At 60.9% G+C, this 56982-nt stretch carries 52 protein-coding genes and 1 riboswitch (2 of these 53 only partly in view); of the genes, 21 read left to right on the top strand and 31 right to left on the bottom strand.

Features of this window, described 5'->3' with window-relative positions:
* Window positions 1–434, bottom strand: the start of a protein-coding gene (gene fni, locus ACRZ94_RS14720; protein WP_480654612.1) for a type 2 isopentenyl-diphosphate Delta-isomerase. Its footprint begins 637 nt before the window's first position; the window shows 434 of its 1071 coding nt (coding positions 1–434); the start codon lies at window positions 432–434; its stop codon lies beyond the left edge, outside the window.
* A complete protein-coding gene (locus tag ACRZ94_RS14715; protein ID WP_480797667.1) occupies window positions 431–1465 on the bottom strand; it encodes a hydroxymethylglutaryl-CoA reductase in 1035 nt (344 codons plus the stop codon). The genes fni and ACRZ94_RS14715 overlap by 4 nt, the downstream gene beginning before the upstream one ends.
* A gap of 346 nt (window positions 1466–1811) precedes the next feature.
* Here ACRZ94_RS14715 and speB point away from each other — a divergent pair, with 346 nt between their 5' ends.
* Window positions 1812–2777, top strand: a complete 966-nt coding sequence (gene speB, locus ACRZ94_RS14710) for an agmatinase (RefSeq protein ID WP_480797666.1) — start codon at window positions 1812–1814, stop codon at window positions 2775–2777.
* 3 nt (window positions 2778–2780) lie between these two features.
* Here the strand turns inward: speB and ACRZ94_RS14705 are convergent, their stop codons facing one another.
* From ACRZ94_RS14705 to ACRZ94_RS14685, 5 genes are all read right to left on the bottom strand, one after another.
* Window positions 2781–3473 (bottom strand): thiamine ABC transporter ATP-binding protein, encoded by a 693-nt coding sequence (locus tag ACRZ94_RS14705; RefSeq protein ID WP_480797665.1) that lies wholly within the window; start codon window positions 3471–3473, stop codon window positions 2781–2783.
* Complete coding sequence (locus tag ACRZ94_RS14700; protein ID WP_480797664.1) at window positions 3460–5007, bottom strand: thiamine/thiamine pyrophosphate ABC transporter permease ThiP; 1548 nt, start codon at window positions 5005–5007, stop codon at window positions 3460–3462. Before ACRZ94_RS14700 ends, ACRZ94_RS14705 begins: the two co-directional genes overlap by 14 nt.
* Window positions 4983–5963 (bottom strand): thiamine ABC transporter substrate binding subunit, encoded by a 981-nt coding sequence (gene thiB, locus ACRZ94_RS14695; RefSeq protein ID WP_480797663.1) that lies wholly within the window; start codon window positions 5961–5963, stop codon window positions 4983–4985. The genes ACRZ94_RS14700 and thiB overlap by 25 nt, the downstream gene beginning before the upstream one ends.
* Window positions 5964–5995: 32 nt before the next feature.
* Window positions 5996–6100: riboswitch (TPP riboswitch) on the bottom strand.
* Window positions 6101–6147: 47 nt separating this feature from the next.
* Window positions 6148–8550 (bottom strand): YbcC family protein, encoded by a 2403-nt coding sequence (locus tag ACRZ94_RS14690; RefSeq protein ID WP_480797662.1) that lies wholly within the window; start codon window positions 8548–8550, stop codon window positions 6148–6150.
* Window positions 8551–8564: 14 nt separating this feature from the next.
* Window positions 8565–10115, bottom strand: a complete 1551-nt coding sequence (locus tag ACRZ94_RS14685; protein WP_480654599.1) for a proton-conducting transporter transmembrane domain-containing protein — start codon at window positions 10113–10115, stop codon at window positions 8565–8567.
* 104 nt (window positions 10116–10219) lie between these two features.
* On the opposite strand from ACRZ94_RS14685, the gene ACRZ94_RS14680 reads away from it, so the two are divergent.
* On the top strand, window positions 10220–11110 hold the full coding sequence (locus ACRZ94_RS14680) for a LysR family transcriptional regulator (RefSeq protein ID WP_480654597.1): 891 nt from the start codon (window positions 10220–10222) through the stop codon (window positions 11108–11110).
* Window positions 11111–11122: 12 nt separating this feature from the next.
* On the opposite strand, the gene ACRZ94_RS14675 is transcribed toward ACRZ94_RS14680, so the two are convergent.
* Entirely contained in the window at window positions 11123–12010 is an 888-nt protein-coding gene (locus tag ACRZ94_RS14675) for a LysR substrate-binding domain-containing protein (protein WP_480654595.1), read from the bottom strand.
* 112 nt (window positions 12011–12122) lie between these two features.
* Window positions 12123–14912: a bifunctional aconitate hydratase 2/2-methylisocitrate dehydratase gene (locus tag ACRZ94_RS14670; RefSeq protein WP_480797661.1), complete on the bottom strand. Its 2790-nt coding sequence runs from the start codon at window positions 14910–14912 to the stop codon at window positions 12123–12125.
* Between the two features lie 176 nt (window positions 14913–15088).
* On the opposite strand from ACRZ94_RS14670, the gene speD reads away from it, so the two are divergent.
* Complete coding sequence (speD, locus tag ACRZ94_RS14665; protein ID WP_480797660.1) at window positions 15089–15466, top strand: adenosylmethionine decarboxylase; 378 nt, start codon at window positions 15089–15091, stop codon at window positions 15464–15466.
* Here speD and ACRZ94_RS14660 read toward each other — a convergent pair.
* The 5 genes from ACRZ94_RS14660 to ACRZ94_RS14640 form a co-directional block, all read right to left on the bottom strand.
* A complete protein-coding gene (locus ACRZ94_RS14660; RefSeq protein WP_480797659.1) occupies window positions 15437–16978 on the bottom strand; it encodes a polyamine aminopropyltransferase in 1542 nt (513 codons plus the stop codon). The genes speD and ACRZ94_RS14660 overlap by 30 nt on opposite strands.
* Entirely contained in the window at window positions 16975–17199 is a 225-nt protein-coding gene (locus tag ACRZ94_RS14655) for a DUF350 domain-containing protein (protein WP_480654587.1), read from the bottom strand. The genes ACRZ94_RS14660 and ACRZ94_RS14655 overlap by 4 nt, the downstream gene beginning before the upstream one ends.
* Before the next feature lie 176 nt (window positions 17200–17375).
* Entirely contained in the window at window positions 17376–18677 is a 1302-nt protein-coding gene (locus tag ACRZ94_RS14650) for a DUF4178 domain-containing protein (protein ID WP_480797658.1), read from the bottom strand.
* Entirely contained in the window at window positions 18674–19282 is a 609-nt protein-coding gene (locus ACRZ94_RS14645) for a DUF4178 domain-containing protein (RefSeq protein WP_480797657.1), read from the bottom strand. The genes ACRZ94_RS14650 and ACRZ94_RS14645 overlap by 4 nt, the downstream gene beginning before the upstream one ends.
* A gap of 16 nt (window positions 19283–19298) precedes the next feature.
* Window positions 19299–19982 (bottom strand): DnaA N-terminal domain-containing protein, encoded by a 684-nt coding sequence (locus ACRZ94_RS14640; protein ID WP_480797656.1) that lies wholly within the window; start codon window positions 19980–19982, stop codon window positions 19299–19301.
* Between the two features lie 469 nt (window positions 19983–20451).
* On the opposite strand from ACRZ94_RS14640, the gene ACRZ94_RS14635 reads away from it, so the two are divergent.
* Both ACRZ94_RS14635 and ACRZ94_RS14630 read left to right on the top strand, forming a co-directional pair.
* Window positions 20452–21759, top strand: a complete 1308-nt coding sequence (locus tag ACRZ94_RS14635; RefSeq protein WP_480654579.1) for an AAA family ATPase — start codon at window positions 20452–20454, stop codon at window positions 21757–21759.
* Window positions 21756–22862 carry a ParB/RepB/Spo0J family partition protein gene (locus tag ACRZ94_RS14630; RefSeq protein WP_480797655.1) on the top strand — a complete coding sequence of 369 codons (1107 nt, stop codon included), beginning with the start codon at window positions 21756–21758 and terminating at the stop codon, window positions 22860–22862. The genes ACRZ94_RS14635 and ACRZ94_RS14630 overlap by 4 nt, the downstream gene beginning before the upstream one ends.
* 256 nt (window positions 22863–23118) lie before the next feature.
* On the opposite strand, the gene ACRZ94_RS14625 is transcribed toward ACRZ94_RS14630, so the two are convergent.
* Window positions 23119–24015, bottom strand: coding sequence for a GntR family transcriptional regulator (locus ACRZ94_RS14625; protein WP_480797654.1), 897 nt, complete (start codon window positions 24013–24015; stop codon window positions 23119–23121).
* 104 nt (window positions 24016–24119) lie between these two features.
* On the opposite strand from ACRZ94_RS14625, the gene ACRZ94_RS14620 reads away from it, so the two are divergent.
* Window positions 24120–24962 carry an alpha/beta hydrolase family protein gene (locus tag ACRZ94_RS14620; protein ID WP_480797653.1) on the top strand — a complete coding sequence of 281 codons (843 nt, stop codon included), beginning with the start codon at window positions 24120–24122 and terminating at the stop codon, window positions 24960–24962.
* Window positions 24963–25009: 47 nt separating this feature from the next.
* Here ACRZ94_RS14620 and ACRZ94_RS14615 read toward each other — a convergent pair whose 3' ends face one another.
* Genes ACRZ94_RS14615 through ACRZ94_RS14600 form a run of 4 tightly spaced genes read right to left on the bottom strand, consistent with a single transcriptional unit; the run spans window position 25010 to window position 28552 of the window.
* Entirely contained in the window at window positions 25010–25762 is a 753-nt protein-coding gene (locus tag ACRZ94_RS14615; RefSeq protein ID WP_480797652.1) for an iron ABC transporter ATP-binding protein, read from the bottom strand.
* A complete protein-coding gene (locus ACRZ94_RS14610; protein WP_480654569.1) occupies window positions 25759–26703 on the bottom strand; it encodes an iron chelate uptake ABC transporter family permease subunit in 945 nt (314 codons plus the stop codon). The genes ACRZ94_RS14615 and ACRZ94_RS14610 overlap by 4 nt, the downstream gene beginning before the upstream one ends.
* Entirely contained in the window at window positions 26693–27658 is a 966-nt protein-coding gene (locus ACRZ94_RS14605; RefSeq protein WP_480654567.1) for an ABC transporter permease, read from the bottom strand. The genes ACRZ94_RS14610 and ACRZ94_RS14605 overlap by 11 nt, the downstream gene beginning before the upstream one ends.
* 3 nt (window positions 27659–27661) lie before the next feature.
* On the bottom strand, window positions 27662–28552 hold the full coding sequence (locus ACRZ94_RS14600) for a siderophore ABC transporter substrate-binding protein (RefSeq protein ID WP_480797651.1): 891 nt from the start codon (window positions 28550–28552) through the stop codon (window positions 27662–27664).
* Window positions 28553–28792: 240 nt separating this feature from the next.
* Between ACRZ94_RS14600 and ACRZ94_RS14595 the strand changes: the two genes are divergently transcribed.
* Window positions 28793–30769, top strand: a complete 1977-nt coding sequence (locus ACRZ94_RS14595; RefSeq protein ID WP_480797650.1) for a TonB-dependent receptor domain-containing protein — start codon at window positions 28793–28795, stop codon at window positions 30767–30769.
* 197 nt (window positions 30770–30966) lie between these two features.
* Here ACRZ94_RS14595 and pqqE read toward each other — a convergent pair whose 3' ends face one another.
* Genes pqqE through pqqA form a run of 5 tightly spaced genes read right to left on the bottom strand, consistent with a single transcriptional unit; the run spans window position 30967 to window position 34076 of the window.
* Window positions 30967–32049 carry a pyrroloquinoline quinone biosynthesis protein PqqE gene (gene pqqE, locus ACRZ94_RS14590; RefSeq protein WP_480654561.1) on the bottom strand — a complete coding sequence of 361 codons (1083 nt, stop codon included), beginning with the start codon at window positions 32047–32049 and terminating at the stop codon, window positions 30967–30969.
* Window positions 32046–32333: a pyrroloquinoline quinone biosynthesis peptide chaperone PqqD gene (gene pqqD, locus ACRZ94_RS14585; RefSeq protein WP_480654559.1), complete on the bottom strand. Its 288-nt coding sequence runs from the start codon at window positions 32331–32333 to the stop codon at window positions 32046–32048. Before pqqD ends, pqqE begins: the two co-directional genes overlap by 4 nt.
* Complete coding sequence (pqqC, locus tag ACRZ94_RS14580) at window positions 32330–33058, bottom strand: pyrroloquinoline-quinone synthase PqqC (protein ID WP_480797649.1); 729 nt, start codon at window positions 33056–33058, stop codon at window positions 32330–32332. The genes pqqD and pqqC overlap by 4 nt, the downstream gene beginning before the upstream one ends.
* On the bottom strand, window positions 33055–33942 hold the full coding sequence (gene pqqB / locus ACRZ94_RS14575) for a pyrroloquinoline quinone biosynthesis protein PqqB (protein WP_480797648.1): 888 nt from the start codon (window positions 33940–33942) through the stop codon (window positions 33055–33057). The genes pqqC and pqqB overlap by 4 nt, the downstream gene beginning before the upstream one ends.
* Before the next feature lie 26 nt (window positions 33943–33968).
* Entirely contained in the window at window positions 33969–34076 is a 108-nt protein-coding gene (pqqA, locus tag ACRZ94_RS14570) for a pyrroloquinoline quinone precursor peptide PqqA (protein WP_480654553.1), read from the bottom strand.
* A gap of 199 nt (window positions 34077–34275) precedes the next feature.
* Here pqqA and ACRZ94_RS14565 point away from each other — a divergent pair, with 199 nt between their 5' ends.
* A complete protein-coding gene (locus ACRZ94_RS14565) occupies window positions 34276–36342 on the top strand; it encodes a 4Fe-4S binding protein (RefSeq protein WP_480654551.1) in 2067 nt (688 codons plus the stop codon).
* Complete coding sequence (locus ACRZ94_RS14560; RefSeq protein ID WP_480797647.1) at window positions 36339–37226, top strand: FAD:protein FMN transferase; 888 nt, start codon at window positions 36339–36341, stop codon at window positions 37224–37226. Before ACRZ94_RS14565 ends, ACRZ94_RS14560 begins: the two co-directional genes overlap by 4 nt.
* A gap of 50 nt (window positions 37227–37276) precedes the next feature.
* On the opposite strand, the gene ACRZ94_RS14555 is transcribed toward ACRZ94_RS14560, so the two are convergent.
* The 6 genes from ACRZ94_RS14555 to pedF form a co-directional block, all read right to left on the bottom strand.
* Window positions 37277–38068, bottom strand: a complete 792-nt coding sequence (locus ACRZ94_RS14555; RefSeq protein WP_480797646.1) for an FAD binding domain-containing protein — start codon at window positions 38066–38068, stop codon at window positions 37277–37279.
* A gap of 94 nt (window positions 38069–38162) precedes the next feature.
* A complete protein-coding gene (locus tag ACRZ94_RS14550; protein WP_480797645.1) occupies window positions 38163–40523 on the bottom strand; it encodes a xanthine dehydrogenase family protein molybdopterin-binding subunit in 2361 nt (786 codons plus the stop codon).
* A gap of 53 nt (window positions 40524–40576) precedes the next feature.
* Window positions 40577–41059 carry a (2Fe-2S)-binding protein gene (locus tag ACRZ94_RS14545; RefSeq protein WP_480654543.1) on the bottom strand — a complete coding sequence of 161 codons (483 nt, stop codon included), beginning with the start codon at window positions 41057–41059 and terminating at the stop codon, window positions 40577–40579.
* 27 nt (window positions 41060–41086) lie between these two features.
* On the bottom strand, window positions 41087–41626 hold the full coding sequence (locus ACRZ94_RS14540) for an SRPBCC family protein (protein ID WP_480797644.1): 540 nt from the start codon (window positions 41624–41626) through the stop codon (window positions 41087–41089).
* A 69-nt stretch (window positions 41627–41695) separates the two neighbouring features.
* Complete coding sequence (locus ACRZ94_RS14535) at window positions 41696–42592, bottom strand: substrate-binding periplasmic protein (protein ID WP_480797643.1); 897 nt, start codon at window positions 42590–42592, stop codon at window positions 41696–41698.
* Window positions 42593–42610: 18 nt separating this feature from the next.
* Complete coding sequence (gene pedF / locus ACRZ94_RS14530) at window positions 42611–43291, bottom strand: cytochrome c-550 PedF (protein ID WP_480797642.1); 681 nt, start codon at window positions 43289–43291, stop codon at window positions 42611–42613.
* 157 nt (window positions 43292–43448) lie between these two features.
* Between pedF and ACRZ94_RS14525 the strand changes: the two genes are divergently transcribed.
* From ACRZ94_RS14525 to ACRZ94_RS14470, 12 genes are all read left to right on the top strand, one after another.
* Window positions 43449–44615, top strand: coding sequence for an ABC transporter substrate-binding protein (locus tag ACRZ94_RS14525; protein ID WP_480797641.1), 1167 nt, complete (start codon window positions 43449–43451; stop codon window positions 44613–44615).
* A gap of 5 nt (window positions 44616–44620) precedes the next feature.
* Window positions 44621–45583 carry a YVTN family beta-propeller repeat protein gene (locus ACRZ94_RS14520; protein WP_480797640.1) on the top strand — a complete coding sequence of 321 codons (963 nt, stop codon included), beginning with the start codon at window positions 44621–44623 and terminating at the stop codon, window positions 45581–45583.
* Window positions 45584–45605: 22 nt separating this feature from the next.
* Window positions 45606–46055 carry a hypothetical protein gene (locus tag ACRZ94_RS14515; RefSeq protein ID WP_480797639.1) on the top strand — a complete coding sequence of 150 codons (450 nt, stop codon included), beginning with the start codon at window positions 45606–45608 and terminating at the stop codon, window positions 46053–46055.
* A complete protein-coding gene (locus tag ACRZ94_RS14510) occupies window positions 46052–46771 on the top strand; it encodes an ABC transporter ATP-binding protein (protein ID WP_480797638.1) in 720 nt (239 codons plus the stop codon). Before ACRZ94_RS14515 ends, ACRZ94_RS14510 begins: the two co-directional genes overlap by 4 nt.
* Entirely contained in the window at window positions 46768–47559 is a 792-nt protein-coding gene (locus ACRZ94_RS14505) for an ABC transporter permease (RefSeq protein WP_480797637.1), read from the top strand. Before ACRZ94_RS14510 ends, ACRZ94_RS14505 begins: the two co-directional genes overlap by 4 nt.
* A 75-nt stretch (window positions 47560–47634) precedes the next feature.
* Window positions 47635–48174, top strand: coding sequence for an SEL1-like repeat protein (locus ACRZ94_RS14500; RefSeq protein ID WP_480797636.1), 540 nt, complete (start codon window positions 47635–47637; stop codon window positions 48172–48174).
* Between the two features lie 124 nt (window positions 48175–48298).
* Entirely contained in the window at window positions 48299–48697 is a 399-nt protein-coding gene (locus ACRZ94_RS14495; protein ID WP_480654524.1) for a c-type cytochrome, read from the top strand.
* A gap of 206 nt (window positions 48698–48903) precedes the next feature.
* Window positions 48904–50670, top strand: coding sequence for a PQQ-dependent methanol/ethanol family dehydrogenase (locus ACRZ94_RS14490; RefSeq protein ID WP_480797635.1), 1767 nt, complete (start codon window positions 48904–48906; stop codon window positions 50668–50670).
* Window positions 50671–50811: 141 nt separating this feature from the next.
* On the top strand, window positions 50812–51489 hold the full coding sequence (locus ACRZ94_RS14485; RefSeq protein WP_480654521.1) for a response regulator: 678 nt from the start codon (window positions 50812–50814) through the stop codon (window positions 51487–51489).
* A 52-nt stretch (window positions 51490–51541) separates the two neighbouring features.
* Window positions 51542–52711, top strand: a complete 1170-nt coding sequence (locus ACRZ94_RS14480; protein ID WP_480797634.1) for an FIST N-terminal domain-containing protein — start codon at window positions 51542–51544, stop codon at window positions 52709–52711.
* 3 nt (window positions 52712–52714) lie between these two features.
* Complete coding sequence (locus ACRZ94_RS14475) at window positions 52715–54922, top strand: hybrid sensor histidine kinase/response regulator (RefSeq protein ID WP_480797633.1); 2208 nt, start codon at window positions 52715–52717, stop codon at window positions 54920–54922.
* A 123-nt stretch (window positions 54923–55045) separates the two neighbouring features.
* A complete protein-coding gene (locus tag ACRZ94_RS14470; protein WP_480654515.1) occupies window positions 55046–56188 on the top strand; it encodes a calcium:cation antiporter in 1143 nt (380 codons plus the stop codon).
* Here the strand turns inward: ACRZ94_RS14470 and ACRZ94_RS14465 are convergent, their stop codons facing one another.
* Window positions 56189–56982 carry the 3' portion of a 2-hydroxyacid dehydrogenase gene (locus ACRZ94_RS14465; protein WP_480654513.1) on the bottom strand. Its footprint extends 181 nt past the window's final position, so only the last 794 of its 975 coding nucleotides appear in the window; the start codon falls outside the window, past its right edge; the stop codon is at window positions 56189–56191. It abuts the gene before it with no gap.

Genomic DNA, 56982 nt, shown 5'->3' with positions numbered 1-56982 from the left:
TGATCTGCACCCAGCCCCGCGTTCAGCTGCACCGCGCCTATATTGCCGATCAGCGGAATGGTAGGCGCCACTTCGCGCAGCTGAAAGCTGGTTTTTGCCTCTGAATCCGTGAACATGACCCGTTGCGAGCCCACCGACATCGCCACACCCGTGGCCTCGGCCGCTTCGGCAAGATTGCGGTTGATGCGCGCGATCTCAGCCCCCTTGCCGCCTGTCATCGATGAGATCAGCAGCGGAAAGCTCAGCTCTTTGCCCAGAAACCGGGTGCGTGTGTCCACTTTGTCCAGATCCAGCTCGGGCAGCGCCCGATGGGTCAATGAGATCAGGTCAAACCCGCTACGCTGGCGTTCGACCGCAGGGTCTTCGATGATGGCGCGCAGATGATCCAGCTTGCGCCCGGCAACGCTGCGGTCCGGCGACGAGGGGCCGGTCATCGTTCCAGTTCCATATGGGTGCGCACCAGTTCGCCCGGGTTGGTCTGCGCCGCCAGCAGAGACAATTCGCCACACAGCACCGTCCCGGCACATAATGCCGCCAGCCTGCGGGCATTGTCGCCTTCGTCCCGGTCGTCCTTGCAGCCCATCTGCTGCAGATTATCCTCGACCTGATCATTGCCCTTGCCCGCACCGACCGAGCCGACAATCAGGTTCGGCAGGGTGCACGAGAAATACAGATCCTCGCCCCGCGCCTCGCAATGCACGATACCCTGACTGCCCTCGATGATATTGGCCGCGTCCTGTCCGGTGGCCAGATAGAAGGCCAGCAGCATATTGGCGAAATGGGCATTGGCGCTGCGCAGCGATCCGGCCAGATTGCCGCCAACAAAGTTCTTTTCGATGTTCAGCGTCACCATCTGTTCCGGCGTCGTGCGCAGCATGCGCCGCAACAGACGGCCCGGAATCTCGATCTCGGCAATCACGTATTTGCCGCGCCCCAGCAGCCCGTTCACCGCCGAGGTCTTTTTGTCCGTACAGAAATTGCCCGAGATCGACGCATAGGACAGCTCGGGGTTTTCCGCCAGCACCCAGTTCAGCACCGCCTCGGCCGCCTTGGTCACCATATTGTGACCCGAGGCATCCCCGGTGGAACATTCGATCCGGATATACAGCAGGTTGCCCGCGATCTGGCGATTCAGTTTGATCAGACGGGCAAAGCGGCTGGTCGACGCGACAATCTTCGCGACCGTTTCTGTCTGCGCCTCGATCCGCTGCCAGGCGCGATGGGCCGAGGCCGCATCCTGCGCGCGCACGGCGATCGAACGCGTCATACGCTCGTCCACCAGTGTGACCTGAATCCCTCCGGCATGGCGCGACACGCCCGCCCCGCGCGCCGTCGAAGGCCAAAGCGGCGTCTCATAAGTGGCCAGCGGCACCGAGACCTCACCGGAAACCAGATCCCCCTTGAACAGAATAGGCCCAACCCATTGGGTCGGAATCGGGGTCACGAACGAAGACTTGGTGCGCACCTGGCTTCCCTTTTTGTCGTATCTTTCATCACAAACGGTCCGACCCGATGCAGGGCATCGTCAGACGTGACCGCTTATGTCAGACTGCGAAACGCAATCATAGTGGCCGTGGCCGTAATCCCAACCGCTAAAATGCGCCAATGTCAGCGACATAATATCATCATGGCCCAAACACACCCGGACCAGGGCGGGGCGGTCGGGGAATCAGGGGGCCTGGTGGGTATTGCCCCGCGCTGACACGCTGCAATGCGCAAAATTTGGATTTTCCCTGACGGGGTTTCTGTGATTGTCTCGGCCCGACTCTTGCCCCAACGGCACAACAAACCCGCACAAAACAGGAGAGCACATGTCAGGTCACGGATATGAATCGGGGCGATTGAACCTGCCCTTTGTCGGCATCGCCACGTTTGGCAAAAAACCTTACGTGGCCGACTGGGATCAGATTGACGCCGACGTAGCCATCCTGGGCGCGCCGTTTGATTTCGGATGCCAGTATCGCTCGGGCGCTCGGTTCGGGCCACGGGCGGTGCGCGAGGCATCGACCCTGTTCAGCTTTGGACATGCCGGGGCCTATGATCATGAGGATGACGCCACCTATCTGGGCGGCGATGTGCGGATCGTCGATCTGGGCGATGCCGATATCATTCACACCAAGACCCGCGAAAGCCATGCCAATATCGAATATGGGGTGAAGAAAATCCTCGATGCGGGGGCTCTGCCCGTGACCATTGGCGGCGATCACTCGGTCAATATTCCCTGCATCCGCGCCTTTGCTGACGATTGCGACAAGAACGGTCCGATCCACGTGGTGCAGATCGACGCGCATCTGGATTTCGTCGATGAACGCCACGGCGTGACCGAGGGCCACGGCAACCCGATGCGGCGCGCGATTGAACAGGATTACGTTTCGGGCATGACGCAGCTGGGCATCCGCAACGTGTCCTCAACCGCGAAAGAGGGGTATGACGAAGCCCGCGCCCGCGGCTCGGATATTCTGTCCGTGCGTCAGGTGCGCAAACTGGGCACAGACGGCGTGCTGGACCGCATCCCGCAGGGCGCGCGGTACTATGTCACCATCGATATTGATGCCTTTTGCCCCTCAATCGCGCCGGGCACCGGCACGCCCAGCCATGGCGGGTTTCTGTACTATGACGTGCTGGAAATCCTGCAGGGGCTGGCCAAGCGCGGCGACGTGGTGGGCATTGATCTGGTTGAGGTCGCCCCGGCCTATGACCAGACCGAAAGCACGCAGATTCTGGCGGCACAGCTTTTGCTGAACTTTCTGGGTTTCATCTTTCACCACCGCCGCTAGCGGTCAGCCCAGATAGGCGCGCAGGCTGGGCGGCGGGTTGTCAAACAGCTGCGCGGTCGGGGCTGGCGCATGGGCGCAGCCCTCGGCCACCAATACCGTCTGATCGGCAATGCGGCGTGCGTCCTGCGGATCATGACTGACCATCAACAGGGTCGTGCCCGTCTCGGCCAGCAGTCGGGCAACAAGGTCCAGCATCTCGGTCTTCAGCGCGGGCCCCAGCGCCGCAAAGGGTTCGTCCAGCAACAGCATGTTTCGGCGCTGCACCAATACCCGCGCCAGCGCGACGCGGCTTTGCTGTCCGCCGGACAGTTCCGCCGGTTTCCGCTCGCCATAATCGGGCAGGCCGACGCGGGTCAGAGCCGTCTGAACCTGCGCGTTTTCCGCCTCTGACAGCCGCCCATTGGGGCGCAGCCCAAGGGCCACGTTCTGCTCAACTGTCAGATGCGGAAACAGATTGCCATCCTGAAACAGCATCGCCAAAGGACGCTTGCCCGGCGCAAGGTCGGAAATCCGCACCCCATCCCACAGGATTTCCCCGTCTGAGAGGTCGCGAAACCCGGCAATCGCCTCAAGCAGCGTGGACTTACCCGCCCCCGAAGGCCCGACAATCGCCACGCTGGCCCCGGCAGGAACCGAGAAATCGGCCCGCAGCGCAAAGCCGCCATTCTCAACGCAGCAGCCCTCAAGTTTCAGCATGCGCCCGTCCCCCTCGATCCAAAAGCCAGAATGCCCCCATCGACAGCATCAACAACAACAGCGCCGCGCCCGCCGCCGCCTGCATCTGATAAGCCCCCATCAACCGGTAGATCTGCAAGGGCAGCGTGGCGATCTGCGGGTCGGCAAACAGGGCAATCACCCCAAGATCCCCCATCGACAGCGCTGCCGCCAGCCCTGCCGCAAACCGGATTTGCGGCCGCATCCGGGGCAGAAGGATGCGGGTGAAAAACACCCATTTGCCCATATCCAAGGACAGCGCCAGCCGCCCGTGGCGGGCGACGACATCCCGCGCGGCGGGCACCAGAATGCGCAGGGCAAAGGGCAAAGCCATCACCGCATTCACCAGCGCCGTCACCGGCAGCGCCAGAGCCGTGGGGTTTGCCACCGGTCGGATCAGGATGAACAGCCCGGTCCCGATCACCAAAGGTGACGCCGACAGCCCCAGAATACCGCTCAGCTCAACAATGCCATGACGCCCGGTTGCCACCGCCATCGCCATGGGCAGAGCCAGCATCAGCAGCACCATCGTGCTGGCCGCCGCCACCAGAACCGAGATCACCGCCGCGCGAAACACCAGCGCCGGCATCTCGAACACCCCGGCAATGCCCGAGATCGCCACCGCCGCCAGCGGCAGCAGCAGGAACACCGCAGCCGCCACGATCCAAACGATATCAAGAACCGGCGCGCCGCCGTCCCAACGGCGGATGGCGCGGTCCAGCCCGGCCCCGAACCCGTCGCCGCGTGAAAATTTCAGCGCCGCCAGCGCGGCAGCGGTGGTCAGGGCCAGTTGCAACCCCGACAACAATGCCGCGCGGCCCAGATCGAAATCATAGGTAAACGCCTGATAGATCGCCAGTTCCAGCGTCGTGGCGCGCGGCCCGCCGCCCAATGTCAGAGCGACGGCAAAACTGGTCAGGCATATCGCAAAGATCACCGCCAAGACACCCGGCAGAATGCGGCGCAGCATCGGCCATTCGATCAGACGGAACATGGCCCAGCCGTCACAGCCCAGCTGCGCAGCCAGCCGAAACCGTTCCGCCGGAACCTCTTGCCACGCCTGCAGGATCAGCCGCGTGGCCAGCGGCAGGTTGAAAAACACATGGGCCAGCACCACACCGTGCAGCCCATAGATGCGGATCGGGGGCAGGCCAAAGAGGCCCAACAGCTCGGAGATCCAGCCCGCCCGGCCAAAGACCTGCAACAGCCCAAGGATGGCGACAATGACCGGCAGAATGAAAGGCGCGCCCAACAGCGCGATCAGCACCCGCCGTCCGGCAAACCGCCGCCGGGCCAGGGCGCGCGCCACCGGAATGGCCAGCGCGGCGCTGAACAGCGCGGACAGAACCGCCTGAACCAAGGTGAACCGCAACGCGGCCCAGTCCGAGGGTCCGAACCCGCCCAACGCCTCGGCGCGCAGGCCCACGGCGGCCAATGTCCCAAGGATCAGCGCGGCCACCAAAGCCGCCGCGCCAATGCCCGGCCATGGGCTTACTGGCTGAGCGCGCTCAGCCATTCCGCCAGCGCCTGATCCCGCACCGCGGCGGCCTCATCCGGGGTGAACAGCAGCGATTTTTCGGGCACGATCAGGGTATCGAACCCTTCGGGCAACCCGTCAGCCGGGGTTACGGCCGGATACATCCAGTTGGTCGTGGGAATGATCTGCTGGAATGCGTCCGAGACCATGAAGTTCAGGAACTGATCCGCCAGTTCCGGCTGATCGCTGTTGGCCAGTTTCGCGGCCACTTCGACCTGCATGTAATGGCCTTCATCAAAAGCCGCTGCCGCTTTGCTGGCATCTTCCTCGGCGATCAGATGATAGGCGGGCGAGGTGGTATAGCTGAGGACCATGTCGGCCTCACCCTCAAGGAACAGGCCATACGCCTCGGACCAGCCTTTGGTCACGGTGACGATATTGTCAGCCAGACCTTCCCACATATCCTCGGCCTCATCGCCATAGGCGGCCTGCACCCACAGCAAAAGCCCCAGACCGGGGGTGGATGAGCGCGGGTCCTGGATGATGATCTTGGTGTCGCTCTTGGCCAGTTCCGCGAAATTCGCAGGGGCCGCCGCATCCGCGTTGTGGACAAACGCGAAATAGCCCCAGTCATAGGGGGCGAACACCTCATCGGTCCACTCGATCGGCAGGTCATACTCGGCGCTGACCCCGCTGGGCGCAAACAGGCCGGTGTCCTTGGCGGCGTTGATCAGGTTGGTGTCCAGACCCAGTACCACATCCGCGTCCGAGGTTTCACCCTCAAGCCGGATGCGCGACAACAGGGCCGCACCGTCCTCGATGCCCACAAGGTTCAGTGTGCAGTCGCAGATCGCCTCGAACGCCTCTTTGACCTGCGGGCCGGGGCCCCAGTCCGAGACAAAGCTGTCATAGGTATACACGGTCAGCTGAGGTTTATCGGCGGCCACCGCCGTGGTCGCGCTCAGAAGTCCCGCAGCAATCATCAGATGTTTCATGTCATCCTCCATTGCGGCGAGAGGGCAAGGATGGATGGATCCGACACCTTTCCCTCCGCCGGTTCTAGCCGGTTCAGGTTCAACGGGTTCGCCACTGGCATCTCAGCGCGATCTCTCACGCACCCCGAGGTGAGGGTGTGACTAGGCGGGAATGGGCCGGATTACAACCCTTTCCCCCCTGTCCTTATTCAGCCGCGATGGCCTGATCGGGCGCGGAGGTCATCGGGGTCCAGTTCAGATCGCCGGTATAGCGCCAGGCCAGTTTGCCCTGTTCATCCATCGCGATCAGATGCAGCCAGCCATTGTCGAACAGCGCCCGCACTTGCGGATGGCGGCTCAGGATGTCCGACATCGCCGCGTGCGGGGCTTCGATCACCACCGACAGACGCAGCGGATCATGCTGATAGCCTTCGCCATCATGGATAGACTGCCACGGCAGGCCCGGACGGGGGGCGCCGTTGTTGCCCTCCAGCACGCCAATGCCGCCGACCACATTGTGCAGCAGCTTGTTGCCGCCACCAAACAGGCGCGGGGCCACGGTCGAGCCATAATATTGCAGGCTGATCCAGCTGACGACCACCACCGGCGCGGTCATGATCAGCTCCAGCACGCCAAACCCGTCATCTTTGCGCCAGTCATAATTGTGCAGGAACGCCTGCCCCGCCAGATCCGCCCCATCCGTGCGGTGGCGCGGCGCGGCGATAAAGGCGCGGCACCCGGCCAGACCCCATTCGGGGCGGGTTTCGGCCCAGTCCTGCGCCCGGCGCTGAATATCGGTAGCCCTGGCCGCACGCGGCAGACGCACGGCGCGTTCCGCCCGCGCCAGCTGTCCTGCGGCTGCCAGCCATGTTTTCAAACGCGCCAGATCACCCGACCAGTTGCCCGCCGGCAAATCCTGCTCATACAGATGCACCCGGTCGGTCGTGGTGTAATGCATCGCCGCAACAAAGATCGTGTCTTCGGGAATTTCGACCCCCTGTTCGGCCAACCCGGAACGCACCCGCGGATCGTTCAGCAGCCCGGCCAGCAGCCGCGCATTCACGTCCCCCGCGTGCCCGCCGCAAGCGCCACAATGCAGCGCGCTTTCATGCGGGTTGTTGGTCACATCCGCACCGTGCCCGGCCAGCAATACGATGCGGGCAAAATTGTCGGTCAATGACATCGCCGTCAGCACCGTTTTGGCCATCGTGACCCGCGCGCTCAGATCGATATTGGGATCCAGCTGCGGTGCGGGATCGACCTTGGTCTTTCCGCCAACACCCAGCGCATCGCGCATCAGCTTGCCCGCATACAATGGCCCCGTCGCCTCGACAAAGGCAAACGAGGACACAGCCGCCAGCTTGAACCGGCCCCAGGCCCGTTTCGCCCGCGCCGTATAGCGCCGGGACAGGTCCTTGCCCGCAGACTCCTTGGCCTGAGAGCAGACCGAAGGCTGCAACAGAACCGGGCCGTGCAGCTCGGTCACATCAGACCCGGCGGCCTTGTGGGCGCTGGCCAAACCAAAGAACCCGGCAAAGCCCAGCGTTTCGATCCCGGTATCCTGCGCCTCAAGCGCGCGGCGGAACACTTCGGACCGCACATCGATGCAGAACGCGGCCTGAACCTGCGCCCGGCCCCCCGACGGGCGCGCCGCGCCCGGCAGCAACCTGTCCGCAAGAGCGCGCTGCTGTGCCCGCTCAGCCGCCTCTTGCAGCACCGCGTCGATGACGAAATCCATATCCGGGGTTACCGGGGATTCATGCGCGGCCACGACCCCGGCCCATTTTTCACCGATCTGATCCTCGTAGAGGTCCAGCAACGCCTCATCAAACACCATGCGGACGGCCAGCAGCTCGGTCACGGTGTTGTCCGCTTCGCCGTTCAGCTCGGCCTCCCACAGCAGATAGCGCGCGTATTGCGCCCATCCGCCCAGGGTCGTCAGCCAGCGGTGATAGGCGGTGGCCGCGGCATCCGTGCTCAGCCCCAGCCGTTCCGACGACCGGCCAATGGCGCGCCAGTGTGAGCGGTTGGTGCCCGCAACAAACGCCCCAAACCCAGCCAGGCCATGAATTTCCGGCGTCAGATCGCGCGAGGCAAACTCGCGCCAGGCACTGAACGCGCCGCCCGTGCGGGCCTGCTGCCACAGGGCCTGACCCTGATCGAAATGGCTGGCGGCCCAGATACCGATCCGGTCTTCGATCAGACCGGGCCAGTCTGTGCCAGACACCTCAGCCGCTAATTCAGCCACGGTAGGCAGGGCCACGGGCTGCGGGGCCTCGGCGCCAAGCCCGGTTTTCACATCCTCAAGGCTGGGCGTATTGAACTGCCCAGCAAGGGCTGAGAGCGCATCCAGAATATCGGCCTCGGTGATCTCACCGGCATCCAACTTGGCGGCCCAATGCGCCCGGTCCGGCGTGATCCGCGTGCCCGCAACCCGCGCCAGCCGGGCCGAGGTCACGGCCAGCGGCTCATCCGCCTGACCCAGAAACGGGTTCACGGCAACGTTCGACGACAGCGGGAACAGCGGCGGGATCGCATGGGCGGCAGATTTCGCCTCGGCCACCAGTTCCAGCAGCGGTGCGGGATATGCTTCAAGCTTTGCAAACATCACATCAGTTCCTTTCAGGCTGCGGACCGTCTGGACCAACCGTCCAGAAACTTGTCGAAAATGGCATTGGCATAGAGACCGTTTGACAGATGCACCCGCAGCCCCGCCGCCGCCGGATGCGACGCCCACAGCGGGAAGGTGGCCTGCGCCACGGCAACGAAGCCAAAGCTCAGCAACGCCAGCACGATCAGCGCCCATTCCAGCGGCCCCGGCGCGGGGGTGGCGGGCAAGGCCCCGGCGGTCAGGTGCTGTGCGATGACCTGCAGCGCGAAATAACTGACCGAGGTCACCAGCGCATAAACCACCGTGCGCTGCGTCAACTGGCGCGGCGCGGCATCGGCAAAGCCCTGCGCCAGCAGATAGGCCACGCCAAAGATCAGGATGACGCCAAGGGCGATGGCCTGCACCGATTTGCCGTCAAAACCCAGCACAGTGCCGACCAGCGCATAGATCACGATTGCCGTCCCAAAGGCGCGCAACACATTGCTGGCCGAGGGCACCGCGATCGGTCCGGGGCGGTGGATTGCGGCCACGTTCCTGACCGCCTCGCCCGAGCTGAGGAAAGCATGCGCCTTATACAGCGAATGCGCCACGATATGCAGCAGCGCCAGCGGGAACAGCGCCAGACCGCATTGCATCACCATGAACGCCATCTGCGCAATCGTCGACCACGCCAGAGAGGTCTTGACCGCTGGCTGCGTCAGCATCACCAGCCCGCCGAACAGCGCCGTGAACCCGCCCAGCATCACCAACAGGGCCATCACCCCCGGCGCCACCAGCATCACATCGGCAAAACGGATCAGCAGGAAGCCGCCCGCATTGATCACACCGGCATGCAACAGAGCCGAGACTGGCGTGGGGGCCTCCATCACCTCGGTCAGCCAGCCGTGTACCGGGAACTGGGCCGAGGCCAGCACCGCCGCCACCGCGATCAGCAGCGCTGCGGTCAGGGTCATCCATCCGGCCTGTACCGTGGTCAGGATCGTATGAATATCCGTGGTGCCCATGGCGATGATCAGCAGACCTATGGCCAGCGCCAGCGCGCCCTCGCTCAATCGCGCCACCAGCGCCTTTTTGCGGGCCGCCCGTTGAGCCGTGGCGCGTTCGGGATAGAACAACAGCAGCTTATGCAAGGCCAGGCTGGTTGCAGTCCAGGCCAAAAGCAGCTGGATCAGGTTCCCTGACATCACCAGCAAAAGGACCGAGGCCAGCGTCAGCGCCATCCATTTCGTGAACGTCCCCTGCCGCGCCTCACCATCCATATAGGTGGCCGAATAGCGCAACACGATCCAGCCGATAAAGCTGACCAGCACCAGCATCACCGCGCTGACCGCATCCAACCGGACCGACAGCCCAACCCCAAGCAGCCCGATCAGGCCCGAGGTTCCGGGGCCAAAGACCACCAGCAGGGTTGCAGAGATACCCGCCACCAGAAAGGCAGCGAACGCCGCCGCCTCGGCAATCTGCGGCACGCGCCCCGGGCGCAGGCCCGGATGACGCCCGGCATGGATCGCAGCAGCGATCAGGATCAGCGGGCTGAGAAGGGGCAGAAAAAGGTAGAACATGGTGACGGTCCCTGGATCATCGGTTTGGGACAGTCAGTTAGGACAGATTCTTTGCCGTTAAAAATACATTGTTCTATCAGTATCATTCTATTATTTAGAACGATATGCCTTTGAACTATCATCACCTGCGCTATTTCTGGGCCGTGGCCCATGACGGCAACCTGACCCGAACGGCGCAGCGGCTGAACCTGTCGCAATCGGCCCTGTCGGTGCAGATCAAACAGCTTGAGGAACGGCTGGGCCATGATCTGTTTGAACGCCGCGGGCGGCAGCTTTACCTGACCGAGGCCGGGCGTATCGCGCTGGACCATGCCGACGCGATTTTCTCGACAGGGCAAGAGCTTGTGGCCACCCTGACCGAGACGGTGCAGACCCGCAAAGCCCTGCGCGTCGGGGCATTGGCGACGCTGTCGCGCAACTTTCAGATCGGGTTTCTGCGCCCGATCCTGTCGCGGCTGGATGTTGAGGTGATCCTGCGCTCGGGCAGCCCGACCGAGCTGATGGAGGGGCTTGAAACCCTGAACCTCGATCTGGTGCTGATGAACCGCCCGCCCCCCGATGACAGCCTGACCCCGTTCGAGACCCACCAGATCGCGGAACAGGCCGTCAGCATCGTTGGCACGCCCGACCGTCTGGACCCGGATCGCCCAATCAAGGACTTGTTGCACGAACAGCCCTTTATCCTGCCCACCACCGACAGCAGCGTGCGCACCGCCTTTGACGCGATGGCCAGCCGGTTGTCGGAACGCCCCCAGATCGCGGCCGAGGTGGATGATATGGCGATGATGCGCCTGCTGGTGCGCGAAGATATCGGCCTTGCCCTTGTGGCCCCGATCGTTGTGACGGATGAGCTGACATCAGGCCGGCTGGTCGAAGCCCGCGAACACCCCCGGATCAAGGAAACCTTCTACGCCATCACCCTGCGCCGCCGCTTTCCCAACCCGCTGGTGCAGGACCTGCTGGCGCATGAGCCCGACCCGGCCTTCACGCCCTGAAGAACCCAAAACTCAGCCTCGGGCCGGGTGCAACTGCTCGGTGATGCGGAAAAAGCTGGAAACGGCGGCGGTCTGACGCATTGCGGGCAAACAGGCCAGAAAATGCGCGACCGTCAGATTCTTATCCTCGATGGGGACAAAACGAATACCGGGCTCATTCTCGCATTCCTGCGCCAGCGCCACCCCGACCCCGGCCCCCGAATTCACCAGCGACCGGATGGAGCCCCAGGACCCAAGGCCCAAAATCGTCGTCAGCTTGACCCCCCGCAGCCGCGCTGCGGCCTCAAAAATCCGCCGGGTCGAGGATGTCGGCTCGCGCTGGATCAGCTTGAGCGCTTCGACCTCTTGCCATGTTACCGCCTTTGCGCCTGTCAAAGGATGACCTTCGGGCACGATCAATCCAACAGTCGAATCCGCCAGTTTGATCCCGGACAGATCGGGCGGCAGCTCTTTGGCGGTGAACAGGCAGACATCGAATTCGCCGGTATAAAGCATCGGCAACAGATCATGGCTGGCCATGGCACGGGCCGTCACATCCACCGCCGGGTAGGCGCGCACGAACTCGGACATTACCGGGATGGCAATCTGAAAAGTCGAATAGCCGATATGGAAACTGCCGGAATGCAGGTCCTGTTCGGCCGTCAGCACGGTATCGATGCTGTCGCGCAAGGCGATCAGCGCCTTGATGTCGCCGCGTATCTTGCTCAGCAACGGGGTGGCGGTGATCGTCGTGCCCGACCGGTCCAGCAAACGGCACTGATAGTGCTGTTCCAGCGAGTACACCAGATTGGACACCGTCGGCTGCGACACCCCAAGCTCTTTGGCGGCAAGGGTAAAACTACCCTGCCGTACAACCGCTTCAAGGGCCTGCAATTGCTTCAGGCTGATTTTCGATTTCATGGGGTCACTCGTGGCTGGGCATTTGCAGCCACCATAGATCAGCGGACCGGATCAGGAAAACCACTGATGCAAAAAGATCGGGCCGGTTCTGTGCAAACCGGCCCGAGCGGGTTCAGAAATGCGCCGAGTTCGTGACCTCGGGCTTGGCGGGCGGTGCAAAGCTGGTCAGGTCGATGCCTTCCACCGCGGCCTTGTATTCTTCGATCTTCGGGGTCCGGCCCAGAATAGCCGACAGCACCACAACCGGGGTCGAGGCCAGCAGGGACTCGCCCTTTTTCTCGTCCGAATCCTCAACCACGCGACCCTGGAACAGGCGGGTCGAGGTGGCCAGAACCGTGTCGCCTTTTTCGGCCTTTTCCTGATTGCCCATGCACAGGTTGCAGCCGGGGCGCTCAAGATACAGGATGTTTTCATATTCCTTGCGCGCCGAGGTTTTCGGGAACAGATCGTCAAACTCGAAACCCGAATAGCGCTGCAGGATTTCCCAATCGCCTTCGGCCTTCAGCTCATCGACAATGTTATAGGTCGGCGCGGCCACAACCAGTGGCGCGTTGAACTCAACCTTGCCTGAAACCTTTTCCAGATTGCGCAGCATCTGGGCCACGATCTTCATGTCGCCCTTATGCACCATGCACGACCCGACAAAGCCCAGATCGACCTTTTTGTCGCCGCCGTAATAAGACACCGGACGGATCGTATCGTGGGTATAGCGTTTCGACACATCCGCGTTGTTCACATCCGGGTCGGCGATCATCGGCTCGTCAATCTCATCCAGATCAACGACAACCTCGGCGAAATACTTCGCATCCGCATCCGGGGTCAGCGCGGGCACGGTGCCCGATTTGATCTCGGCGATGCGTGCATCGGCTTTGTCTATCAGGCCCTGCAGGGTCTTGGCCTCATTCTCCATGCCTTTATCGATCATGATCTGAATGCGGTGCTTGGCGATTTCCAGCGATTCGACCAGCGTGTCATCTTCCGAGATACAGATCGACGCCTTGGCCTTCATCTCGGCCGTCCAGTCGGTAAAGGTGAACGCCTGATCCGCCAGCAAGGTGCCGATATGCACCTCGATGATGCGGCCCTGGAACACGTTGTCGCCGAACTGTTTCAGCATCTGCGCCTGCGTCGCGTGCACCACGTCGCGGAAATCCATATGGTCGGCCATCTTGCCCTTGAAGGTCACCTTGACCGATTCCGGGATCGGCATCGTCGCCTCCCCCGTGGCCAGCGCCAGCGCAACGGTGCCCGAATCCGCGCCAAACGCCACGCCCTTGGACATCCGCGTATGGCTGTCGCCGCCGATGATTATGGCGCGGTCATCGACCGTGATGTCATTCAGCACCTTGTGAATCACATCCGTCATCGCATGATATTCGTGCTTGGGGTCGCGCGCGGTGATCAGGCCGAAATTGTTCATGAAGGACATCAGGCGCGGAATGTTGGCCTGTGCCTTCTTGTCCCAGACCGAGGCCGTGTGACAGCCCGACTGATAGGCCCCATCCACAACCGGCGAAATGACGGTGGCGGCCATCGCCTCAAGCTCTTGGCTGGTCATCAGCCCGGTGGTGTCCTGCGAGCCCACGATATTGACCTTGACCCGCACGTCCGATCCAGCGTGCAGAACCTTGCCGGGGGCCACGCCCACGGCGTTGCGGTTAAAGATCTTTTCAACCGCCGTCAGACCCTGATCGTCATGGGTGATTTCCTTGGACGGCGCAAAGACCGGGGTCTGTTCGACGCCAAGTGTTTCGGCGGCAAATGTCTGCAGCTTCTTGCCAAAGACAATGGCATAAGACCCGCCCGCAACCATGAATTCCTTCTTTTGCGGCGTGAAGGACGACGCGATATCCACCAGCTCAGTCTCACCGCTGGCGTCATACAGCTTTTTGTCGCGGGTGTTGATGGTCATGACGGTGCCGGTCTCGACCGAATATTTCTGTTCGAGGATCGGGCTGTCATCATTGTTGAGGATCGGGTTACCCTCGCCGTCCACTTTCTTGACCCAGTTCTTCAGGTCGATGCCGATGCCGCCGGTCACGCCGACCGTGGTCAGGAAGATCGGCGAAATCCCGTTGGTGCCCGCCACGATGGGGGCGATGTTGACAAAGGGCACATAGGGGCTGGCCTGTTTGCCCGTCCACAGCGCCACGTTGTTCACGCCCGACATCCGCGACGATCCCACACCCATGGTGCCTTTTTCCGCGATCAGCATGACGCGCTTGTCGGGGTGCTGCAGTTTCAGCGCCTCAATCTCCTGCTGCGCCTTGTCCGAGATAAAGCACTTGCCGTGCAACTCTCGGTCTGACCGCGAATGCGCCTGATTGCCCGGCGACAGAAGATCGGTCGAGATATCGCCCTCGGCCGCCACATAGGTCACGATTTTGATCTCTTCATCCAGATCGGGCAGCTTGGTAAAGAACTCGGCCTTGGCGTAGCTGTCCAGAATATCGCGCGCCACCGGGTTGCCCGCCTCAAACGCCGCCTTCAACCGGTCGGTGTCGGCCTCATAGAGGAAGACCTGCGATTTCAGCACCTCAGCCGCCTGAGCAGCAAGCGCCGCATCATCACCCAGGGCCACGTCCAGCAGAACCTCGACCGAGGGGCCGCCCTTCATGTGCGACAACAGCTCGAACGCGAAAGGAACCGAGATTTCCTCGACCACCGCATCGCCCAGTATGATCTCTTTCAGGAACTTGGCCTTTTCCCCCGCAGCACTCGTCGTGCCGGGCAGTGTGTTATAGATAAAGAACTGCAGCGACTGGTCCCGGTGTTCGTTGCCTGCATCTTTGATCTGATCCACGATCTCTTTGACCAATGCGGCATCATCGATGGGCTTGGGGTGCAGGCCCTCGGCTTTGCGGGTTTCAATCTCACTGAGGTAATCTGTATAAAGGCTCATGGCTATTCCGGCTGTTTGCATCTGGTGGCGATCAGGGCCGGAGTCGCGATGATCTATACGGTCCGGCATTTGTTTGTATGCGGCGGTATACTATTCCCCCACAGATTTCAATAGACCATCTGCGCGCACCCGGTCGGTCCCTTCCCATTTCACCCGGCAAAGGCTAAGTGCGGTATATGGATGTTGGCAGACCCCCGGCGACGGGTACTCATTTACTGATCGATCATTTCGGGGGCGATGCGCTGCGTGACGCGGACCGGATCGAACGCGCCCTGATACGCGCCGCCCGGGCCGCCGGGGCCACGGTTCTGACCAGCAAGCTGCACAGATTCGGCGGGCATGGCGGCGTCACCGGCGTGCTGTTGCTGGCGGAATCCCATATCTCGATCCACACATGGCCCGAGAAAGCCTATGCCGCCATCGACATCTTTATGTGCGGCGCAGCCCAACCCGAGATTGCCGCCGACATACTGGAACGGGAGCTGCGCCCAGACCGGGTCGAGATCACCCGCATCAGCCGGGGTTCAGCGGAACCAGTGCTCCCACCCGTCTAGGTAATAGCCGGTCAGAACATGGGTCTGCAGCGTGTTCACCTCGGCCGGAACGGGGCCCATATCTGCGCCGAAGACCTGCGTGGCCTGCCACACATCATCGGTCAGATAGGTCAGCCCCTCAGGCAATTGCAAATCCCGCTGTGACAGCGGCTCTTGCGAGGCCAGCACAAAGCCCCATTCGCCAAAGCTGGGCACATAGCTGTGATAAGGCAGGCTATGCAGCCCCTGCCCCGGCTGCTGCGGATTGCGGCTGTGGTTCAGGGTTTCCACCACCGACCAGAACGCCTGCCGCGCGAAAAATGGCGATCCGGCTTGCGTCACCAACAGGCCCTGCCCGCTCAGCCTTTCAACGGCCAGCCCGTAGAATTGCCGCGAATAGAGCCGCGACAGGGCAATGGATTTCGGGTCCGGCAGGTCGATGACGATCACGTCATAAACCCCCGCATCCCGCTCAAGGAATTGCCAGGCATCCTGGTTCAGAACAGTGACCCGCGGATCGGACAGGGCATGATCGTTCAGCGCCGACAGATCGGGGTGGTCGCGGAAAATCTCGGTCACGCGGGGATCCAGATCCACCAGCGTCACCTGTTCGACATCGGCGTAGCGCAGCACCTCGCGCACGGCCATGCCGTCGCCACCGCCCAACACCAGAATATGCGCCCGGCGCGGGGCCAGCGCCATCGCCGGATGCACCAGCGGTTCGTGATAGCGATGTTCATCCAGCGTATCGAACTGGATCGAGTGATCCAGAAACAGCCGCACCCGGTCGCGATAGCGCGTCACGGTGATCTGCTGATAGGGGGTCGCCTCGGACAGGATCACATCATCCTCGAACAGCTCGGCCTCGGTGACTGAGACCAGCTTTTCCGAATGCCACAACGCCACCAGCGTCGCCGTCAGCGCCAGCGCCCAGACCGCCACCTGCAACCGGCTGGCCCAGTGCCGGAACACCAGCAAAGACAGACCCGCCACCGCCAGGTTCAGGCCGCCAAAGGCCAGGCTGGCCGACATCAGCCCCAGATGCGGGATCACCAACAGCGGAAAGGCCAGCGACGCCACCAGCGCGCCGACGTAATCCACGCTCAGCACGTTTTCGAACCGGAACTTCAGCGCGCCGATCTCTTCCAGAACCCGCGCGATCAGCGGGATTTCCATCCCCGACAAAACCCCGATCAGGATCAGCGCCGCATATAGCGGCGTCGCCACATGACCCATCCACGCATAGTTCAGAAACAGCACCGGCGCCATGAACCCGCCGACAATCCCCAGCAGGATCTGCGCCCAGACAAAGCCGGAAAACGCGTGGGTCACAAAGCGCGACAACCACGCCCCCAGACCCATCGCCGACAGGAAAATACCGATCACAAGCGAAAACTGCCGGACAGAATCCCCCAGCAGATAACTGGACAGGGTCGCCGCGATCAGCTCATAGATCAGGCCCGCAACGGCAACCAGAAACGTCGCCGCCAACAGCCACGCGGCGCGCGCCTCGACCGCGCGGGCCGGTGTCATGACAGGATGACAGCCGCGATGATGATGGCGACCGACACGAATAGCAGCCCGATCACGATCGCTAGCGCGATGTTCTGATCATGCTCGATCTCACGCACGATGGAAAACGGGGTCAGCCAGTCGATCACCTTCCACACCGCCCACATCAGCGCGACGCCCAGGAAGGTGTAAAAGATCGTGCTGATCACCTCGGCAATCTGAATGGCTGCAAAATAATCCATGATGTCCCCGCTATTTGACGCGATTTGATCGATAATACCCGCCGCCGCCACTGCCGACGCGCACGGATGTGTCCAGGTCACGGCTTTCCGATCCGTACCCGTAATAAGAAACGTATCCCGTGGCCCCGATGGCCACGACTGAGATCGCAAGAAAAATGATCCGGAACGGCGTCACGTTAATCCTCGTCTACCCAGTCAGACCCGGACCAGCGGGCCCATCGGTGCACGGCTTTACGCGCGAATTGAACCAGGAACAATGCCCCGAACGCCGCCGCCAGCATCGCCATCCATCTGCCTGTGAACTGCCCCGCCCGCACATCCAGCGTCAGCTGCGATACGGGCTGGTTCGCTGTCCGCCCTGCCCCGACCCCGGTCCAGAACCCTTCGTCGGCCACCGACAGGGCCAGCGTATAGGTGCCGGACTGCTCGGGACGGAACCGCAATTCCGTCGAGGATGACCCCTCGCGCCAATCGCCATCCGAGTCGCGCCCGTAATAGTATTCAATGGTCCGCCCGGCCTCGAACAGGGGAACGCCCTGCGGATCGGTCATCCCCATCTCAAGATAAGCCCAGCTGTTTTGCACATTCCCCTGCAGCCTGATCGACGCCAGCTTGTTATCCGCCTCCAGCGGCAGCGGTATCTCAACCGGCAGATCGCTCACGTCGATTTTGTAAGAGCGTACAACATCCCGCCCGCTATACAGGCTGAACCCATAGGCCAGCATCACGCAGATGGCGGCAAACACGAAGGCGCTTTTTAGCAGAAACTGATAGTTTTTACCTTCGACAAAGGGTTGCAGCGGATGAACCCGATATTGGGTTATGTCCAGCGGCTGCCCAAACGCAGCCTCGGCCTCTTTCTTAAAGACATAGATCGAGCGATAGGTTTCCCGCTCGGTCCCCGTTTCCGAAAACCCCAGCATCGCCGCGTCCGACATGGCCGAGATTGTCACCGTGCGCTCACCCAGTTTTGGGCTCCAGGTAAACTCGCCCTCGACATAGGTGATCGTGCTGTGGGTGGTTTCGTAATAGCGGTACGTGCCCTGACTGGTGCGCACGGATGGCGGGTGGTCCGCGGTTTCAACCCAATGCTCGGATATCCAGCCCTCCCCGCGATAGCGCCGCGAGAACACCAGATGACCGTCTTCCAGCGTCAGCCAGGCATAGCCATGGGTTGGTGAATACAGCTGATGGTCGATCCAGGTAAACACCCGCCCTGCCCAGCGTTCGGTATGTTCCACCAGCCCAACGATGACGAACTCGACATCATAGAAGGTGCCGCGCATCCCAAGCGATAGCGGCGTATGGGGTCTCTGCAAATCAGCGAACTTTCGCAGAACGGTATAATTATTTTGGGCGTCCAGCTCTGATCCGCAATATTCACAGATTTTGACGATTACCCGGCCACCGCCCAAAACGTCCAGCCCAGCCCCGCATGAGGTGCAATTGATCGTCGTCAGATCCGGCGCGCGGGTCATCTCTGCACCTTTATCCCAAACGGATCGCGCCAGCGCCCCACGTACCAGGATGCGCCGCCATCCCAGAACTCAGCCGACAGCAGGCTGTAGCCATCGGCCGAGGCATTGACGAAATCATAGGTCTCACCCACGTGCAGCGCTTCGTCGAACTGCCCCCGCAGGGCGACACACTCCGCCTGCTCGACCTCACTCACCACATAGGTGGAGCGCTGAAACTCTATCGTTTCACCCGGCTTGAACGGAGGTTGCGCACGGGGCGCCTGACCATCGGGGATACGCCGTTGTTCCACCACATCGCCCTCATCGACCGAGACCCAGATCACCGCGCCGCTGTCATCGGTCGTACAAAATTCATCCCAGAACCCACGCCCGTAAGAAAACCGCGCATGACCAAGGATCAGAAGGGGTGAGTCGCCCAGTTCAACGGTATCGCCAATCTGAAACAGCATCGGTGCATCATGCATCACCCCTTGCTCGCCTGCGCCCTCCACATGCGCACCGTTCAGCATCAGGGTCGTGCTGCAGGACAGACATGTCACCAGCTTGGCACTGCGCAATGTGACCGGACACGCCGCACCGCAATTGGGGCAGGTCAATTCTGTCATCTGATCTGCTCGTACATCATTCAACAGCCTCAAAACGCAGGTTGCGTATCGAGGGGTCTAGCCGGTTATAAGCGGCAAGCAAGCGCCCGCTCCATTTCTGTGCGATGTAATCCGCCATGAACCGCGACGGGGCCATCAGAGTCACGACGCCCCCTGCCCTGCCGGCCTCGGTCAGATGCCTGAACCAGCTGGCCCAAAGCTCGGGGTCGCGCCCGTGCAGGATGGTTTGCACCTGCCCCCAGACATCCCCCCCTGTCGCTTCGGGCGGTGCGGGTTTTGCCGTGAAGGGAACAACCGTGTTATCCGTTTCCGGCTCATCCGACATACGCGCATGAAAATCGGTTCCAATCACCGGCCAAATCTCGGACGTGTCCAACATCACCTGTTTGAGGTCGATTTCATACACCGCCACCCGACCACGCACCGCGGGTCGCTTGACTGAAATCCATCCCATCGTGCGCAGCTTGGCCATCTCGCGTTTGACCGTACGTTCATTGACAGACCACAACCGGGAAATTTCCTCGCGACCGATGGAAAGCTCGTTGGTTCGCCAATTGTAGCGGGTGGTGATGAGCGCGATGATACGCAGGATGCTGCGCTGCCTGTGTTTGTCGCCAGACAGGGCATGCACCGTCAGTGCGGATAGAATATCATATTTTAAGGCAGGCGCATTTCGCCCGACCGGTTTTGCAACATGCATTCCCGTTCTCACTGCTCTCTACTGCCTCAAGCGGATATACCGCAATTCCCTGCGCCGTTTGCCAACGCTTTTCAAGTTGATGCGCTGATTAGCGTCCAAAGCTGCGATTCTGTCAAGCGGAGTCTGATTTTCGGATCAAACTCCGCAAATCCCATTCCTGAATAATAAAATAAAAATGGTGAAGTATTGGTGATGGGGGACATGCTGTATGACCCCTTATCGGGGCTTTTTGTCCCCCTAAATGCAGTCTTCAGGTCGTAAACGACCCCCTAAATCCTGTGGCTTGGCATAGTGTTGGCGCCTAAGCCGCCTTTCATGCACCCCGAATCAACAGGCGCGCGTTAAGCCCTTGTTTTCTTACCCGTGGGTAAGTTCACATTCGTAGTATATTTTCTTTTGCGTAAAGCGCAAATCAGGCGTAAATAAGAAACACATATAAAATAGCGTCCCAAAAGATGAGACCCGAGGCATGTATACGCACGAAGACCTGAACGCATTGCGCAACCAATCCCTCAAACTGCAGGGCTGGATTCGCCAGCAAACCTTCAGCCCCGAGATGGAGAAAACCCTGCGGCGCTTTTCAAGCTGGGAAGTGTCCGAGTTGATCTTTCGCGTCAATCAATCGACCTTTCGCGGCAAGCTGGCTGCTGACCCCACCCTGCCCGGCGGCGAGGTTGAGCCCGACGGCCGTCAGCGCTGGTTCAGTCTTGAAGAGGTGAACGAGCTGCGTCGTCGCCTGAAGGTGAACCGCAAGTCCCTGATGCCGCCCCGCCCTGTTGGCAAGCGCGCCATTCGTGCTGCGGTTGCGAATTTCAAGGGTGGCGCTGGTAAGTCCACCGTGGCGCTGCATCTGGCCCATGCCGCCGCGCTGGATGGCTACCGGGTGCTGGTGGTGGATTTCGACCCTCAGGCGACGCTCAGCCATTCCATGGGCCTGACCGATGTGGCCGAGGATTTCACCGTCTGGGGTATTATGGCCCGCGATCTGATCCGCGAGACCGAGCGGATGAACAACCGCCCGGCTGCCGCCGAATCCGGCACCGCCCTGCCCCGGCGTGAGCTGCCGCCCTCAATCACCGACATGGGTCTTGGCGATCTGCGCATCAGCGACTTTATCAAGCAAAGCTCATGGTCGACCATCGACGTGATCCCCTCCTGTGCCAACGCGGCCTTTGTCGAGTTTGCGTCTGCCCAGTATCGACACCTGAACCCCGAATGGTCCTTCTTTGCCGCTGTGTCACGGTACCTGGATCAGATCCCGGATGACGCCTATGACCTGATCCTGTTCGACTGTCCGCCTGCCATTGGGTACCAGTCGATGAATGCGGTTTTCGCGGCCGATATGCTTTATGTACCTTCGGGCCCCGGCTATTGGGAATACGACTCGACCACCTCATTCATCGGTCAGTTGGCCGAGGCGCTTGAGGATCTGGCATATGGGTTCGACAAGACCTTACCCACGGGTAAGATCGGTTTACCCAAAACCTTTTGCGAGCTGCGCTTTCTGTTGACGCGGTATGAACCCGGCAATGCCCTGCATCTGGCCATGTTCGACGCGTTCAAGAAAGTTTTTGGCGAGCATGTCGCCGAACACCCGGTAGAGATGACCCGCGCCGTTGAGCAATCGGGCCGGTTCCTGAGTTCGGTCTATGAGATGGATTATCGCGAGATGACGCGCGAAACCTGGCGCCGCGCGCGCTCGACCTTTGACAATGTATACGAAGAATTCCGGGGCGTGATGCTGTCGGCCTGGGATCAGCTGGAGGATGACGCATGAGCCGCAAACGCAGAATGTTCGACATCGATATGCCGGCGATGGAGGATATCCCGGTCGGCAAAGTTCCGGACAAAGTGCTTGAGAAACGCCGGGGCCCGATGGCCGCGGCGATCTCGGAAAACGCCGAGGCGCTGCGCGATCAGCAATCGACCGAGGACACCATCCGCGCCGAAAATGACCGTCTGGCGCATGAGCTGGTGCGCCTGAAAGCCGATGGTCTGGTGACCGAGCATGTGGCGCTGGCGGATGTGGTGACCGAAAAGCTGACCCGCGACCGTGCACCGGGGCCGGACGCAGAGCTGGAAGAGTTGAAACAGTCGATTCGCGATATTGGCCTGTCGAACCCGATCCGGCTGGAGCGGCGGGCGGATGGGCGTTTTGATCTGATCCAGGGGATGCGCCGCCTGTCGGCCTATCGGGCGTTGTTTGAGGAAACCGGGGACGATCAATACGCGCGTATCCCGGCGGGAATCGCGGATGCGGCCGATCTGAATGACAGCTATCGGCGCATGGTCGACGAGAACCTGATCCGCAAGGATATCTCATTCGCCGAGATGGGCGCGCTTGCCCGCGCCTATGCCGAGGACCCGGCCAATGACTGTGCTGATGTGGACAAGGCGGTGGCGCAGCTTTTCAAATCCGCAAGCTATACCAAGCGCAGCTATATCCGCGCCTTTGCCAGTTTGCTGATGCGGATGGACAAGGTGCTGATCCACCCGAACGACATCCCGCGCAATCTGGGCGTCGAGCTGAAGCGCAAGCTGGATGCAGAGCCCGGTTTGATCCGCGATGTCAGCACCGCCTTGATGGCCGAACCCGAGCGTGATGGCGCGCGGGAAGTGGCAATCCTGCGGACTTTCGTCGAAGCGGAACCTGCTGCACCCAGCAAACCCGCACCCACATCAGGTGGTAAAACCCGACGGGCCAAGACAACATTCCAGGTGTCGGGCAGGGCAGGGGTGGCCAAATGCTCAGCCTCTGGTGGGCGGCTTGAGCTGCGTTATGATCTGGACTTCACCCGCGTGGATCGTGCGAAATTGGAGGAGGCGATCGTAGCCTTGATCGACGACCTTCAAGAAGAGGACGATGTTACCCACGGGTAAGATTACGGTCCGGGCATTAGTGGGACATGTCCGGGCCGCAATGCCTTGCGGCGCCAGTTTCTGGTACGGCAAGGGCAGGGGGGTAGTGATATTTTGGGTTGATGTCGCAGCTGACCAAAAGGGGACCTCTACCACTTGAAACCAACTATGCCCATATAATGCGCAAAAACGGTTAAAAATGCACGTAGTCTGCTTGAAAGCGCTGCACCGAAAAGGCGTTGAGAGAGTACCAGGAATAGGTCCAATGCAATCCTGTTCAGAAACTGGATTCTCTGGCAGACAAGATATGCGCACGCATGAGGTCCGAGGCGCGGGTTAGCTCGCCTGCCGCAACCGCATCCAGAATGGCGATATGTTCGTGGCAGGCCTGCAACGTGCGGGTCTTGTTCTGATAATGCTGATATTCTTTCATCCGATCCGCAGGTTCATCTGAATCCAACGCGTTGATCAGAAATCTGTTTCGGCAAAATGAGATCAATGCCCCGTGCAGGCGGATGTTGGATTCATATACCCGTGTCAGATCGAATTGGGCCGGGATCGTCTCGATCAGGTGGGTTTGTTCTGCACGCAGATCGGCAACCATTTTGGGATCAACGGTGTATCCGGGCTCTAGGAAAACGGCGGGCTCCAGCAGCAGGCGAAACCGGAACATGTCCTTTGCCTCGGCCTCGCGCGATTTCGCCAGCGGCGTGACCTGCCATCCATAACCGGGGTTCTGCCGCACCAACCCTTCGTTGGACAAGCGGAACAGGGCCTCTTGCAGGGGCGGGCGTTCGGTCTGGAATCGCCGCATCAGTTCGGCTTCGCTGATCCGATCAGACAGCTCACCGGCGAAGTAGGCGTCGATGATCTTGTGATACAGCCTATAGGCTTGCTGACCGGTTGTCTGGTAACCCAGATCGGGCAGCTGGTCGGCGTCAATACACAGGAAATACCCTCTGCGCGGACGATGTTCTGCAACGTCGATTTCACATAAGAAATCCAGCGCTGCCCGGACCGGTGTGCGAGAAACCGACAGCTCTTTGGCCAGCACTGACTCCCTCAGCGGATCGTCTGCGGTCAGTCCCCGCTTTACTGCGGCGTCTATGATTTGGGCTGCCAGCTCGCGTTGCAGGTCAGAAACCTTACGAGCAGGAGGCGTTTTGTCCGGCATGGTCTTTTCTTTACGGTTTTCATAAGGTAATCGCAAGTGTACTTTGCGGCGACAAATACAAAAATCAAATCGGCGCAGCATGGAATTACAGGTGGAGAGACGACATGACAACGGGTGCGCAAGTCGCGAAAGCGGTGTTTCCCATCGGTTATTACGACAAGGGGCACACGCCGTTTTATGCGCTGCAGAGTGAACTGCGGCTGAGCTATTGTCTGTATGTCCCGAAGGATTACAAAAAAGCCGGCGATCAGGTTTACCCTCTGGTGGTTCTGATACATGGTACCGAGCGGGCACCGCATCTGTACCGCGACGGGTTTGCCGCGTTTGCTGAGCAGCACAAGGTCATCGTGCTGGCCCCGTTATTCCCGTGCAACCTGCTGTTTATCGGTGATCAGGAGAATTACAAACTGCTGCGGGCGCGCGAGTTTCGGTTTGACCTGTCATTGCTGTCGATGGTGGACGAGGTTGCTGCCCGCTACCGGGTTCAGTCCGACCGGTTCCTGTTGCACGGATTTTCCGGCGGCGGTCATTTTGCCCACCGGTTCCTCTATGCCCATCCCGACCGGCTGCGCGCGGTCTCAATCGGCGCGCCGGGCGTTGTGACGCTCTGTGATCCAACCAAACGGTATCCGCTGGGGTTGGACGGCATGGACGAGTATCTGGGCGGTCCGATCAAGCCCGAACTGGTCGGGCAGGTTCCGGTGCAATGTGTGGTGGGGTCAAAGGATACCGACACGTGGGAGATCACGATTGAACGGCATGAGATGTTCTGGACACCGGGGATAAACGACACCGGGCTTACTCGTATTGACAGGTTGCGCAGTCTGGCCGCATCGCTGGAAGCTGCGGGATGCGCCGTGCAGTTTGATCTTGTCGAAGGTGTCGCGCATGACGAACGGGGTCTCGTGGCCCCGGTGCAGGCATTCCTCAAGGATCATCTGGTCTGAAGGAACACAGCGCTGAATCTATCGGCGACGGGGTATCGGCGTGTGTTTCAGACCTCGACCAGAACCCCGCCGCCGGTTTTCACGATACGCGCGTCTGTCTGAAACACCTGCCGCATCATCTCGTCCGAGACGATGTCATGCGGCGCGCCACATGGCCCCAGCCGTCCGTCCGACAGGGTCAGCATCGTATCGGCATAGGCGCAGGCATAGTTGATATCATGCAGCACGATCACCACCGTGCGGCCGTGATCGCGGGCCAGGGCGCGCAGGGTCTGCATCAGCGCCCGGCTGGCCGCGATGTCGAGATTGTTGAGCGGCTCATCCAACAGCACGTAATCCGTGTCCTGCGCAAAGACCATGGCGACAAAGGCGCGTTGGCGCTGGCCCCCGGACAGGCTGTCCAGCGGACGGTCACGGAAGGGGGACAGGGCCAGGGTTTCGATGGCCTCATCCACCTTGGCGCGGTCCTGCGGCCCCGGGCGGCCCCGGTGGTGGGGATAGCGCCCGAACCCGACCAGTTCCGCCACGGTCAGGCGGGGGGCGACCTCGGTCGTTTGGGGCAGGATGGCCAGGGTTCGCGCCATGTCGCGGGCAGGGGCGGTTTGAACGTCCTGACCCTTGATCGTGATCTGCCCTGTTTGCAGAGGTTGCAGGCGCGCGATAAGGCTGAGCAGTGTGGATTTGCCTGCACCGTTGGGACCAACCAGCGCCGTGACCCCGCCGCCGGGGATCTGGACCGAGACATCCCGCAATACCGGTTTGCCATCATGGCGGTGGGTTACGTTGGTTAGCGTTATCATCTGCGCAAACTCTTCAGGATAAGGATCAGGAAAACCGCCCCGCCGACAAGGTCGATGACCACCGACAGGGGTGTAATCAGGTGAAAGATACGCTCCATCAGCAGCTGCCCGCCCACCAGCGCAATACCCGAGATCAACGCCGCAACCGGCAAGAGATGGGCGTGATAGGGGCTAGGCAGGATAAAGCGGGCCAAGGACACCACCAGAAGGCCCAGAAAGGCCACCGGCCCGACCAGTGCCGTTGAGACCGACACCATGACTGCCACCAGCAGCAAGACCATAAGGTAGGCGGTTTTGGGTGTCTCACCCAGACCAATGGCCAGATCGCGGCCCAGCACAAGCACGTCCAGCCGAAAGCGTAGTGCCCAGGCCGCGCAGGTTGCCAATACGGCGACCGGGGCTGCGATTGCCAAAGTGTCGGTGGACAGATCGTTGAACCGCGCGTAGCTGGCGACCTGGATAAAGGCAAATTCGTTGGGGTCGATGACCCGCAGAAGAAAGGCTGTCAGCGACCGGAATAACGTGGCCAGGATCACGCCGGTCAGGATCATGCGAAACAGGTCTTGCCGCGTTTCCAGCAACAGCGTCCCGAACAAAAGCAAAGACACCGAAACCATCAGGGTTGCGGTCACCAAAAAGCTCAGGGTAGGGGCCAGATCGGCCACGGCCAGCCCCCCCATCGCATAGACCGATCCCGTCAGGATCAGAACATAAAGGGCATCAAACCCCATGATCGACGGGGTCAGAATCTGGTTCCCCGATACGGTCTGGAACAGCACGGTCGAGGTGCTGACCGCCACAGCCACCACCACCAGCGCCACAAGCTTGGTGCCGCGAAACGGCAGGATAAAATCCCATCCCGCCGTGACGCCCACCGTCATGTAGGCAAGACAGCACAGTACAAAACTCAGGCTCAGACCGATCAGAAACTTAGTAGGCACTGCGCGACCTCGAATAGAGGATCATCAGGAAGAACACCGCTCCGATCACGCCAAAGACTGATCCCACGGGGATTTCGAACGGAAAGAGCAGAAGGCGGCCCATAATGTCCGAGATCAGCACCAGCCCGGCCCCGGTCAGAGCGATCAGCGGCAGGGTTTGACGCAGGTTGTCGCCATAGCGGCGTGAGACGATGTTGGGCACCACAAGCCCGACAAAGGGGATCATGCCCACGGTGACAACCGTCAGCGCCGACACCACCGAAACGACAATCAAACCCGCCGCCATGATCTGCCGGTAATTCACGCCCAGCCCCGTCGCCATGGTGCGACCCATTCCGACGATCGCCAGCTGATCGGCGATCAGATAGACCAACACCCCGGCCAGGGCCGCCAGCCACAACAGCTCGTACCGGCCTTTCAGAACGCCCGAGAATTCACCCGTCGTCCAGATTCCGATGCTTTGCTGAAGGTCGAACTGATAGGCAAAGAACACGCCGACCGCCCCCAGAGCTGCGCCATAGATCAGCCCGACCAGCGGCACCATCAGGGGCTGCGCAACCGGCAGCCGCCGGACGATGGCCAGAAATCCCAACGCCGCAGCCAAAGCGGTTGCGGCGGCCATCCCCATGCGCAGGATCAGCGGCGCGCCGGGGATCAGGACCGTCGCCAGCAATATCCCCAGCGCCGCACCCTGTCCGGTGCCCGTTGTCATCGGCTCGACGAAACGGTTGCGCACGATGGCCTGCAGAATCGTCCCGGCCATGGCCAGAACCGCGCCGGTAATCAGAACAGCCAATGTACGGGGCAGGCGGCTGACCATCAGAACGCGAAAGGCATCCGGATCGCGCAAAGCCTGATGCCAGGGCAGGTCGATCACGCCAACCCCCAGCGAGACAACAGACAGGGCCAGGATCAGGCCGGACCCGCCCCAAATGGCCAGCCGTGAGGTGCGCACAGATCAGTTGGCCTTGAACGCGTCTGCGATCTGATCCAGCGTGTGGGTCATGGACTGAATCCCGCCCGCCGCAATGTAGAGAGGCGCGCTGTCCAGATAGATAACCTTGCCCGTCTTCCAGGCCATGGTTTCGTGCACGAGGGCGTTGTCCAAAACGCTGTGCGCGCTGTCGCCGTCCTGACCGATGGCATCCATGCGGTCTATGACGATCAGGATATCAGGATTGGCGTCATGAATGAACTCAAAGCTGATGGCTTCGCCATGGGTCGAGGCGGTGATCTCGTCGATGGCCGGGGTCAGACCCACCGAGGTGTAAAGCCAGCCAAACCGACCCTTCGGGCCATAGGCCGAGATTTTTGGACCATTGGTCATCACGACCAGCGCCGATCCCTGACCCGAAGCGGATATGCGCGTCGCCTCGATCTTGGCCCGGAACGCGTCTGCCAGTTCGGTCGCCTTGGCCTGTTTGTCGAAAATCTCACCATAAGCGGCCAAGCGATCCAGACCCTGGCCCACGGTGTCCTCCCAGATCGTCATGTCGATTGTGGGCGCGATTTTGTTCAGCTTGGGCACGGCCTTGTAAGACCGGCCTCCGGCGATCACCAGATCGGGGTTCATTGTCGTGATCGCCTCATAATCGGGCTCGAACAACGTGCCGACGGGGGTGGCATTGCGGGTGGCGTCCTGCAGGTAATCTACAAAAACAGGCTGAACCGTGCCGTCCGGCACGACCCCCAATGCAACCAGACTGTCCAGCGCAGCCATGTCAAACACCGCGATCTTTTCAGGGTGAGCGGGCACATCCTGCACCCCGCGGTAGGTTTCAACAGAAACGGTTTGTGCCGCCAGCGGTGCCGCCAGCAGGCAAAATGCAAGACCAAGCTTTGCGAACATAACAATCCTCAGAGTTGAAGGCTTGGCTGTCGCAATGACTGGCTGGGCAGGTATACATCGTCTTCTGTCACATGGCGTGAACCAGAGCCAGAGGGGTCGGTCCTAATAAGACGACATCGGTTCTTCTTTCAATATTGTATTTTACTTATTGAAGTACAATTTCGACTGTGCCAAACAGCCCGCATCGGTAGCCATTCATCACCTAGCCAGACGATCAAAGTACAAAAAACGGGTTAGGACATGAAAACACACCGATATCTGGCCTATGCGGCTGCGGGCATGATGCCGCTTGCCGCGCTGGCCGACGACGACATATTCCTGGGAACCATTGTGATATCCGAGCCGACGCTGGAAGATCCGGAAGGCGAAGAGATCAACATCACCAGCGACGAGATTGCACTGACGAATCCGGCGGACCTGTCGGAATTGTTCGTGGCAGAGCCTACCATTCAGGTTGGCAGTTCCATTCCGATGTCCCAAAAGCTGTATGTGAACGGGATTGAGGAAAACAATCTGGCCATAACAATTGACGGCGCGCGCCAGAACAACAAAATTTTCCACCACAACACGACAACCCTGATTGATCCCGGTCTGCTCAAGGCAGCGCGTGTTGATCCCGGCGTTGCTCCGGCGGATGCGGGGCCCGGGGCGCTGGCGGGTGCGTTGGCTTATGAAACCAAGGATGCCGCCGATCTGCTGGTGGACGGGGCCAATTTCGGTGGGAGTTATCGGTTCGAATACCGGACAAACGGCGACATCTTCGCCAACAGCCTGTCGCTTTATGGACGTCAGAGCGGGTTCGAGTATATCGGCTATCTGAAATACGCGACCGGCGGCACGCAGGTCGATGGCAGCGGCAATGACATCATCGGATCGGGTACGGACCTGACAAGCGGGCTGGTGAAGGGGGCCTATCAGACCGACAGCGGCAGCCGCTTTGAATTGTCCTATGAAAACGTACGTGATGATGAGGCCCGACCCTACCGCGCCAATATCGGTCAGATCGTCGGCGGACGCCCCGTGCCCTTGACGCGGCCCTATGACCTGAACCGCGAAAATGTGGTCTTTACCTATACCGAGGACCAGCCCAAGGGTCTGTGGGACCCTAAATTCCTGCTGGCCTACAGCAGCACCGATCTGGATCTGGACGAAACGGACCTGCCGACGCAGCAGACGGTTTTCGGAAAAACCGACAGTTTCAACGGCGTGTTTTCGAACCGCTTCGATTTCGGGCGCGTAGAAGTCAACGCCGGCGTGGATTTCTTTGATGACACCGCCGAGACCAATTACAGATACCTGCCGAACCCGGCCTTCAACGAAGCGGGCGAAGAAAAGCTGCGGAATATCGGTGTCTTTGCCCAGGTCCGGGCCCAGCCGAATGACCGCACGGATGTGTCCTTTGGTCTGCGCGGCGATTTTCAGGACTTCACCGGGGTAGATGGTTCGGACCAGTCCACAAACGGCGTGTCAGGCAATATCGCGGCGCAATACGCTTTGACAGATCAGTTCACGATTGGGGCCGGATATTCGAATGTCTGGGGCGGGATCGAACTGGCCGAGAACTTCATCATGAACCCGGCCTGGACCTATCCGGCCGAGGGGATCGAGGATGTGACATCCGAGAACGCCTATGTGGCCGCTGGCTATACTGCGGGTGCCTGGGTGTTCAACGCCAAGTATTTCCATACCGAAATCGACAACGCCCGCGCCGCCTCGTACCGCGCGGGACCGGCGGTTACCGCGGATGTGGAATCGCAAGGCTTCGAGCTGGGTGTCGGCTATGCGTGGAACGGCGGTTTTGTGCGCCTGGGATATGCAAACATCGATACCGAGGTGAACGGCCGCACCGCGGATTCCTTTACCGGCAACTATCTGACCATGCCGATGGGTGAATTCCTGTCCCTTCAGGCGGCGCATCAGTTTGCCAATGGCGTGCTGATCGGCGGCGACGCGCAAGTGGCGTTTGACTATGACGACACCTTCGATTTCGCCACTGGAGGGCGCGGACCCGAACTGCCGGGCTATACCGTGGTCAACGTCTTTACGCAGTATTCGCCGGAACAGTTTCAAAACCTGACCCTGCGGGCCGAAGTGATCAACCTGTTTGACGAAACCTACGCAAACCGCGCCACCTATGGGCAGGAATTTGTAGGCGAAGTGGTGCCGCTGAATGAACCCGGCCGTTCGCTGCGTCTGACGGCCGAGATCGTGTTCTGATCCCGGCTGTATCTGAAACAAACGGGTTGGCGCTGTGTTGGGCGCCAGTCCGAACACAGGTGCGAATGCGACGTCGGAACATCCGATGCATGCACCTTTGCAACAAGAAGGTTCAAGTCGCGCTCATGTCGTTGGGCAATCAGCCGTAGATTTCGATTGGGAAGACCGAATGCGGGGATTTTAACCGCGTCCAATACTCAGCCGGGCGTCGCGCGATAGACAAGCGCGCTGTCGTCTTGCGACGAACTCCTCAAGGCCTCGACCACGCGGTCGTGCATTGGGGATTTGCGGCAGACGGGGTCGGTGGCGCCGGCATCTGCGGCCAGAGCCATGGCCTGACAGCGGCAGCCGCCAAAATCGATTTCCTTGCGGTCACAGCTTTGGCAGGGTTCGGGCATCCAATCCGTTCCACGATAGGTATTGAATGCCGCGCCGTTTTGCCAAATCTCTGCCAACGGTTTGTCGCGGACATTGTCAAAGGACAGGGTCGGGATCGTTTGTGCCGCGTGGCAGGGCAGAACCGTTCCGTTTGGCGTCACATTCAGGCCCGTGGAGCCCCAGCCGCCCATGCAGGCTTTGGGAAAGTCCGAATAATAGTCGGGGGGGACGAAATCGATGGCCAGAATACCCCGCAAGTCCTGACTGGCCTGCGCGACGGTGTCCTTGACGGCCAGCGTCTGTTCCAGCGTCGGCAGCAAGGCGGCGCGGTTGGACAGGGCCCAGCCGTGGAACTGAACGCAGGCGACCTCAAGCCTGCGCGCGCCAAGTTCGGCGGCCATTTCGATTGTGCGGTCCAGATCATCAAGGTTGTGGCGGTGCATCACCGCATTCAGGGTCAGCGGGATGCCTCGCGCACCGATTTCCTTTGCGATGATCATCTTGCGGTCAAAGCCGCCACGATAGCCGCCGATGCGATCCGCCAGATCGGCATTGGTGCCTTGCAAAGACAGCTGAATGTGATCAAGCCCCGCCTCTTCCAACCGGTCCAGCCGTTTTGGGGTCAGCCCGATGCCGGATGTGATCAGGTTGGTGTAAAGACCGATACGGGCGGCTTGTGCCGTCAGCTCCTCCATATCCCGGCGCGAGGCGGGTTCGCCCCCCGACAGGTGCAGTTGCAGGACACCGATATCAAACGCCTGCTGGAACACATCCACCCAGGTCTGGGTGTCCAGCTCGGTCTCTTTGCGCTCAAGCTCAACAGGGTTGCTGCAATAGGGGCAGCTGAGCGGACAGCGGTGGGTAAGTTCCGCCAGCAGCGCAATGGGGGCAGGGGCGGTCATGGCTGCACCAGAACGTAAAGGCGGCTGCGCAGGGTTTGCAGGAAGCGCTGGACGTCGGTTTCGACCTGATCGGCCGGGGCGCCGTATGTTGTGGCAAGATCGGTGACGATCTGGCCAAACGGGGTCTGCCCATCGACGCGCGACAGGATGGCGACGCCGATATCGTCCAGTTCGATCACTTTTTCCGGGGCCTGCAGGACCATGCGGTCGCGCACCGTGTCGCGTTGAACCCGCACGCCGCGCGGCAGATAGGGGCGGTCGGTCTGGTGCAGTTCAAGCGTCATAGCAGACCTTCCCCCGGCTTCCACGCGCCGGGCGGGATCAGGTCCGGTTCCACATATCCCGACCAGAGCGCATCCAGCTGCGCCCACAACACGTTGGTTTTGAAGATCAGCGCCTCGCACGCCATGTCCTCTTTTTCTGCCGTGTCGGCATGATCCAGCACCCAGTTCAGGCCAAAGGCCACGTCCTTGGGGGCCTGGGTCAGGCGTTTTTGGAAATAGGACAGGCTGTCAGGGTTGGCAAAATCGTAATGCTGCAACAGGCCCTCGATCCGCTGTTCGTGGATTTTCGGGGCAAACAGCTCGGTCAGAGACGACGCCACCGCCTGCAACAGGGGCTTTTCGCGCACGTAATGCACATAGGCATCGACGGCGAATTGCGTGGCCGGCAGGATGCCACGGCCCGAGGCGACATAGTCGGGGTCCAGCCCCACTGCCTCGGCCAGTTTCAGCCAGCGCCGGATGCCGCCGCCCTCGGTCACGCCGCCATCATGGTCTTCGATGCGGGATCGCCATTCGCGCCGGATATCGGGGTCGGCGCAGCGCGACATGAAGGCCGCATCCTTCATCGGAATGGCCGCCTGATAGGCCCAGCGATTGATCACCCAGGCGCGCACCTGATCGGGGGTGCACTCCCCGCTGTGCAGCCGGTGATGAAAGGGGTGTTTGTCGTGGTAACGCTCGGCCCCGATCTGACGCAGGCGGGCCTCAAGGCTGTCGCGGCTCATATCGTGATCTCCTGCCCGTCATAGGCGATGGTCCAGCCTGCGGTTTCCACAAAGGCGCGTTCCGGGCTGTCGGGTTGCAGAACAGGGTTGGTGTTGTTGATGTGGATGAAGGTCTTGGCGGCTCGGATGCCTTGCAGCCGGGCGATCGACCCCTCAGGCCCGCTGATCGAGATATGACCCATCCGCTGCCCGGTTTTCACCCCGGTGCCGGTGCGGATCATCTCATCATCATCCCAAAGCGTGCCGTCAAAGAACAGCTGATCAGCATCCGCGATCCGGGCCAGCAGGGCATCAGTCACCTGCGCGCAGCCGGGGATGTAATAGGCGGTCTTGTCGGCGGTGGTCAGTCGGACTCCTACGGTCTGTTCGCCCAGCAGATCGGTCTGGACGCTGTCGCCTTCCATGAACAGGGGCACCTTGCCGGGCACTGCAAAAAGCTGCGCCTGCAACCCCGCCTGCAAGGTGAATTCATTACCCAGTGCGATCTGGCGGCGGTCGACTTTCTCGCGGTTGACCGCATCGAAAATCCGGTTCTGGGACAGCACGTCCAGAATATCGCCGGTGGCAAACAGGGTGAACGGGGTCTGTTCGCGCAGGCTGAGCAATCCGGCAATATGATCGATATCCCCATTGGTCAGCAGGACCGAGGCCACAGGCGTGTCGCGCAGCGCGCGGGGGTGCATTTTCGGGCTGTCCAGCATCTGCTGGCGAATATCGGGCGAGGCGTTCAGGATGCTCCAATTCAGACCATCCGGTGACACCGCCAAAGACGATTGGCCGGAGGGCGGGATGATCCCCTTGCGGGCATCCTCGCAATTCCGGCAACAACAGTTCCATTGTGGCAAACCGCCACCCGCAGAAGCCCCAAGAACCAGGAAATGCACTTTGGGCCTCCGCTGCGTTTACGTGATCAGAACAGGTCGGGCTCGTGTTCGCGGCCTTCGTCCTGGGACGGAGAATACATGTTGATCTCCATGCCGCAGTTCACTTCTTTCAGCTTGGGTGTGCTCCAGGTCATGATGTCCTCCCGATGAATGACTGGCGTTGTCTGAAACCTACTACCGGTGCGATGTTCGGAAAATGCTGCTTTGGTCGTAGGGGTGGGGCGCAGTGTTGGGGGCCGGGATGGCGGCGTCAACCGTCTTGGGGTCGTAGAAGAGGGGGCTAGGACTTTTGTCGAATGTCACCGGCGCGGGGGGAAATATAACCTCACGCCCATGCGCGCGATCCTGTTCCTTGTCTTTCTGCTGTTCAGCAGCCTGTTGGCCCGGGCCGAACCGCTGCCGCGTGAGCAGGTCGAAACCTATATCCGCGCGCCGTTTTCGCTGGGCGATGCGCTGAACGATGACGGGGTCTACAGCCTGTTGAACTCCGGCGGCAGTGAGGCCGGATATGTGTTTGAATCCGAACCCTTGGCCCCTTTGCCGGGGTTCTCGGGCGCGCCGATCAACCTGCTGGTGGTGCTGGATCTTGAGGGGCGGTTTCTGGATGTCCAACTGATCGAACATAATGAGCCGATCTTTGTCTCGGGGCTGGGCGAGGCCCCGTTTCACAAGTTCTTTGAGCAATATGGCGGGTTGTCGATCTCAGATTCGATTGTGGTGGGCACACCTTATGGCGATGCCGCCGCAGGCTCACAGCTTGTTTATCTGGATGGGGTCACCAAGGCGACCGCCAGCGTGCGCATTGCCCACGAATCCGTCATGGGGGCCGCGCTGGCGGTGGCCCGTGAAAAGATGCAGGGGCTGGCCACCGCGCCCCCCGCTTTTCCCGACCCTGAACACCAAGAGGTTCTGACCTGGCAGGATCTGGTCGATCAGGGCATCGCCACGCGCAAAACCTATACCAACGCGCAGGTCGATGCCTTGTTTGCAGGCACCCTATGGGCCGATGACGACCCCGAGGCACAGGATTACCCGGATGAGCCTTATTTGGACATTTGGGTTGTCGATCTGGGCCCGACCTCCATCGCCCGCGCCGCGTTGGCCGAGGACAGTTTCGATGACCTCCAGAGCTTTCTGGAAATCTCGGACAATGATGAGCCGATTCTGGTGATCGAAACCGCGCGCCATGGGCTGGTCAGCGAGGATTTCGTGCGCAACACGGCGCCGGACTGGCTGTCGGCGGAACAGGATGGCTTTCCGGTGGCCCTGCGCGATGCCGATCTGTTTGTGGAGCTGGCCGATGGTTTGCCCGACGGCACCGCCATGATCCTGCGCACGGATCGCCGACTTGGCTTTGATCCGTCGCGCGATTGGGTTCTGAAGGTTCTGGCGGTGCGCGAACATGGCATGTTCCAACCCGAAACAGGCGCGGTCACGTTGGAGGTGCCCCACATCACGCCCGAGCGGTTCTTTACCCGCCCGGTCCAGATCACGCCTGTGCCACCATGGCTTGAGGCGTTGCGCAACCGTCAGGGGGACATGATTGTTCTGGGGCTCTTCCTGACCGGTCTGGTTGCCGCGCTGAGCCTGCGTATGAATGCGCTGGCGGCGCAGCCTCTGTTCACCCCGATCCGCTTGGGCGTGCTGGCGGTTGTCATCGGTTTTGTCGGCTGGTGGGGGCAGGGGCAGCTGTCGATCGTGACGGTGCTGGGCACATTGCGGGCGGCGGTCGAGGGCGGCAGTTTCGCATTCCTTCTCTATGACCCGTTTTCCCTGCTGATCTGGGCCGTGTCCATCACAGGGTTCATCGCATGGGGCAGGGGGCTGTTCTGCGGCTGGCTTTGCCCTTTCGGTGCGATGCAGGAATTTGCGCATCACTTGGGCAAAGCCCTGCGCCTGCCGCAGATCGAACCGTCCGAGGCTTGGGACAGGCGTCTGAAATGGTTGAAATACGTCATCCTCGCAGGGCTTGTGGGCGTTGTATTCGCCGCCCCCGATCAGGTGGACAAAGCCGCCGAGGTTGAACCCTTTAAAACCGCCGTCACCACCTTCTTTGTGCGCGAATGGTATTACGTGGCCTATGCGGCGGGGTGGCTGTTTCTGGGCATGGTGCTGTTCAAAGGGTTCTGCCGCTATGTCTGCCCGCTGGGGGCATTCATGGCCATTGGCGGCCTGCTGCGCGGGCGCGACTGGATCGACCGTCGTGCGGAATGCGGCTCACCCTGTCAGTTGTGCAAGGTCAAATGCAAATACGGGGCCATCGCCAAAAGCGGACGCATTCAGTATGATGAGTGCTTTCAATGCCTCGATTGCGTGACCATTCATGACGACAGCACAAAATGCGTCCCCCTGATTGTCGCCGCCCGCCGCCGGACCCGAGAGGTTGCTGCCGAATTATGAATCGCCGCCGTTTCCTGACCATCTCTGCCGCCGCACTCGCCACTCCGGCGGCGGCGCAGCCCACAAGGTGGCAGGGCTATGCAATGGGGGCCGAGGTCAGCCTGACTTTTGACTCCAGCCCCCATGTCGCCGAACCCGCCATTGCCCGCACCCGCGCGGTGTTGGAACGGTGTGAGGCGCTGTTCAGCCTCTACCGCCCGAGTTCCGCGCTGTCCCGCCTGAACCGCGATGGTTATCTGAACGCGCCTGCACCCGAGATGTTCACGGTGTTGCAGGCCTGCGACCGCGCCTACCGGCTGACCGGGGGGCGCTTTGACCCAACCGTGCAACCCTTGTGGCAGGCCCTTGCGCAAAGGGGTGATCTTGAGGCTGCGCGTGAAAAGATCGGATGGGATCGTGTCCTGATCGCACCGGACCGCATCAAGCTGGACGCGGGGCAGGCGCTGACATTGAACGGCATTGCACAAGGGTACGCCACCGATCTGGTCACGCAAGTGCTGCGCCAGCACGGGTGGCAGAACGTCTTGGTCAATATCGGCGAGTTCTATGCAGCTGGGCGCAATTGGACCCTAGGCGTGTCCGACCCCAAGCATGGCATCGTGCAGACCCTGAGGCTCAGGGACCGGGCGATTGCCACGTCCAGCCCGGGCGCGCTGCGTCTGGCGGATGACCAGTTTCACATCCTGAACCCCACCAGCGCAGGATCGCCCCAATGGTCAACGGTCAGCGTGCAGGCTGCGGACGCCACATCGGCAGATGCGCTGTCCACGGCGCTGTGCCACGCGGATGCGGGTGAGGTTCAAACCATCCTTGGCCGAACCACAGACGATACTGCCGCGATCTGCGTTCACCAGAGTGGCTCCGTCAGAACCTTCCCGGCATAGCAAAAGCCCCGGGGTTTACCCGGGGCTTTGAGAGTATTGTGTATGCTCTGTTACGAACAGGCTTCGACGGCGCGCTTTGTCATGACGCTGACAAGGTGTGCGCGATAGTCTTTGCTGCCATGCAGGTCCGACAGCATGTTGGCCGGGTTGATGCGCAGATCCATCAGGGCGTCGGCGCGGAATTCCTTGGACAGGGCCTCTTCGGCCTCGGACCAGCGGAACACGCCATCCTCGCCCGCACCGGTCACGGCCACGCGCACGCCATCCGCAAACCGCGCCAGATAGACGCCAACCAGGGCAAAGCGCGAGGCAGGCTGCAGGAACTTCTGATAGCTCGCCGCCTGCGGTACCGGGAAGCGAACCGAAGTAATGATCTCACCCTCTTCCAGCGCTGTTGTGAACAGGCCCTGGAAATAGTCATCCGCCGCGATCTGGCGCGTGTTGGTCACGATGGTCGCGCCCGAGCCCAGAACCCCGGCCGGATAACAGGCGGCCGGGTCGTTATTGGCCACCGACCCGCCAATGGTGCCGCGATTGCGCACCGCCGGATCGCCGATTTGCCCGGCCAAAGCCGCCAGCGCCGGATAGCTTGCCGCCGCCTCGCGCGCCACCGTGGCGTGGGTCGTCGCCCCGCCAATAGCCACCGCGCCATCATCCTCGACACAAACCCCCTGCATCTCGGCAATTCCGCTCAGTGATACCAGCGCCGAGGGCGCCGCCAATCGCTGCTTCAGCGTCGGGATCAGTGTCTGCCCCCCGCCCAACGCCTGCGCATCCTCGGCCCCCAACGCAGCCACCGCATCAGCGATGGTCGAGGGCTTTTCAAATTCGAAACTGTACATTTCGCTTTTCCTTTCCGAAGAACATAGATCCGCTCTTCATCTGGCTATAAATATCCCGGGGTCTGGGGGCAGAGCCCCCAGCTACCCCAACCTCTCAGCTGTTCATCGCCGCCCAGACGCGAGATGGGCTCACTGGCATGTCGATGTGATCCACCGCCTTACCGCCCGAGTTCATCGCATCCAGAACCGCATTGACCACAGCCGGCGGCGAGCCGATCGCCCCGGCCTCACCACAGCCCTTCACGCCCAACGGGTTGTGCGTACACGGTGTCTGGCTGGAATGATCCACGCCGTAGAAGGGCACATCATCGGCCCGCGGCATGGCGTAATCCATGAAGGACGCGCTCAGCAACTGGCCGTTTTCGTCATAGGCGCAGTTCTCCAGCAGCGCCTGACCGATGCCCTGGCCGATACCGCCATGCACCTGGCCATCGACGATCATCGGGTTGACGATATTGCCAAAGTCATCGGCGGCGGTGAAGGCCTCGATACTGACCTTGCCGGTCTCGGGGTCCAGCTCGACCTCGCAGGCATAGGCGCCCGAGGGGAAGGTAAAGTTGGCCGGGTCGTAAAACGCGGTCTCCTCCAGCCCCGGCTCGACCTCCAGCGGGTAGTTATGCGGCACATAGGCGGTCAGGGTCACATCGCCCCAGGCCACCGACTTGTCGGTGCCCGCGACGCTGAACTGACCGTCCTTCAGCTCGATATCGGCCTCGGACGCCTCCAGCAGGTGGGCGGCGATCTTCTTGGCCTTGTCGATCACCTTTTCGGTCGCCTTGACCATGGCCGAGCCGCAGACCGCCAGCGAGCGCGAGCCATAAGTGCCCATGCCAAACGGGATCTTCGAGGTGTCGCCATGCACGATCTCGACCATAGACTCGTCGATGCCGATCATGTCGGCCACAACCTGCGGAAAGGCGGTCTCATGCCCTTGCCCGTGGCTGTGCGCGCCGACCATGACGCTGATGGAGCCGGTGGCATTCACCCGCACGGTCGCGGCGTCATAAAGACCCGCGCGCGCGCCCAGCATGCCAACGATGTTCGACGGCGCAATACCGCAGGCCTCGATATAGCAGTTGATGCCCAGACCGCGCAGCTTGCCATTGGCTTCGCTTTGCGCGCGCCGCGCGGCAAAGCCTGCCAGATCGGCGGCGGCCTCAAGCTTGTCCATCGTCCCGTTGTAATCCCCGGTGTCATAGGTCAGCGCCACCGGCGTGTCATAGGGGAATTGGGTGATGAAGTTCTGACGGCGCAGGGCAATCGGATCGACCCCCAGCTCGCGCGCGGCTTTGTCGACGACACGCTCCAGCTGATAGGTCGCCTCGGGGCGGCCTGCGCCGCGATAGGCATCCACCGGCACCGTGTTGGTGAACATCGCCTTCACGTTCACCTGAATGACCGGCGTTTTGTAGTTGCCTGCCATCAGCGTGCCGTGCAGCCATGTGGGCACGGAACTTGAAAACGTCGACAGATACGCCCCAAGGTTCGCATAGGTATTGGTGCGCAGACCGATAAAGCTATTGTCCGCATCCAGCGCCAGTTCGATCGTGCCCACATGGTCGCGACCATGCGCATCGGACATGAACGCCTCGGACCGGCTGGCCGACCATTTGACGGGCCGGTTGCAGGCCTTGGCGGCAAAGGTCACAAACGCCTCTTCCGCATAGTGGAAGATCTTGGTGCCAAAGCCACCGCCCACATCCGGGGCCACCACGCGCACCTTGTGCTCGGGCAGGCCCAACACAAAGGCACACATCAGCAGGCGGATCACATGCGGGTTCTGCGAGGTGGTATAGAGCGTATAGTCCTCGGTCCCGCGGCTGTATTCCGCCACCGCCACGCGCGGCTCCATCGGGTTGGCGACCAGACGGTTGTTCACCAGGTCCAGCGTGGTCACATGCGCCGCATTGGCGAAGACCTCGTTAACCTTGGCGTCATCGGCCTCGCCCAGCTGCCAGTCATAGCAGATGTTGTTCTTCAGATCGTCATGAACCAGCGTCGCGCCTTCTTGCGCGGCGGCTTTCATGTCGATCACGGCGGGCAATTCCGCGATGTCGAGGTCAATCGCCTCGGCCGCGTCACGCGCCTGTTCCAGGCTGTCGGCCACCACGGCCGCAATCGGATCACCCACATGGCGCACCTTGCCCTGTGCCAGAATGGGATGCGCCGGTTCCTGCATGGGCGCGCCGTGCTTGTCCGTCACCTCCCAGCCGCAGGGGATGCCGCCCACGCCTTCGAAATCCTTACCGGTGAACACCCGGACCACGCCGGGCATGCCTTCGGCTGCCGAGGTGTCGATGCTGTTGATCTTGCCATGCGCGATATCCGAGCGCAGGAAATACACATAGGCCTGTCCGGCCACGTTGATGTCGTCGGTATAATTACCCGCTCCGGTTAGAAAGCGCACGTCCTCGCGCCGCTTGGAACTGGCTCCGATGCCACTGTCTTTGGGCATTGCTTGTTCTCCTCCCTGGGAAAGAATTTTCGTCGAAAATTCTTGGTCTCGCCTTATTCGGCTGCGATGCTGCTGACGTCCTGACCCGATGCGGCCATGATCGCTTTGACAATGTTATGATAGCCCGTGCACCGGCACAGGTTGCCTTCCAGATACTTGCGGATCTCGGCCTCGGTCGGGCGCGGGTTTTCCTTGAGCAACGCAGCCGTGCTCATCACCATGCCCGGCGTGCAGAACCCGCACTGAAGCCCGTGATGATCCTGAAACGCCTGCTGGATCACGTTCAGAGACCCATCCGCATTGGCCTGCCCTTCGATCGTGGCAACCTCGGCCCCAGCAGCTTCAACCGCCAGCATGTTGCACGACTTCACGGCCTCGCCGTTCACATGCACCACGCAGGCGCCACATTGCGCCGTGTCACACCCAACATGTGTCCCGGTCAGCCCAAGATGATCACGCAAAAAGCCAGACAATAACGTCCGACCTTCAACTTCTCCCTCAACAACGCGACCATTCACACTTAATGATAACTTCATTCGGTTTTCCTCCCTTAAATCCTTGGCTCAACCGCCCAGAACGCGCTTGAGCCAGCTTTTCTTTTCGGTCGTCTCCTCAACCTGTTGGTCCGGTTCAGCCACCGGCTCCTCAGTCGCAGCGGCCGGTTCGACCTCAACCGCGCTTTGGAAATTCTGAAAGAACTGATCGGCCATTTTCTTGGCAAACCCGTCCACGACGCGACCGCCCAATTGCGCCAGCTTGCCGCCCACACGCGCATCCACGTTATAGGTCAGCAAAGTGCCTTCGGGCACGTCCGAGAGCGTGACATCCGCCGCACCCTTGGCAAATCCCGCAGCGCCACCTTTGCCTTCGCCCGACAGTTTCAGGCTTTCCCCCGATACCATGTCGGACAGGGTGACCGTCCCTTTGAAGGTGGCTTTGACCGGTCCCACTTTCTGCATCACGGTGGCGTCAAACCCGTCCTCTGCGGTGCCGGAAATCTCTTGGCAGCCGGGGACGCATTCGCGCAGAACTTCTGCCGACAGCAGGGCATTCCAGACATCGGATCGTGGCGCGGCAATTGTGCGGCTGTCATGTAACTCCATGTCACTCCTCCAGAGTTTTTTCCAACCTAGGGCGTCGGGGCCGCAAAGCATATGCGACCTTGGGTGTAGTCAGCGCAGTTCCGGCGGGGTGTGCGTCAGCCCGTATTCATCAAAGATTTCAGCGATGCGGCCATCCTGAAGGGCAGCATAAATGGCATCATCCACCGCATAGCTGAGCCCGCGATAAGCAAAATGTACGGCCACACCATTGGTCCAGGTGCTGACGGCAAACCCGGGCAGCGGCGGGGTGTGAATATCCAGATCGGGGGTCAGCCCGGCCTCAAGCTGGGCGCGGGGGCCCATTGCGGCCATTGTCTCGCCTGCGGCCAGCGCTTCCATCGCCTGATCGGCGGTCGCAAAGCGGCGCACATTCTGCGACAGCTGACCACCGGGAAAGGACGACAGGTAGAAATCGGCAATCGAGTCGTTTTCAACCGCCACGGTGTCAAAGCGGAAATAGGCCGGAACCGGGGGGTCTTCGGGATAGGCATCGCGGCGAAAGGCGATGGCGATTTCCTCGTCATGATACTGGCCGGTGAACACCACCTGTTCGACCCGGCAGGCAAAGTCGCTGTCATAGGGAATGTGCAGCATGACATTGGCCACGCGCCCGTTGATCAGCGGGCCTTTCCAGACCCAATTGCGCAGGTCGGCCTCAAGGTTTTCCCCTGCCGCGACCAGATTAAAACGCGGCTCGACCCCCAGATCCTGGGCGATCAGCTTGCCGATTTCGATATCCACGCCCTGTATCTTGCCGTCCTTTTCAAAGGACCAGGGCGCAAAATCCTCATAGGCGGCGAATTCGATATAGCCACGCTCGACAATGGTATCGAGGTCTGCGCCCACAATATCGCGGCTGGCATTCTGGGGTTTGGGTTGGGGCACATGATCTTCACACCTGGCCAAAGCCGGCCCGGCTGAAAGGGCGGCGACCAACAGGGAGAAAACGAAATGGCGTCCGATCATGTGCCCCAGTCTGCCGTTCTATTGCGCGGCAGACAAGCCAATGGTCAGCTGTTCGGCGGCCTGTGCGAAATCCGGGGCCTCGCCCGAGATCAGCACGGCGGCGCGCAGGGCCACTGAATCGGCCACCGGCGCGCCCGAGCCGGTCTCAATCGTGCCCGCGATTTCGGTCAGTTCGGATTGCAGCGCGGCGGCGTCCCCATCCGCGCCATCGGCCATGGCCGCAAGTTGGTCGCGGATTTCCTTCAGCCGGTCGGAATGATCGTCCAGCGCGCCGTCATCGGGGCGGGTTTCGATATAGGTGCGGATGGCCCAGGCGGCCTTTTGGCCCAGCAGGTCGCCAAAGGCGGGCATCTTGGTGATGCCGTTCTGGGTATAGCCCTCGCGGAAGCGTTCGATATACCATTCATCGCCATATTCTTCGGCCTCAAGATAGCGCAGATCGGGGGCCAGCCCGCCGGACACCACACCCAGACCGTGGCAGCGTGCGCAGTTCTGGTTATAGCCGGAATCGCCAATCTCGATCGCCGCCTGCCAGACCTCTTCGCCCTGATCGCGATAGGGGTTTTCGATCAACCATTCCTCGCTTACGTCGGGCAGGGCATCCGTGTTTACCGGCTGGGGCGCGACATCACCATGGGCCAGCGCCATTCCCGCTGTCACCGATGCCGCAAGCGCCGCGCTGTAAAAACCAAGACGCATCGTGTCCTCCTATTGATGCTTTCCCCGGTCATAGCGCAGGCAGAATCATCGCGACATTCGACCTTGGTTGCAGATGGCGCAAATCTGCGACTAAGGTCGGATGGCTTTCCCTTTATCCTCAGGTTTTTACTCTGATGACGGGGGAGGAGACCCAGACATGTTCAGACTATCCAATGTTGTTGCAGCTTTGGCGTTGGTGTCAGGCGCCGCGCAGGCCGAGGTTGAAATCTCGGTGACCTATCTGCAGCAAGAGGTTGAGCGCCCTCCGGTCCTGTCCAATCTTGACCCGATTCCCGAAGACCTGGGCATGGCGGGGGCCGAGCTGGGTCTGGCTGACAACCTGACCACGGCCAAGTTTCTGGGCCACAAATACGAATTGACGGTGACAACGGTGCCCGTGGGCGGTGACTGGGCGCAAGCGGCGCGGCAGGCTTTGGCCAACGGTCCGTTTGTGATTCTGGACGCGCCCGCGCAAGCGCAGCTTGAGGTCGCCGATCTGCCCGAGGCGGCGGGTGCGGTGCTGTTCAATGCCTCGGCCCCCGACCTGTCGCTGCGCGAGGCCGCGTGCCGTTCCAACCTGTTGCACACCCTGCCGTCGGATGTGATGCGCACCGATGCGCTGGCGCAGTTCCTCGTCAAACGCCGGTGGGAAGAGATCGTCCTGATCTCGGGCGATCATCCGGGCGATCAGGCTTTTGCTGAGGCGTTGAAACTGTCGCTGCAAAAATTCCGGTTGGAGCTTCAGGCCGAAAAGACATGGGTGTTTGACGCCGATCTGCGGCGCAACGCAGCGCAAGAGGTGCCGCTGTTCACGCAGGATTTCGGCGATTATGACGTGTTGCTCGTGGCTGATGAGCTGGACGATTTCGGCCGCTACATCCCTTTTAACACATGGGAACCGCGCCCGGTTGCCGGATCGGAGGGCCTGCGGCCTGTCACATGGTCGCGCGTGGTTGAACAATGGGGTGCGGTGCAGATGCAGAACCGTTTTGCCGATCAGGCAGGGCGGGCGATGCGGCCCAAGGACTATGCCGCATGGGCGGCTTACCGGGTCCTGGGCGAGGCGGTGACGCGCACCCAATCCGATGATCCGACAGTTTTGCGCGACTACATCCTGTCGGATGATTTCGAACTGGCAGGGTTCAAGGGTCGCGCGATGAACTTCCGGGCCTGGAATGGCCAGTTGCGGCAGCCCATCCCGCTGGTCACCGACCGTGCCGTGGTGGCGATGGCCCCGTTGGAGGGGTTCCTGCATCAACGCACCGAACTGGACACGCTGGGCATTGATGAGGCCGAAAGCCAGTGTCAGGCATTCAGGGAGTAGTAGCGATGAGACTAACAGCACTTCTGGCAGCGACCGCGATCTGCGCTCCGGCAATGGCGGATGAGATCTGGATCAGCAATGAAAAGGACGACACGCTCAGCGTGATCGACATCGAAACGCTTGAGGTGATCCGCACGATTGAGACCGGCGAACGCCCGCGCGGGATCACGTTCTCCAAGGATTTCTCGGTTCTGTATATCTGCGCGTCCGACAGTGACTCGGTGCAGGTGATGGACCCGGAAACGGGTGAGATTTTGCATGACCTGCCCTCGGGCGAAGACCCCGAGCAGTTCGTGCTGCATCCCAATGACAAGCACCTTTATATCGCCAACGAGGACGACGCGATCACCACGGTGGTCGACACGGAATCGCGCACGGTGATTGCGCAGATCGACGTGGGGATCGAACCCGAAGGCATGGCCGTGTCGCCCGATGGCAAGATCGCCATCACCACGTCCGAGACCACCAACATGGCCCATTGGATCGACACGGAAACGCAGGATTTGTTCGCCAACACTCTGGTCGATTCCCGCCCGCGCCATGCGGAGTTCGTCAAGGACGGGACCGAGCTGTGGGTCAGCTCGGAAATCGGTGGCACCATCACCGTGTTTGACGTGGAAACCCAGACCGAAAAGGCCAAGATCGAGTTTGAGGTCGAAGGCGTTCACCCCGACCGGGTGCAGCCCGTGGGCTTTGAGCTGTCCAACGGCGATGAGACCGCCTTTGTCGCGCTGGGGCCGTCGAACCATGTAGCGGCAGTGAATGCCGAAACCTATGAGGTTGAGGACTACATCCTTGTGGGTCGCCGCGTCTGGCATATGGATTTCAATGCCGACAAGTCGCTGCTGTTTACCACCAACGGCGTGTCGGGCGATGTGACCGTGATCGATGTGTCCAAGCGCGAACCGATCAAGACGATCAAGGTTGGGCGTTTCCCCTGGGGCGCGGCCTTCCGCCCGACCAACTGACAGGATTGAGGAGATTGAAGAGATGAACCGACTGATATCTGCGGCTGTAATGATGGCCTTGGCTTTGCCCGCCGCTGCCATCGCGGATGATGACGACGACGATGGGTTTGGTCTGGCGGGCATTTTGTCAGCCAAGAACAAGGAGGACCTGCCGCCAATCACGCTCTCTGCTGGTGTGCCACTGGCCGAGGCCCCGTGGGAGCTGAAATCCGGCACCTATTACGAGTTCGAAATCCAGGGTGATGGCAGCCAGGAACTGGCATTGGTCGGGCCCGAATTCTTCCGCGCGATCTGGGTGGATGAAATCGTGGTCGAAGGGTTGGAAATCCGGCCTCTGGGCGTGGATTCCGTTGAGTTCGATGAGGCGGGCGAGATGGAAATAGGCTTTGTCGCGATAAAGCCGGGCAGCTACTATCTGAAAGTGCTGGGCAGCACCGGTGAAACGCAGCGGCTGGAGATTACCATTAAGTGACAGGGCTTTCGGTCCGCAATGTCAGCTACGCCTATGGCGACAAACGCGCCCTTGATGATGTGAGCTTTCACGTCCCGCAGGGCGCGTTTTGCGCGTTGCTGGGGCCCAATGGCGCGGGCAAATCAACTCTGTTTTCCCTGCTGACCCGCCTGTTCACCACCGGGCGGGGGGGGATCGAGGTGGCCGGTTACGACATCTCTCAACAGCCCCGTCAGGCCCTAGCGCAGATCGGGGTTGTGTTCCAGCAGCCGACGCTGGATCTGGACCTGACCGTCCATCGCAACCTCAGCTATTTCGCCGCCCTGCATGGCCTGTCAGGCCGCGCCGCCGAGACCCGGATCGCCGCCGCGTTGGAACGTTTGGATATGGCCGAGCGCGCAGGCGAACGCACCCGCGATTTGAATGGCGGTCACCGCAGACGGCTGGAGATTGCGCGCTGTCTGATCCACGAACCCTCGGTCCTGTTGCTGGATGAACCGACGGTGGGGCTGGATGCCGCCGCCCGCAGTGCCATCACCCAGCATGTGCATGATCTGTCGGCACAGGATGGGCTGACCGTGTTGTGGGCCACCCATCTGACCGATGAGATCACGCCCGACGATCGGCTTGCCATCCTGCATCGCGGCAAGATGCTGGAACAGGGGACTTGCCGCGACATCACCGGCGGCCAGCCCCTGCAACAGGTGTTTCTGTCGATGACCGGAGCCGCCGCGTGACCGGCGCGCTGATTGCCCTGCGCGCGATCCTGATCCGCGAGGCGCTGCGCTTTGTCCGTCAGCGCAGCCGGTTCATCGCCGCTTTGGTCCGCCCGCTGGTCTGGCTGATCGTCTTTGCCGCCGGGTTCCGTGCGGCCCTGGGCCTGTCGATCACGCCGCCCTATCAGACCTATATCACCTATGAGATTTACATCGTGCCGGGCCTGTGCGGGATGATCATGCTGTTCAACGGCATGCAAAGCTCTCTCTCGCTGGTGTATGACCGCGAGATGGGCTCGATGCGGTTGCTGCTGACCAGCCCTCTGCCGCGGTGGTGGCTTCTCTTCTGCCGTTTGCTGGCCAGCACCACGATCTCGATCCTGCAGGTCTATACGTTTCTGGCGGTGGCGGCGATCTACGGCATCGATATGCCGTGGTTGGGGTATCTGTGCGTCTTTCCTGCGCTGATCATCGCCGGACTGATGCTGGGGGCGCTGGGTCTGGCGCTGTCCTCGGCCATCAAACAGCTTGAGAATTTTGCGGGGGTCATGAACTTTGTCATCTTTCCGATGTTCTTCTTGTCCTCGGCGCTCTACCCGCTGTGGAAAATGGCCGAAAGCTCGGCTCTGTTGCGTGATATCTGCGCGCTCAACCCTTTTACCCACGCGGTCGAGCTGATCCGTTTTGCGCTTTATGGTGAGTTCAACGGCGCGGCCCTGGGCTGGACCATCCTGGCCGGCCTGGTGTTTCTGGGCCTTGCGCTGTGGGGGTATGATCCGGCCCGTGGCCTCAAACGGTCCGGGGGCTGAGCCGTCTACGACCATAGCAGAGGTGAAATGCAGCCCCCAATGCGCTAGGATGCCCGCCAAACGGAGGGTTCTTACATGATCCGTATCGCAGTTTCCCTGCTGGTTCTTGGCACAGCGGCCTCGGCCCAAACGGTCGAGGATGAGTATGGCACACTCAATCCGCAGGACACCGGTTTTGGCCGCGTCATGAGCAATATTGACAATGGCGTCACCGACATGACCACCTGCGCCACCGGCTATTACATCACCAAATCCGGTCGGCATGAGATGGCGCGCAAGCTGTTCGAAAGTTGCGCCAATGCCGGGTATACCGGCGCGATGACGTGGATGGGGCAGTTGGACAACAATGGGCTGGGCGGTGACTATGACCCGGATGCCGCCGCCGCCTGGGACAAGCGCGCAGCCGATCTGGGCGATCCGGTGGGCAAGTTCAATTACGGCCTGAACCTGCTGCGCGGTCACGGGGTGGCACAGGACCCGGAACTGGGCCGCGCCTATGTGGATGAGGCCGCCCGCAACGGTCTGAAAATCGCCAAACGTCTGCAGGCATCAGACTATGATCCGAACGAGGTCACACCCGACGCAGACGAATGGAAATACGCGCCGCTGTTCTGAAATGGCCCGTTTTTCTACGTTTTCTACGACCAAAGGATGAGGCCGCGCGCCTGATTTCTTGATATGCGTCAAGCTTGGGGTCCGGGGCGCGGATTTATACTCCGACAAACGTTCGGAGGATCACATGAAACACTTCATCCTGTCCCTTGGGTTTGCCGCCTGCGCAATCGCGGCCGCACCCGCATCGGCGCAGTCCACCTTTGACCGCGTCAAGGTCGAGGCCGGGGAAACCCTGTTCTTCTCAGAGTGCCGCCGTTGCCACGCGCCGGATGCAACCGATCCCAGCTATGGCCCGCAGCTGGATGGGATCGTGGGTCGCAAGGCGGGCACGGTTGAAGGCTATGAGTATTCCGAGGCGCTGGCCGGTTCGGGCATCGTCTGGACACCGGCGGCCTTGCGCGCGTGGATGGAGGACAATGATGGCTTCATGCCCGGCACCAAGATGCGCCATGTGGGCATCGAGGACCGGACAGTGCAGGACTTTATCCTGGCTTATCTGAACAGCCTGCAAGACCAGAACTGACCTAACACTCTGCTATTTATGGGAAAATCGACGTGCTCTCTTGGCTCGGTGGGTTGCGATTTTTGGGTTGAAATCCGACCGCACCGCCCTACGACCAATGTGCAATTCCAACACGAGTGCCTGCCTGCGAATAATACACTCGCCAACAATCCCGACGCGTCGGAGATTCGGCGTGGAGGAAAGACATAAGTCTAGGGAGGACACCGATGAACCGGTTTATCATGGCCGCCGCCGCGAGCATTCTCGCATCTGGCGCAGCCTATGCAGAAGTTACCGAAGACGATCTGGCCAATGACCAAACGATCACCACTCAGGTCGTGACAAATGGTATGGGGCGGCATTTGCAGCGCTACAGCCCGCTGGACATGCTGAACAAGGACAACGTCAAGAATCTGGTTCCGGCCTGGGCTTTCAGTCTTGGCGGTGAAAAGCAGCGCGGGCAGGAAACCCAGCCGCTGATTTATGATGGGATGATGTATATCACCGGGTCGTATTCGCGCCTCTACGCGATTGATCTGGAGACCGGCAAAGAGGTCTGGCAATACGATGCGCGCCTGCCCGAAGGCATTCTGCCCTGCTGTGACGTGGTGAACCGCGGCGCGGCCATCTATGGCGACAAAGTCATTTTCGGCACGCTGGACGCGCGTATCGTGGCGCTGAACAAGGACACCGGCGATGTGGTCTGGCGCGACAAGATCGCCGACTACAAGGCGGGCTATTCCTATACGGCGGCCCCGCTGATCGTTGATGGGCTTGTGATCACCGGCAACTCGGGTGGTGAGTTCGGCATCGTCGGCGCGGTTCAGGCGCGTGACGTCAATACCGGCGATCTGGTCTGGGAACGCCCCGTGATCGAAGGCCATATGGGTACGCTGAACGGCGAAGAAAGCACCATGACCGGTGAGCTGAACGCGACATGGCCCGGTGACATGTGGAAAACCGGCGGCGGCGCGACGTGGCTGGGCGGTTCTTACGATGCTGACACCGACACGCTGGTCTTTGGCGCGGGCAACCCGGCCCCCTGGAACAGCTGGCTGCGCAATGCGGGCACCCCGACCGAGGGCAATAAGGGCGACAACCTCTATGCCGCCAGCCGCATCGGCATCGACCCCAAAACCGGCGAGATCAAGTGGCATTTCCAGACCACCCCGCGTGAAGGCTGGGATTATGACGGTGTGAACGAAGTCGTCGCCTATACCGACCGCGAGGGCAACAAGCGCTACGCGACCGCCGACCGGAACGGGTATTTCTATGTTCTGAACCGCGAGGATGGTGAATTCGTCTCGGCGACACCATTCGTCAAGGACATCACCTGGGCCGATGGTATCGATGAGACCGGCCGCCCGATCTTTGTCGAAAACAACCGCCCCGGTGATCCCTCGGCTGCGGCCGATGGCAACAAGGGTGAGGTCATTTTTGCCTCGCCGTCCTTCCTGGGTGGCAAGAACTGGATGCCGATGGCGTTCTCGCAGAACACCGGCAATTTCTATGTGCCCTCAAACGAATGGGGCATGGATATCTGGAACGAGCCGATCACCTACAAGAAAGGCGCGGCCTATCTGGGCGCGGGCTTTACCATCAAGCCGAACTATGAGGATCACATCGGTTCGCTCAAGGCGATTGACCCCGATACCGGCGAGTGGAAGTGGGAATACAAGAACGATGCGCCGCTGTGGTCTGGTGTGATGACGACGGCTGGCGGGCTGGTGTTCTTTGGCACCCCCGAAGGCGAGTTCATTGCGCTGGATGACGAAACCGGCGAAAAGCTGTGGTCGTTCCAGACCGGCTCGGGCATCGTCGGTCAGCCTGTGACCTGGGAACAGGATGGCGAGCAGTATGTCTCGATCATATCCGGCTGGGGCGGTGCTGTGCCTCTGTGGGGCGGTGAAGTGGCCAAGAAGGTCAACTACCTCAATCAGGGTGGCACGTTGTGGACTTTCCGCCTGCCCAAGGAACTGGCCTCGGCGAACTGAGCCGAGCCCTGACCCCCAAAAGATCGCGCGCCCGCCAGCCGGGCGCGCGTTTTTGTGATCTACGACCTTCGGCCAGTAGGCGTTTCGCGCCGGTGTTGCTAGACTTGGATCAGAGAACGTATTTTTGCAAAGGCGCCTCTTATGCTTGCAGAACCCGCCCGACAGAATGATTTTGAGAATGTTCTGATTGTCGACGATCACCCGCTGTTCTGCGACGCCTTGTCGATGACCTTGCGCAGCGTGGCCGAGATTGGCGAAATTCACACCGCAGACCGTCTGGAACAGGCGATGGAGCTGCTGGCAGGGGGCCTGAACCCGGATGCCGTGCTGCTGGATCTGAACCTGCCCGATGTAGACGGGCTGGATGGGCTGGTCCGTTTGAAAGCCGCAGCAGACGCGCCGGTGATCGTTGTGTCTTCGTTGACCGACAACCGGGTGATCAGCCAGGTGATCAAGGCGGGCGCGTCCGGATATGTGCCTAAACACAGCCAACGCGACGTGTTCCGCACTGCGTTCGAAACGATGCATGCGGGCGGGATTTTTGTTCCCGAAGGCTGCGTGCTGATCGAAGAAGAGGAAGAGGATGAACATAGCGACGCGGTCAACCGGCTTGCGGCGCTGACCAATCAGCAGGGCCGCATTTTGCAACTGATCTGCGAGGGCAAGTTGAACAAGCAGATCGCCTATGACCTGTCGATCGCGGAAACCACGGTCAAGGCGCATGTCACTGCGATCATGCGCAAACTTGGCGTTCAAAGCCGCACGCAGGCAGTGTTGATTGCCAAGAAAGCATCCTTTGCCAGCGTATTGCAAGACTAGGGGAAGATACTCTAACCTCGCAGGAATCGTCGGGCTTTAGGGAGGAGGCACGATGAACCAAGCATTCGGATGGGGCACCGCCCAATCCGGCAGGCCAGGCATCGTAAAAACGGCATTTGCAGATTGCAGCGCCGACAGGGCAGTCAGTGCATTGTCCCGGTCATTGGGCGAGGACCCGATGGCGCTTGTTATCCTGTTTGTCAGCCCGAACGCCGACGCCGCAGCCGTGATAGCCGAGGCCGAGCAGGAATTCGCGCCAACGATGGTGGTGGGATGCACCACCGCCGGAGAGTTGGCCGAAGGCGGCTATAGCGAGGATCAGATCGTCGCGCTGGCCTTGCCGCGGTCGCATTTTGAAACGCGCACCATTCTGGTACCGGACCTGGACGATTTCAGCGCGCAGGACATCATTGCCCGGATGATCCACAACCGGAATGCGATGATGCGCGGCTTTCCCAATTGGGAGAATGAATTTACCTTTTTGATGATCGACGGGCTGTCGACCAAGGAAGACAAGCTGACATCGGAATTGGCCATGGGCCTGGGTCCGGTGCCTTTGTTTGGCGGATCGGCGGGCGACGGGACAGCCTTTGGCCACACCTATGTACTGCATGGGGCGCAGGCGTTGGAGAATGCCGCCATTCTGGTGCAGGTGCGCACGTCCTGCCCGATCAAGGTGTTCAAGACCGATCACCTTGTGCCCGCCGCGCAGCGTATGGTCGTGACCAAGGCCGATCCGGCCAACCGCATCGTTCAGGAAATCAACGCGGAACCGGCGGCGCGGGAATATGCGCGTATTCTGGGCAAGGACCCCGAACAGCTGACCCCGTTTACCTTTGCCGCACATCCGGTTGTGGTGCAGATCGGCGGCCAACACCATGTGCGCGCCATTCAACAGGTGGCAGGAAATGGCGATTTGGTGTTCTTTTCAGCCATTGACGAAGGTCTGGTCCTGACCTTGGCCGAGCCGCGCGACATGGTGGTGCATCTGCAGGAAGAGATCGCCGCGCTCAGCGAGAAGCAAAAGCCTGACACGATCCTGGCCTGCGACTGTATCCTGCGGCGTCTTGAGGCGCAGGAAAAGCAAAAGACGCATGAAATCTCGGGCATTTTGTCGGACAACCATGTGGTCGGGTTCTCGACCTATGGTGAGCAGTTCAACTCGCTCCACGTCAACCAGACGATGACGGGCGTGGCGATTTACCCACCCGGGGAAGACTAGGGGATGATTGAGCATCTCACCGACCCCCTGGACCCGATTGAGCGCCAGAACGAAAAACTGCTGAGGATCGTTGAGGCGCTGATGCGCCGGGTCGAGGAATCCACCGATGCCTCGGGTGCGGCCTATGCGCAGTTTCAGCGGGCCGCCGTGCTGGAACAAGAGATCCGCACCCGCACGGATGATCTGGAACGCGCGCTGGATCTGCTGAACGCCTCGAACGCGCAATTGGCCAAGGCCAATCAGGAAACCGAGGCCGCCCGGGCCGACCTGGCGAACGCGATTGAGGCGGTGCAGGATGGCTTTGCCCTGTTTGGGCGCAATGAAAAGCTGATCCTCTGCAACAGCCGGTTCGGGCTGCATATGCCCGATATTCAGGGCTGGCTGAAACCGGGGCTGCACTTTACCGAATATGTCGAATTTGTCAGTCGGTCGAGCTCATTGTCGCTGCCCGAAGGGGTCACCCCCGGGGATTGGGCCGAACTGCGGCTGGCACGCCATGTGGATGATCATGTGGTGTTCAATGTGGGCCTCAGCGGCAATCGCTGGTTGCAGGTGTCCGAACACCGCACGCCGGATGCCGGGACGGTGATCCTGCAGACGGATGTGACCGATATGATGCGGATCGAGCGGCTAGAGCGCGACCGTATTCTGGACGACAAATCGCGCCTGATCCGCGCCACGCTGGAACATATCGATCAGGGTGTCTGCATTTTCGACAACAAGCACCGGCTGGTCGGCTGGAACAACCGGGCAAGCGAGCTGTTGGCCATCCCGGTCACACAGTTCCAGATGGGGACGCAGTTTGAAACGCTCTATGACCGGTTGGGCTCGAACATGAGCTTTCAGCCGGGGATGACCTGGACCGATCTGTCCGATTGGACCAGGCGGCGCACCTATCGGCGGCCGCTGCGGTTTCAATTGCATCGGGGGCGGTCAAAAATCCTCTCTGTCTTTGCGCAAGAGATGCCGGACAAGGGCTATGTGATTTCTTTCACCGATGTCACGGCGGAACGCAAATCAGCGCAGGCCCTGCTGGACGCCAAGGAATTGTTGGAAAAACGTGTCGAGGCGCGCACCGTCGAGCTGGCCGACGCGCTGAGCGAGGCCGAGCGCGCCAACGCGTCCAAATCCCGGTTTGTGGCAGCCGCCAGTCACGACCTGTTGCAGCCCCTGTCGGCCGCCAAGCTTTATGTTGCCTCTCTCAAAAGCGGGCCGGATCAGGTGGACACACGGGATGTGGCCACCAAGGCGGAAAGCGCGCTCAACAGTGTGGAACATATCCTTGAGGCGCTGCTGGATATCTCGAAACTCGATAGCGGCAGTGCCACGGTACATCTGTCCACGGTGTCGATAGGGGACATGTTCAAACAGATGGAGGATGCGTTCCGCCCGGTTGCACAGGCCAAGGGGCTGGATTTACGGGTGGTTCCGACCAGTGCCCTTGTGGCCAGCGATGCCAGCTATTTGCGGCGCATTCTGCAAAACCTTCTGTCCAACGCGATCCGCTATACGGACACTGGCAAAGTGCTGGTCGGGGTGAAACGGCGCAAATCCTGTCTGTCGATCGAGGTTCTGGACACCGGAATAGGCATTGCCGCCGATCAGCGGGACATTGTTTTTCAAGAGTTCAAACGCGTGCAATCCTATGCCAGCGCGGCCGAGGGCATGGGTCTGGGGCTGGCCATTGTCGAACGCGCCTGCGGGTTGTTGAAACACCCCATCCATCTGCGGTCTGAACTGGGCAAGGGCACGGTGTTTTCCATCGAGGTGCCCCCGGTGCTGGATCAGGGTCCGTTTCAGGATGGCCGCCCCGTGGTGCCGGACAAGAAAACGGGTCAGCTGGTCGATGTCATCGTATTGCTGATTGAAAATGACGCCAACCTGCGCAACGCACTGACCCTGATTCTGGAATCCTGGGGTGTTCATGTGCTGGAATGCGCCAGTGAGGATCAGGCCGTGGACCTGCTGCGCGAGATTGGTATTACGCCGGATGCGGTGGTTGCGGATTTTCAGCTGGATCACGAAAAAACCGGCACCGAAGCGGTGCGCAGGATCAAGGCGGAATTCGGTGATATGCCGGCCTGTATCATCTCGGCCAACCGGTCGCCGGAAACGGCCGAGGAATGCAACGCGCACGGGCTGAAACTGCTCCACAAACCCATCGATGCCAAAGAGCTGAAACACCAGCTTGGCTCTATGATCTCGGGCTGACATACGCGCCGGGACCACGGTGGATAGGAAAATCTTGACCCAGGCGGGTTGCGTGTAACACTCTGAGAGCACCGCATTTTCATTTACGCCCGGCCCGGCCCGCCGCTTTTGGGAAAGTGATCCATGACAGATCAGCCCGCACCCGCAAAACCCGGCCCGTTGAACATGATACGGGCCGAAGCCCCCACGGCGATGATCATCCTGACGCTGTGTGTCTTTCAGTTCGGGGCGGATGGACTTTTGTATGATCTACAGAATCTGTGGATGGCAGGGGCGCTGTTCGTCGTGATCTTTACGGTCATGATGTGGGCCTGCTTTGCCGTTGTACGACACGCAGATGCATTGGCGGAATTGCTGGGTGAACCCTATGGCACGCTGATCCTGACGCTGGCCGTGATCGGGATCGAAGTGTCATTGATCGCCGCCATCATGCTGACCGGAGAGGCGGCCCCGACACTGGCGCGTGACACCATGTTTGCGGTGCTGATGATCGTGCTGAACGGTCTGGTCGGGCTGGCGCTGCTGATCGGGGCGTTGCGCCACCGCGAACAGGAGTACAACCTGCAGGGCGCACAGGCGTTCATGGCCGTCCTGTTGCCGCTGGCAGTGCTGAGCCTGATTTTGCCGAAATTCACCGTTTCGACCGAGGACCCGACCTTCTCGGTGCCGCAGGCTGCGTTTTTCGGGATCATCATCGTGTTGCTATACGCGGCGTTTCTGACGGTGCAGACGATGCGGCATCAGGGCTATTTCCTGCAACCGGTCAGCGAAAACGCCCCGCCCCCGGCCTCGGATCACGGGCACGGGCCGGTCTATTCGACAGGGTATCACACGGTGATGCTGCTGCTGACGCTGCTGCCGATTGTGCTGCTGTCCAAGCGGATGGCCAAGCTGGTGGATATTGGCATCGTGCAAGCCGGAGCACCGCTTGCGTTGGGTGGTGTGGTTATCGCCCTGCTTGTTCTGACGCCCGAGGGCTTGGCTGCGCTGGCGGCGGCGCGGGCCAATCACCTGCAGCGCTCGGTCAACCTGCTGCTAGGCTCGGCGCTCGCCACGATCGGGCTGACGGTGCCTGCGGTGCTGGCGATCAGCCTGCTTAGCGGTACAACCACTGTCCTGGGTCTCAGCGACAGTTCCATGGTTCTGCTGCTGCTGACTTTGGTCATGAGCCTTATGACCTTCGGTGGCGCGCGCACCAATGTGCTGAATGGTGCGATGCATTGTGTGCTGTTTCTGGTGTTTGTCGTGCTGATCTTCAGCCCGTAATCATGTGTCCCGCATGGTTTGCGCGTTTTCGGCACGATCCCTCAGCTCGGGCACAGGCGTTTTGACCGTGCCGTCTGTGGCGTGTTGCAGCAGGTTGTCGACGGTCAGCATGGCCATCGCATGGCGTGTCTCATGCGTGGCGCTTCCGACATGGGGCAGCAGCACGACGTTTGACATCTGGCGCAGCGCCTCGGGGACAAAGGGTTCGTTCTGAAACACATCCAACCCGGCCCAGCCCAGCTCTCCGCCAGACAGCGCGTCGATCAGGGCGGGCTCATCCACGACCGAACCGCGTGCCACGTTGATCAAAGTGCCTTTGGGCCCCAGGGCGCGCAGCACCTCGGCATTCACCAGATGGCGGGTTTCTTCGCCGCCCGGTGTGATGCAGATCAGCGCGTCCACCTCGGCGGCCATCGCGGTCAGGTCATCGAAATACTGATAGGGGACGTCTTTGGGCGTTCTGGAATGGTAGACGATGCGCGGCGACCAGGGTTCCAGTTTGCGGGCGATGGCCTGACCAATTCTGCCAAAGCCCAGCAGCCCGATCACCTGGTTGTCGACTGATCGGCTAAAGGGAGCCCGCGCGCCCGTCTCCCACTGGCCCGAGCGGACAAAGGCGTCGTCGCGCAGAACTTCGCGGTAACAGGACAGCAGCAGCAGAACGGCGGTGGTGGCGACCTCGGCGTTCAACACATCCGGCGTATGGGTGACCATGACGCCGCGCGACCGCGCCACCTGTACATCGATTGAATCATAGCCGACGCCAAAACAGCTGATCATCTGAAGGCGGGGCA

The organism is Ruegeria sp. CH10, assembly GCF_056537125.1.
The sequence above is the reverse complement of the archived record's forward strand: the minus strand, read 5'-3'. Positions and strand labels throughout refer to the sequence as shown.

Excerpts from the sequence above, each read along its gene's own strand:
- ACRZ94_RS14475 (WP_480797633.1), top strand. The coding sequence starts at position 52,715 with ATGATTGAGCATCTCACCGACCCCCTGGACCCGATTGAGCGCCAGAAC.
- speB (WP_480797666.1), top strand. The coding sequence starts at position 1,812 with ATGTCAGGTCACGGATATGAATCGGGGCGATTGAACCTGCCCTTTGTC.
- ACRZ94_RS14550 (WP_480797645.1), bottom strand. The coding sequence starts at position 40,523 with ATGCCCAAAGACAGTGGCATCGGAGCCAGTTCCAAGCGGCGCGAGGAC.
- pedF (WP_480797642.1), bottom strand. The coding sequence starts at position 43,291 with ATGCGTCTTGGTTTTTACAGCGCGGCGCTTGCGGCATCGGTGACAGCG.
- ACRZ94_RS14500 (WP_480797636.1), top strand. The coding sequence starts at position 47,635 with ATGATCCGTATCGCAGTTTCCCTGCTGGTTCTTGGCACAGCGGCCTCG.
- ACRZ94_RS14470 (WP_480654515.1), top strand. The coding sequence starts at position 55,046 with ATGACAGATCAGCCCGCACCCGCAAAACCCGGCCCGTTGAACATGATA.
- ACRZ94_RS14560 (WP_480797647.1), top strand. The coding sequence starts at position 36,339 with ATGAATCGCCGCCGTTTCCTGACCATCTCTGCCGCCGCACTCGCCACT.
- ACRZ94_RS14540 (WP_480797644.1), bottom strand. The coding sequence starts at position 41,626 with ATGGAGTTACATGACAGCCGCACAATTGCCGCGCCACGATCCGATGTC.
- ACRZ94_RS14650 (WP_480797658.1), bottom strand. The coding sequence starts at position 18,677 with ATGACCCGCGCGCCGGATCTGACGACGATCAATTGCACCTCATGCGGG.
- pqqE (WP_480654561.1), bottom strand. The coding sequence starts at position 32,049 with ATGACCGCCCCTGCCCCCATTGCGCTGCTGGCGGAACTTACCCACCGC.
- ACRZ94_RS14655 (WP_480654587.1), bottom strand. The coding sequence starts at position 17,199 with ATGGATTATTTTGCAGCCATTCAGATTGCCGAGGTGATCAGCACGATC.
- pqqA (WP_480654553.1), bottom strand. The coding sequence starts at position 34,076 with ATGACCTGGAGCACACCCAAGCTGAAAGAAGTGAACTGCGGCATGGAG.
- ACRZ94_RS14645 (WP_480797657.1), bottom strand. The coding sequence starts at position 19,282 with ATGACAGAATTGACCTGCCCCAATTGCGGTGCGGCGTGTCCGGTCACA.
- ACRZ94_RS14640 (WP_480797656.1), bottom strand. The coding sequence starts at position 19,982 with ATGCATGTTGCAAAACCGGTCGGGCGAAATGCGCCTGCCTTAAAATAT.
- ACRZ94_RS14700 (WP_480797664.1), bottom strand. The coding sequence starts at position 5,007 with ATGGCTGAGCGCGCTCAGCCAGTAAGCCCATGGCCGGGCATTGGCGCG.
- ACRZ94_RS14690 (WP_480797662.1), bottom strand. The coding sequence starts at position 8,550 with ATGTTTGCAAAGCTTGAAGCATATCCCGCACCGCTGCTGGAACTGGTG.
- ACRZ94_RS14485 (WP_480654521.1), top strand. The coding sequence starts at position 50,812 with ATGCTTGCAGAACCCGCCCGACAGAATGATTTTGAGAATGTTCTGATT.
- ACRZ94_RS14535 (WP_480797643.1), bottom strand. The coding sequence starts at position 42,592 with ATGATCGGACGCCATTTCGTTTTCTCCCTGTTGGTCGCCGCCCTTTCA.
- ACRZ94_RS14660 (WP_480797659.1), bottom strand. The coding sequence starts at position 16,978 with ATGACACCGGCCCGCGCGGTCGAGGCGCGCGCCGCGTGGCTGTTGGCG.
- ACRZ94_RS14675 (WP_480654595.1), bottom strand. The coding sequence starts at position 12,010 with ATGAAATCGAAAATCAGCCTGAAGCAATTGCAGGCCCTTGAAGCGGTT.
- ACRZ94_RS14480 (WP_480797634.1), top strand. The coding sequence starts at position 51,542 with ATGAACCAAGCATTCGGATGGGGCACCGCCCAATCCGGCAGGCCAGGC.
- ACRZ94_RS14595 (WP_480797650.1), top strand. The coding sequence starts at position 28,793 with ATGAAAACACACCGATATCTGGCCTATGCGGCTGCGGGCATGATGCCG.
- thiB (WP_480797663.1), bottom strand. The coding sequence starts at position 5,963 with ATGAAACATCTGATGATTGCTGCGGGACTTCTGAGCGCGACCACGGCG.
- ACRZ94_RS14680 (WP_480654597.1), top strand. The coding sequence starts at position 10,220 with ATGCCTTTGAACTATCATCACCTGCGCTATTTCTGGGCCGTGGCCCAT.
- ACRZ94_RS14545 (WP_480654543.1), bottom strand. The coding sequence starts at position 41,059 with ATGAAGTTATCATTAAGTGTGAATGGTCGCGTTGTTGAGGGAGAAGTT.
- ACRZ94_RS14635 (WP_480654579.1), top strand. The coding sequence starts at position 20,452 with ATGTATACGCACGAAGACCTGAACGCATTGCGCAACCAATCCCTCAAA.
- ACRZ94_RS14615 (WP_480797652.1), bottom strand. The coding sequence starts at position 25,762 with ATGATAACGCTAACCAACGTAACCCACCGCCATGATGGCAAACCGGTA.
- ACRZ94_RS14620 (WP_480797653.1), top strand. The coding sequence starts at position 24,120 with ATGACAACGGGTGCGCAAGTCGCGAAAGCGGTGTTTCCCATCGGTTAT.
- ACRZ94_RS14520 (WP_480797640.1), top strand. The coding sequence starts at position 44,621 with ATGAGACTAACAGCACTTCTGGCAGCGACCGCGATCTGCGCTCCGGCA.
- ACRZ94_RS14495 (WP_480654524.1), top strand. The coding sequence starts at position 48,299 with ATGAAACACTTCATCCTGTCCCTTGGGTTTGCCGCCTGCGCAATCGCG.
- ACRZ94_RS14565 (WP_480654551.1), top strand. The coding sequence starts at position 34,276 with ATGCGCGCGATCCTGTTCCTTGTCTTTCTGCTGTTCAGCAGCCTGTTG.
- ACRZ94_RS14600 (WP_480797651.1), bottom strand. The coding sequence starts at position 28,552 with ATGTTCGCAAAGCTTGGTCTTGCATTTTGCCTGCTGGCGGCACCGCTG.
- ACRZ94_RS14515 (WP_480797639.1), top strand. The coding sequence starts at position 45,606 with ATGAACCGACTGATATCTGCGGCTGTAATGATGGCCTTGGCTTTGCCC.
- ACRZ94_RS14525 (WP_480797641.1), top strand. The coding sequence starts at position 43,449 with ATGTTCAGACTATCCAATGTTGTTGCAGCTTTGGCGTTGGTGTCAGGC.
- ACRZ94_RS14685 (WP_480654599.1), bottom strand. The coding sequence starts at position 10,115 with ATGTTCTACCTTTTTCTGCCCCTTCTCAGCCCGCTGATCCTGATCGCT.
- pqqD (WP_480654559.1), bottom strand. The coding sequence starts at position 32,333 with ATGACGCTTGAACTGCACCAGACCGACCGCCCCTATCTGCCGCGCGGC.
- ACRZ94_RS14555 (WP_480797646.1), bottom strand. The coding sequence starts at position 38,068 with ATGTACAGTTTCGAATTTGAAAAGCCCTCGACCATCGCTGATGCGGTG.
- ACRZ94_RS14670 (WP_480797661.1), bottom strand. The coding sequence starts at position 14,912 with ATGAGCCTTTATACAGATTACCTCAGTGAGATTGAAACCCGCAAAGCC.
- speD (WP_480797660.1), top strand. The coding sequence starts at position 15,089 with ATGGATGTTGGCAGACCCCCGGCGACGGGTACTCATTTACTGATCGAT.
- pqqC (WP_480797649.1), bottom strand. The coding sequence starts at position 33,058 with ATGAGCCGCGACAGCCTTGAGGCCCGCCTGCGTCAGATCGGGGCCGAG.
- ACRZ94_RS14705 (WP_480797665.1), bottom strand. The coding sequence starts at position 3,473 with ATGCTGAAACTTGAGGGCTGCTGCGTTGAGAATGGCGGCTTTGCGCTG.
- ACRZ94_RS14630 (WP_480797655.1), top strand. The coding sequence starts at position 21,756 with ATGAGCCGCAAACGCAGAATGTTCGACATCGATATGCCGGCGATGGAG.
- ACRZ94_RS14490 (WP_480797635.1), top strand. The coding sequence starts at position 48,904 with ATGAACCGGTTTATCATGGCCGCCGCCGCGAGCATTCTCGCATCTGGC.
- ACRZ94_RS14625 (WP_480797654.1), bottom strand. The coding sequence starts at position 24,015 with ATGCCGGACAAAACGCCTCCTGCTCGTAAGGTTTCTGACCTGCAACGC.